The following is a 54,789-nucleotide window of genomic DNA, read 5'->3' as shown; positions in this document are numbered from 1 at the left end:
ACCGTCCGCGTGGAGGCTTCCGCGACGGTGGCCGCGACGACCGCCCGCGTGGCGGGTTCCGCGAGGGTGGTCCCCGGCACGGCGAAGGTGGCGACCGTCCGCGTGGAGGCTTCCGCGACGGTGGCCGCGACGACCGGCCGCGCGGTGGTTTCCGCGAGGGTGGCGACCGTCCCCGTGGTGGTTTCCGCGACGGCGACCGCGACGGCCGGCAGGGTGGTTTCCGCGAGGGAGGCCGGGGTGACCGGCCGGGTGGTTTCCGCGACGGTGGCCGGGACGACCGGCCGCGCGGTGGGTTCCGCGAGGGTGGCGACCGTCCGCGTGGCGGGTACCGCGATGGCGAGGACCGGCCGCGGCGTACGTTCCGCGATGGAGACCGGCCGGGTGGCTTCCGTGACGGCGGCCGCGGCGACGGTCCGTCGGGTGGCTTCCGCGATCGCGGCGACCGTCCGTCCGGCGGGTTCCGTGACCGTGACCGTGGCGACCGCCCGACTGGTGGTGGCTTCCGCGACGGGGGCCGCGAAGGCTACGTGTCCCGCGGCGACCGGCCGCGCGAGGGGTTCCGCGATCGTGGGGACCGGCCGCAGCGCGATGGCGACCGTCCGTCTGGCGGGTTCCGGGACCGTGACCGTGGGGACCGTCCGTCCGGTGGGTTCCGCGACCGCGATCGTGGCGACCGGCCCACTGGTGGTGGCTTCCGCGACCGCGGTGACCGTCCGTCCGGTGGGTTCCGTGACCGTGACCGTGGCGACCGCCCGACTGGCGGCGGCTTCCGTGACCGTGGCGACCGCCCTACTGGTGGTGGCTTCCGTGACCGTGACCGTGGCGACCGCCCGACTGGTGGTGGCTTCCGCGATCGTGGGGACCGTCCGTCCGGTGGGTTCCGTGACCGTGGCGACCGCCCCACTGGTGGTGGCTTCCGTGACCGTGACCGTGGCGACCGCCCCACTGGTGGTGGCTCCCGCGATCGTGGGGACCGTCCGTCCGGTGGGTTCCGTGACCGTGACCGTGGCGACCGCCCTACCGGCGGTGGCTTCCGCGACCGTGACCGCGGGGACCGGCCCGGCGGCTTCCGGGACGGGGAGCGCGGAGAGCGCGGGAACCGGCCCGGGTACCGCGACCGGGACGCCGGCGAGCGCGGTGGCGGCTTCCAGCGGCCCGAGGGGCTGCGGCGTAGCGACTCCGGCGGGTACCGGCCGCGGACCAGCGACCCCGGGTTCGTCAGCACCGAGCAGGAGGGCGAGGAGAGCGTCAGCCGGGTCGCCGATCCGGTGCTCGCCGACGACATCGTGGCCTCGGAGCTTGATCGGGAGGTGCGGGCCGAGCTGAGCTCGCTCGCGCGGCCCGTGGCCGAAGAGGTGGCGCGGCGGCTCGTGGCGGCCGGGCAGCTGATCGACGAGGACCCCGAGCTGGCGCTGGCGCACGCGCTGGTGGCGCGGCGGAAGGCGTCGCGGATCGCGGTCGTGCGGGAGGCGGCGGGGCTCGCGGCGTACCACGCCGGGGAGTGGCAGACGGCGCTGGGTGAGCTGCGGACGTACCACCGGATGACGGGTCGGCAGACGCACATCGCGGTGATCGCGGACTGCGAGCGGGCGCTCGAGCGGCCGGAGAAGGCCATCGACCTGTTCCGCACCGCGGACCGGGAGGCGCTGTCGGCCGAGGAGATCGTGGAGCTGCTCATCGTGGCCGCCGGGGCCCGCGGGGACCTCGGTCAGCACGACGCGGCGGTGGCGATGCTGCAGGTGCGCGAGCTGACCTCGGCGCCGGAGGCGCCGTGGGCGGCGCGGCTGCGGTACGCGTACGCCGATGCGCTGCTGCGGGCCGGGCGCCGGGAAGAGGCGCGGGAGTGGTTCGCCCGGGCCGCGGACCTCGACGAGGACCTGCGCACCGACGCGGCCGAGCGGCTGCTGGAGCTCGACGGGATCACCCTGGACGGCGACACGGACGACGACGAGGACGCCGAGGGCGAGGACGCCGGCCAGGAGCAGGCGCGCGGCGACTACGACGACGCGGACGAGGACGACGACGAAGGCGACGAGGACGACGACTACGACGACGGGGAAGACGACGACCTCGACGACGAAGACGACGACCGCGACGACGACGAGGACGACGACCGCGACGACGACGAGGACGACGACCGCGACGAGGACGACCTCGACGACGAAGACGACGAAGATGATGACGACGACTACGACGATGAAGACGACGTAGACGACGACGATGACGATGACTACGACGACGAGGACGATGAGGACTACGACGACGTAGACGACGAGCGCGACGGCGACGGCGGCGAAGACGACGACCCGGACGAGGACGAGGGCGAGGGCGACGAGCCGCGCGACCCGGACCTGGCCGCCGGCGACGACGAGCGCGACGGCGATTTCGTCGAGAACGACGCCGACGCCGAAACCGACGCCGCACAAGACGCCGGGGACGACAAGGACGCCGAGGGCGACAAGGACGGCGCCAAGGGCGGAAACGAGAAGGGGAAGGCGTGACCGCAGCAGGGGACGACCTGGTCGGGCACTACGACCTTGTGATCTTCGATCTCGATGGGGTGCTGTACCTCGTCGACCAGGTCATCCCGGGCGCGGCTGAGGCCTGCGCCAGGCTGCGGGAGCGGGGCATCCCCAGCGCGTACGCGACCAACAACGCCTCCCGGCTGCCCGGGGACGTGGCGGCCCTGCTCACTCGGATCGGCATCCCGGCCGAGGCGGGCGAGGTCGTCACGTCGGCCCACGCGACCGCGCTGCTGATGGCGGAGCGGTACCCGGCCGGGACGCCGGTGCTCGTGCTCGGGGCGCCGGCGCTGCGCGAGGAGGTCGTCTCCGCCGGGCTCACGCCGGTGACCGAGGCCGAGCAGGCGCGGGTCGTCGTCCAGGGGTACGGCCCGGACGTGCGCATGCGGGACCTGGGCGACGCCGCCGTGGCCATCCGCGGCGGCGCGGACTGGATCGCGACCAACGCCGACAAGACGCTGCCGTCGCCGCGGGGGCCGCTGCCGGGCAACGGTTCCCTGGTCGTGGCGATGGCCACGGCGCTGGGGCGCCAGCCCGACGCGATCGTCGGCAAGCCGGACCCGGGGCTGTTCCTGGAGGCGGCCCGCGAGCGGGGCGCCCAGCGGCCGCTCGTGGTCGGGGACCGGCTCGACACCGACATCGAGGGCGCGTACCGGGCCGGCATGGACAGCCTGCTCGTGCTGACCGGCGTGTCCGACGCGACCGAGCTGCTGGCGGCTCCGGTGGAGCGGCGGCCCACGTTCGTCGCCGAGGACCTCTCGGGGCTGTTCGAGGCTCACGCGGTACCGCAGGAATCGCAATGGCAGGTCACGGACCGCGATGGGGGTTGGGAGCTCGCGGGGGACGGACGCCGGGTCGACGCCCTCATGGCGCTGTGCCGGGTGGCGTGGGCGGCCGGGGAGGTGCGCCCGGTGACGGGGGCCGACGAGGCCGCTCAGGCAGCGCTGAAGTGGCTCAAGCTCGGGTAACGCGAAGAGCTCGGTAACGCGAAGAGCCGGGTAACGCGAAGAGCCAGGTAACGCGAAGACTTCGGGGAACGCGAAGAGCCGGGTAACGCAGCTGGTTCAGAGCAGCTTGCGCAGCTTCAGCAGGTCGAGCATGCCGGCTTCGATTTTGATGCGGCCACTGGTCCAGGCCGACATCACGTTGAGCTGGCCGTTGACCAGCTCGACCAGGTCGTCGCTGGACGACGTGAGCTTGATCTTGGCGCGCGGGTCGTCGCCGTCGGTGAGGCCGGAGAGCTGCCCGTCCTTGAGCTGGCCGTGGAAGGCGATGCCGAGGTCGGTGACGCGGCAGGCCAGGGACCGGTCGAAGTCGAGCTTCTCCCGGGCCTCGGCGGCCTTGGCCGCCAGGCGCTCCGCCAGCTTCAGCAGCGCGGCGCGACAGTCCTCAACCGTTGCCATGGCGTGCATCCCCGTCTCCGTGCGGTTGCGTGGAATGTGACGGTACCGTACGGCGCCCAGGCTCGCCCGGTAGCGTGATGGCGTACACCACTTGGAGGAGTGACGCAATATGGCGCAGGAAGCATGGCGGGCGTATCTGGAGCTTGCCTACGGCATGACCGAGGCCACCACCAAGAAGGCGACCAAGACGGTCCGGCGCCTGGTCGGCAAGAGTGGCGCCACCGCGGAGCAGCTGCAGGCGATGGCCGAGGACCTGCTGAAGGCCGGGTCGGCCAACCGTGAGGCGCTGACGAAGCTGGTGCGCTACGAGCTGGACCGGGCGCTCGGCGCCGTCGGCCTGGCCACCGCGGAGGAGGTGGCGTCGCTGACCTCCCGCGTGCACGAGCTCGAGGCGCAGCTCAAGGAGGCGACCGTGAACGCGGTGGCGCCGGCGCACGAGCCCGCGCCGCCGGTCGGGGCCGAGGCGATCGTCGAGGAGCCGGCCGCGGTGAAGACGGCCGTGGCGAAGAAGACCGTGGCCAAGAAGACGGTGGCCAAGAAGACGGCACCGGCCGCGCCCGCCCCCGAGCCCGTGGCGGCCGCGCCGGCGAAGAAGGCGGCCCCGGCGCGCAAGGCCGCGGCGAAGAAGGCGATCGAGACCGTGCATCAGGCGGCGATGGACGCCGGGCCGGCCTCGGCCAAGCTGCCAGTGAAGAAGACCACTCGCGCGCCCCGTAAGACCGCGTCATGACGGCCCCGGTGCCTGGTGGCGGCCCCCGCCCGGGTCCGGTGCCAGGCCCGGCGCCGATGCCCGGGCCGCCCGGCGCGGGCGTGCTCGGGCGGGTCGAGGCGGCAGTAGCGGCCTTGGGCGATGTACCGTCGCTTCCGCTGCGGCAGCAGGTGTCGGTGTACGCCGACGCCCACCGCACGCTGCAGGAGACGCTGGGCACGATCGAGGAACGCTGAGCTTTCAGGGAGCTGCTGGCAGATGGCGCGCCGGAACCGACTCGACGCCGAGCTGGTGCGCCGTGGGCTGGCCCGCTCCAGGGAGCAGGCGGCCGCGCTGATCGCCGCGGGGCGCGTGGAGGTGCGGGGCACGGCCGCGGCCAAGGCGGCGGCCCAGGTGGACCCGGCGGACCCGGTCCGGGTGCTGGAGTCGGCGGAGGACGAGTACGTGTCGCGGGGCGGGCACAAGCTCGCCGGTGCGCTGGACGCGTTCGCCGCGCTGGGCGTGCAGGGGCGTCGCTGCCTCGACGCGGGCGCCTCGACCGGCGGGTTCACCGACGTGCTGCTGCGCCGCGGTGCGGCCTCGGTGGCGGCGGTCGACGTGGGGTACGGCCAGATCGCCTGGTCGTTGCGGACGGACCCGCGGGTGCAGGTCATCGAGCGGACCAACGTGCGCACCCTGACGCCCGAGCAGATCGGCGGCGCGTGCGAGCTTACCGTGGCCGACCTGTCCTTCATCTCGCTGCGCCTGGTGTTGCCGGCGCTGGCGGCCTGCACGGGCCCGGACGGGGACCTCGTGCCGATGGTGAAGCCGCAGTTCGAGGTGGGGCGGGAGGCGCTGGGCGACCGCGGGGTGGTGCGCGAGCCGGAGCTGCGCGCCGCGGCGGTGCTCGACGTGGCCGCCGCGGCCGCCGGGCTGGGCCTCGGGGTGGCCGGCGTGGCGCGCAGCCCCCTGCCGGGGCCGCAGGGCAACGTGGAGTTCTTCCTGTGGCTGCGGCGCGACGCACCGCCCGTCGACCCGGCCGCGGTGCACGACGTCGTCGCGGAGGGGGGAGCCGGATGAACGCGCGCGAGGCGCTGCTGGTGACGCACACCGGCAAGGCCAGCAACAACGACCATGCCCGGACCGTCGCGGCGGACCTGCTCGACAACGGCTTCACGGTGCGGGTGCTCGCCGAGGAGGCGGCCGAGCTGGCCATCCCGCGGGCCGTGCCGGTCTCCGGCGAGCAGGCCGCGGAGGGGGTCGAGATCGTCTTCGCCCTCGGCGGCGACGGCACGCTGCTGCGCGCGGCCGAGCTGGCCCGGCCGGCGAAGGCGCCGCTGCTGGGGATCAACCTGGGCAAGGTCGGGTTCCTGGCCGAGGCCGAGATCGGCGACGTCGACAAGGCGGTCCGGGAGGTCGTCGAGGGCACGTACACCGTCGATGAGCGGCTCACCATCGACGTCACCGCCGAGCACGCCGGGCGGCCGGTCGGCAACTCGTGGGCGCTCAACGAGGCCACCGTCGAGAAGGGCGCCCGGGAGAAGATGCTGGAGCTGCTCGTCGAGGTCGACGGGCGGCCGTTGTCGCGGTACGGCTGCGACGGCGTGGTCTGCGCCACCCCGACGGGCTCGACGGCCTACGCCTTCTCGGCCGGCGGGCCGGTCGTGTGGCCGGAGCTGGAGGCCCTGCTGCTGGTGCCGATCTCGGCCCACGCGCTGTTCAGCCGGCCCCTGGTGATCTCGCCGGACTCGACGATCACGATCAACGTGGAGCCCTTCACCAGCTTCGCGCTGCTGTCCTGCGACGGCCGGCGGGTGATGGACCTCGCGCCGGGCTCCACGGTGACGGTACGGCGGGGAGCCCTCCCCGTCCGCGTGGTCCGCCTGCGTGAGCGTCCCTTCACCGACCGTCTCGTGGCGAAGTTCGGCCTCCCCGTCGAGGGGTGGCGGCACCAGAAACGGCACGCTTGAGCACGCCATAAGCGCGACATTTACTACGGCCGAGTGGAGAACTGTCATACCCCGCGGCTAGTGTTCCTCACGTGCTGGAGGAACTCCGCATTACCGGACTGGGCGTGATCGAAGACGCCACCCTGCCCCTCGGCCCGGGCCTCACGGTCATCACGGGCGAGACCGGCGCGGGCAAGACCATGGTCGTGACGAGCCTCAACCTGCTCTTCGGCGGCCGCGCCGACGCGGGGAGGGTGCGCGCCGACCCGGGCCGCGCCACCGTCGACGGGCGGCTGACCCTGCCCAGGCACGTGCGGGCCGCGGTGGAGAGCCGCATCGCCGACGCCGGCGCGGAGGTCGACGACGACGGCACGCTGCTCATGAGCCGCACGCTGACCGCCGAGGGCCGTTCCCGGGCCCACGTCGGCGGGCGCACCGTGCCGGTGTCGCTGCTGACCGAGGTCGGTGAGCGGGTGTTCGCCCTGCATGGGCAGTCCGACCAGCTGCGGCTGCTGCGCCCCGCCGAGCAGCGGGCGGCGCTGGACCGCTACGCCGGGCCGGAGCACGAGAAGCTGCTCGGGCAGTTCACCGAGCTCTACACCCGGTGGCGGGCCGTCGAGGACGACCTGGCCGACCGGCGGGCCAACGCGCGGCAGCGCACCCAGGAGGCCGAGCTGCTGCGGCTGGGCCTCGACGAGATCAGCCGGGTCGACCCGCAGCCGGGCGAGGACGAGCTGCTGCGCGAGGAGGCCCAGCGGCTGGAGCACGTCGAGGGCCTGCGCACGGCCGCCCAGCTGGCCCACGTGGCGCTGTCGGGCACCGGCGACGGCGAGGACGTGCCCGACGTGCTGGGCCTCATCGCGACCGCCCGGCGGACCCTGGAGGCGCAGACCGGCGTCGACCGGGTGCTGGGCGAGCTGGCCGCCCGCCTCGACGAGGTGGCGACGCTGGCCGGCGACGTGTCGACCGAGCTGGGCACCTACCTGGCGTCGCTGGACGCCGACCCGGGCCGGCTGCAGGAGATCTACGAGCGGCGGGCGGCGCTGCGGGCGCTCACCCGCAAGTACGCCGAGGACGTCGACGGGGTGGTGGCCTGGGCCGACCGCGCCCGCACCCGCCTGGCCGAGCTGGACACCTCCGACGAGCTGCTCGACGAGCTGGACCGGGAGCGGCAGCGGCTGCACGGCGAGGTGGCCGACCTGGCGGCGGTGCTGTCCGCGGCCCGGCAGGAGGCGGCCGGACGGTTCGCCGCCGACGTCACCGTCGAGCTGGCCGGCCTGGCGATGCCGCACGCGCGGATCGAGGTGGTCGTGGTGCCGAAGCCGGCCGGCAGCGGGCCGACGATCCCGACCGCGTCCGGGGTGGACAGCGGCGTCGGGCCGGACGGCGGCGACGACATCGAGCTGCGGCTCCTGCCGCACCCGGGCGCGCCGGCGCAGCCGCTGCAGAAGGGCGCGTCGGGCGGCGAGCTGTCGCGGGTCATGCTGGCCATCGAGGTCGTGTTCGCGGGGGCCGGGGGCCCTCCGACGCTGGTCTTCGACGAGGTCGACTCCGGCGTCGGCGGGACGGCCGCGGTCGAGATCGGCAAGCGGCTGGCCCGGCTGGCGCGGGAGCACCAGGTGCTGGTGGTGACGCACCTGCCGCAGGTGGCGGCGTTCGCCGACCGTCACCTGGTCGTGGCGAAGGACACCAGCGGGGCGGTGACCACCTCCGGGGTCCGGGTGGTGGAGCACACGGACCGGGCGAGGGAGCTGGCCCGGATGCTGGCCGGCCTGCCGGACTCCGACCTGGGCATCGCCCACGCGGAGGAACTGCTCTCTGTCGCCGACCGCGAGAAGACGAGGGCCTGAGCGGGCCTGCGGGGGCTGGGGAGGGGTCTGCGCTCTGCCGGCCCCTCACGGATTGACTGCCGTTCATTGACCGTTTGAGCTGCCGCTCTACGGTTTGATCGTGGTGGATGCGGTCGCCGGGTCGCCGTGGGTGTTGCTGGTGGTGTTCGTCGTCGCCGGGCTTGACGCCATCGTTCCGCTTTCGCCCAGTGAGTCCACGCTGATCGCTGTTTCGGTGCTCGCCGGGAGCACGGGGGAGCCGCGCATCCTTCTGGTGATCGCCGCGGCGGCTTCCGGGGCGTTCGCCGGGGATCTGCTGTCCTACCGGATCGGGGTCCGGGCCGGACCCGGGGTGCTGCGGCGGCTGCAGGGCAAGACCCGGGGGCTGGCCGCGTACCACTGGGCGCGCAGGACGCTGCGCAGCCGGGGTGGGCAGGTGCTGGTCTTCGCCAGGTACCTGCCCGGCGGGCGCTCGGCCTCGGCGCTCGCCGCCGGGGTGGTCGGGTACCCGGCGGGGCGCTTTCAGGCCTGGACGGCGCTCGGGGTGAGCCTCTGGGCCTCGATGGCCGGGCTCATCGGGTACTGCTGCGGGATCTACTTCGAGGGCAAGCCTTGGAAGGCGCTGCTGTTCGCCTACGCGGGGGCGGCGGCGCTGCTGCTGTTCGCCGAGGCCTTCCGGCGCTTCTCAGCGCCGGCCGACCAGGAGGTTGACCCTCGTGCCGACGGGGGCGACGGTCATGGCGAGGGTGGACTGCTCGAGCACGATCATCGTGCCGGCCGGGCCGATCTCGCGGATCACCCCGAGTTCGAGGCCGGCGGCTCGTAGCGCGGCGGTCGCCTCGGCCGGGGTCTTGCCGGCGAGGTTGGGCACGCGGGTCAGGCGGATCGACGATAATGTTTCCATCTGGCGACTCCTCACGATGGACCCCTGTGCTGACTTGAGGCAGCCGGGCGGGTCGTAAATACGCCTCGTAGGTGTCAACTGCGTGACACCGCGCGGACGTTCGGCAGGGTGACCGGCGTCACGCTGAAACGTGAAATGGGGCGTACCACCTGGTCGTGGACATGTCGCGCACGGCTTTCGGCGTCTGTCCATGCCAGGATGGTTGTGATGCGACTTCCAACCTTGCGCCGCACCCGGCCCGCCGAGCCGGGTGTCATCGCTGGCGTCGTGCGGCTCGATCGGCGGACGAAGCGCCTGGTGGGGCGCCTTCGGCCGGGGGACATCGCGGTCATCGACCACGTGGACCTCGACCGGGTGGCGGCCGACTCGCTGGCCGCCTCCGGAGTGGCGGCCGTGCTCAACGCGAAGCCGTCGGTGTCGGGGCGGTATCCGAACCTCGGGCCCGAGGGGTTGATCAAGGCCGGCGTCCCGCTCGTCGACGACCTGGGCGAGGACCTCTTCGACCGGCTCCGCGAGGGCGACTCGGTGCGCATCGACGGCGACACCGTGTACGTCGGCGAGGACGCGGTCGCCAAGGGCGTGCGCCAGGACGCCGACTCCGTGGCCGAGGCGATGGCCGACGCCCGCGAGGGGCTGTCGGTGCAGCTCGAGGCGTTCGCGGCGAACACCATGGAGTACCTCAAGCAGGAGCGGGCGCTGCTGCTCGACGGCGTCGGCGTGCCGGAGGTCCAGACCCAGATCGCGGGGCGCCACTGCCTGATCGTCGTGCGGGGGTACGACTACAAGGCCGACATCGATGTGCTGCGGCCTTACATCCGGGAGTACAAACCGGTGCTGATCGGCGTCGACGGCGGCGCGGACGCGCTGGTCGAGGCCGGGTACACGCCGGACATGATCATCGGCGACATGGACTCGGTCAGCGACGACGTGCTGCGCTGCGGTGCCGAGGTCGTCGTGCACGCCTACCCCGACGGACGGGCGCCGGGGCTGGCCCGCGTGCAGCGGCTCGGCGTCGAGGCGATCACCTTCCCGGCCGCGGCGACCAGCGAGGACATCGCGATGCTGCTGGCCGACGAGAAGGGGGCGTCGCTCCTGGTGGCGGTCGGCACCCACAACACGCTCATCGAGTTCCTCGACAAGGGCCGCGGCGGCATGGCCTCGACGTTCCTGACCCGGCTCAAGCTCGGCGGCAAGCTCGTCGATGCCAAGGGCGTCAGTAGGCTGTACCGGCAGAGCCTGTCCGGGTCGTCGCTGATCCTGCTGCTCGCCTCGGCGATCGCCGCCATGGCCGCCGCGCTCGCGGTCACCACGATCGGCCGGGCCTACCTCGGCGTCATCGCCGAGTGGTGGGACAACCTGATCTTCACGCTGTTCTCCTAGACGGGCCGCTTTCCTGTGATCAACTTCCGGTACCACGTGGTGTCGCTGGCCGCCGTGTTCCTGGCGCTCGCCATCGGCCTCGTCGTGGGGACCGCGGCGGCGAACGGGCCGCTTGCCGAGAACCTCAACGACCAGGTGAACAAGATCACCGATGAGAAGCAGCAGCTGCGCGACTCCCTCGAGCAGTCCCGGGCCGAGCTGAAGAAGAACGCCGACTTCGCCACCGAGGTGGCGCCGATGCTGCTGACCAACAAGCTGCAGAACAAGAGCGTGCTGCTCATCAAGGTCGACGGCAGCGACAGCGGCGACGTGAACACCGCCGCCGAGGGGGTCGCCGCCCTGCTCGGCACCGCCGGGGCGAAGGTCGTGGGCACCCTCACCGTCAAGGAGAAGCTCACCGCCCCGAGCAGCAGCGCGATACTGCTCGACACGGCCGAGTCCTCGGCCCCGCCGAGCATCTCCGGCGCCCTGCCCAACCAGGCCGACGGGGTCGACACCTCGGCCGCGCTGCTCGCCGCCGTGCTGGTCGGCAAGGCCGGCACGCCGCAGGTCGAGGGCACCCGCACGGTGCTGAGCGCCTACGAGTCCAACGGGTTCATCGGGCTCGACGGCGACTTCAAGGCGCCCGCCGAGGCGGTCATCATCGTGGCCGGCGCGCCGGCCACCGGCAAGGACGCCAACGACCGCAAAGCCGCCCTGCTGACCCTGACCGGCCGGTTCGACCTGGCCGGGCGGGTCGTCGTCGCCGGGCTGTCGTACGGCGGGCTGGTCTCCTCGGTGCGCGGCGACGCCTCCGTCGCCAAGTCCGTCTCCACCGTCGACAACGCGGTCACCGCATATGGGCAGGTCGCCGCGGTCATGGCCCTCGTCGAGCGGTTCGGCGGCAAGACCGGTCACTACGGCATCGGCGACGGGGCGAGCGGCCTGCTGCCGAAGACGGCGAGCGTGACCAGTGGCTCGTAGTCGCGTGCTGCGGTTCGTCTCCGGCGCCCTGGCCGGTCCGGTCGGGGGCGCGGTCGCCCGGGCGGCGCTGCGGGCGCTGCAGGGCGACCCACGGCTGGAGCGCACCAACTTCCGGGGGCGCACGGTCACCCTCGCCGGCGGGCCGGCGCTCGCCCTCGGCGCGACCGCCGGGGCCGTCGTGCACCGGCCCGAGCACGCCGCGGCGACCGCGATCGCGGGGCTCGGCTCGGGCGCCGTCGGGCTCTACGACGACCTGGTCGGCGGCCGGCCCGAGCACGCGGCCAAGGGCTTCCGCGGCCACGTGGGTGCGCTGCGTGAGGGCAGGGTGACCAGCGGCCTGGTGAAGATCGCCGGGGTCGGCGCCGCCGGGCTCGCGGCCGCCGCGCTGCTGCCCCGCCGCCGCAAGGTCGACGTGCTGCTCGGGGCCGGGGTCATCGCGGGCGCGGCCAACCTGTTCAACCTCCTCGACCTGCGTCCCGGCCGGGCGCTCAAGGCGGGGCTGGTGGCCGGCACGCCGCTGGGCGCCTCGGGGCCGCTCGGTGCGGCGAGCGCGCTGCTGCCGGCGGACCTCGGCGAGGAGATCATGCTGGGCGACGCCGGGGCCAACGCGCTCGGCGCGCTGCTCGGCACCGCGTACACGGCCCGCACCGGCACGTTCGGCCGGCTGGTGGCGCTGGCCGGGATCGCGGCGCTGACCGCGGCGAGCGAGCGCGTGAGCTTCACGAAGGTCATCGAGGGCAACCCGCTGCTGAACCGCCTCGACCAGTGGGGCCGCCGGCCACTCGACGCTCCCGAGGCCGGCCCCGACCCGGAGGGCGACGCGGACGAGCGGAAGCCGCGCAAACCGTCGCCGTACCCGCGCGGGTGACACTGGGCGGGTGACGCGAAAGGTTCTGTTCGGGGCGGCGGCTCTGGTCGCCGGGCTCACCATTTTGAGCCGGCTTGCCGGTTTTGCCCGCATTCTCGTGTTCAACTCGACCGTGGGAACCACCCAGCTGGGTGACGCGTACCAGGCCGCGAACACGGTTCCGAACATCATCTTCGAGCTCGTCGCGGGCGGTGCGCTGGCCAGCCTCGTGGTGCCGCTGCTGGCCGGCAAGGACAAGGAGACCGTCGGGCGGACCGTGTCGGCGCTGCTCACCTGGGTCGTGCTCATCCTCGCGCCCGTCGCGCTGCTCGTGGCGCTGCTGGCCCACCCGCTCGTCCAGCTGCTCACCAGCGGCAAGCCGCCCGAGGTGGTCGACGCCGGGGCGGCCATGCTGCGGGTCTTCGCGCCGCAGCTGCCCCTGTACGGGGTGGGCATCGTGCTGACGGGGGCGCTGCAGACGTACCGCCGCTTCGCCTGGCCTGTCATCGCGCCGCTGCTGTCGAGCCTCACCGTCATGGGCACGTACGTCGCGTTCGGGGTGGTGGCCGGGCGCGGGATCGCGCTGAGCCACGCGACCGGTGGGCAGCTGCTGCTGCTGTCCCTCGGCACGACCGTGGCCGTGGCGGTGCTGTCGCTGTGCCTGGTCGGGCCGGTCGGGCGGCTCGGGCTGCGGATCCGGCCGCGGACCGGGCTCGACGTGCACGCGATCGCCACGCTGAAGCCCCTGGCCATCGCCGGGATCGTCACCGTCGGCACCCAGCAGCTCGTGATCGGGCTGGCCATCCGGCTGGTCAGCTACACCCCCGACGACGGGGTCATCGTCACCTACAACCTGGCCCAGACCATCTTCCTGCTGCCGTGGGCGGTGCTGGCCGTGCCGGTGGCCACCACGACGTACCCGGCGCTGGCCGAGCACGGGGCGGCCAAGGACCGGGCCGGGTTCGCCGCGGCGCTGGCGCCGGCCGTGCGCGCCGTGGTGCTGCTGTGCGGGCTCGGGGCGGCCGCGCTCATCGTGCTGGCCCGGCCGACCGCGGTGCTGCTGGCCGCGGTCGCCTCCCATCCGCCACCGGTCGATGCGCTGGCCGGCGGAATCGCCTGGTTCGCACCCGGGCTGCTCGGGTATGGGCTCTTCGCGCTGCTGTCCCGGGCGCTCTACGCCGGGGCCAACGCCTACCCGGCCGCGGCCGCCACGGCGGTGGGCTGGGGGGCCGCCGCGGCGGCGGCGCTGGGGCTCGCGGTGACGCTGCCCGTCGCCGACCGGGTGGCCGCCGTGGCCGCCGCCAACTCGGTCGGCATGCTGGTGCTGGGGGCGGCGCTGCTGGTCGCGGTCCATCGCCGGGCCGGTGCGGAGGCGTTGGCGGGCACCTGGCGTACCACCGCCGGGTCTTGTCTTTCGGCAGCGGCCGCCGTGGCCGCCGGCCTGTTCGTCCGGGCGCATCTGACAACCCCGGGTGTGGGCGGGGCCGTCGTGCAGGGCATGCTGTGCGGGGTCGTGGTGGCGGTGGTGTTCCTCGCCGGGGCAGGCGTGACGGACCGCCGAGCCCTGCAGCGACTGGTCAGGAGAAGGGACGGTTAGGTGGGCGCCCGCATCGCGTTGGTCCTCGCGTCGAGCACGGGCGGCATCGGCCGGCACGTCGGCATGCTCGCCGAAGGCCTGGTCGCACGCGGCCACCAGGTCAGCGTGCACGGGCCCGCCGACACGGACGAGCAGTTCGGCTTCGCCGCCCGAGGGGCGCGGTTCGTACCGGTGGAGATCCCGGCCAGCCCGCAGCCCGGCGACGTGCTCGCGGTCCGCGCCCTGCGCCGCTCGGTGCGCGGCGCCGACGTGATCCACGTGCACAGCCTGCGGGCCGGGCTCGTCGCCGCGCTGGCCCGCCCGGCCGGCACCCCGCTCGTCGTCACCTGGCACAACCTCGTGCTGGCCACGGGGCTTCGGGCCAAGCTCTACCACCCGCTGGAGCGGCGGGTGGCCCGGGCCGCCGACGTGACCCTCGCCGTCTCCACCGACCTCGTCGCCCGGGCCCGCGAGCTCGGCGCCCGCGACGTGCAGCTGGCCAAGGTGCCGGCGCCGGTGCCGCGGCCGATCGGCAAGGACCGCGAGGCGGTGCGCGCGGAGCTGGGCGCCGAGCCGGGGCAGCCGCTGGTACTGGCGGTGGGCCGGCTGCACCCGCAGAAGGGCTTCGAGACGCTCGTCTCCGCGGCCGCCCGCTGGCGGGACCGGGACCCCGAGCCGTTCGTGGCGATCGCCGGCAGCGGGCCGTCGTACATGTCCCTGGCCCAGCGCATCTCCGTCGAGCACGCCCCGGTGCACCTGCTCGGCTACCGCGACGACGTGCCCGACCTGCTCGGCGCGGCCGACCTCGTCGTGGCCACCAGCGTGTGGGAGGGCCAGCCGCTGTTCGTCCAGGAGACGCTGGCCGCGGGGGTACCGCTGGTCTCGACCGCCGTGGGTGGCGTCCCCGAGGTCGTCGGCGACGCCGCCCGGCTGGTCGAGCCGCACGACGTCGACGCCGTGGACGCCGCGGTCGTCGAGCTGCTCGACGACCCCGACGCGCGCGCGAAGCTGGCCCGCCGCGGGCAGGAGCGGGCCGCCACCTGGCCCACCGAGCGGGACACCATCGATCAGGTCGAGGCGGTGTACGCGCGGCTGCGCGGCCGCGGGGAGGGCTGATGCGGCACTGGCTGCATCGGTCCCTGCCGGCCCTGCTGGCGCTGCTCGCCGGCCTGCTCGGGCTGGTCGCCCTGATCCCGCGACCGGCCGCCGCCCCGGCCGCCCCGACCGCCGACTACGTGCTCATCGTCGGCGTCGCCGGGCTGCGCTGGGACGACGTCAACGCCACCGACACACCGGCGATGTGGCAGATGGCCCAGCACGGCGCCATCGGGGCGCTGTCGGTCCGCTCGGCCCGCCGGATCACCTGCGCCGGCGACGGCTGGCTGACCCTCGGGTCGGGCAACTTCGCCGTCTACACGCCCGGCGCGGTCACCCCGGCCTGCCCCGATCTCAACGTGCCGATCGCCGCCGACCAGTCCGGCGCCTCGCTGCCCGACCAGGGCGACATCGTGACCCGCAACCGCAGCCTGCACTGGGGCGCCCAGCCCGGTGCCCTGGCCGAGGGCGTGCGCTGCACCACCGCCATCGGGCCCGGGGCGGCCCTGGCCGCGGCCCGCCCGTACGGCAGGATCGACCGCTACTCCGAGACGCTGGACGACGGCCTGCTGTCGGCCTGCGCGCTCACCATGATCGACCTCGGGCAGATCGCCGGGGACGACCCCGCCTCGCGGGCCGCCAACGCCCGCCGGGTCGACGCCTCCCTCGCCTCGATCCTCGCCGCCCGCCCCGAGCGCTCGGTCGTCGTGCTGGCCGGCCTCTCCGACGTCGACGCCACCAGCAGGCTGCACGTGGCCATCGCCCAGGGCCCCGGGTTCGGCGGCGGCTGGCTCATCTCCCCGACGACGTCGCGCCCGGGCTACGTGCAGGTCGTCGACCTCGCCCCGACCGCGCTGGCAGCCCTGGACCGGCCGGTGCCCGGCAAGCTCTTCGCCGGCGGGGCCGCCTCCGAGAGCGACGGCGGCCGCCCGTCCGACGTCGCCGCGGCGGTCAGCCGGCTGGCCGACGCCGACCGGGAGGCGACCGTCCAGCGCCGGGTCGGCACCAACTTCTTCACCACCCTCGTCGTGGCCGAGCTGCTGCTGTTCCTGGCGTGCGTCCCGCTGCTGCAGCGGGCCCGGCGCCCGGCCGGGCCGCTCACCCACCGGCCCGTCCCGCGGCCGGTCGTGCGCGCCGCCGAGGTGCTGCTCATCGCCGCCTCGCTGGCCGTGTCGGCCGCGCTCGTGGCCGACCTGCTGCCCTGGTGGCGGTGGTCGCGGCCGGGCTGGGGCTTCGGCGGGGTCACCATCGGCGTGCTGGCCGTGGCCACCTTCGCCATCGCCTACCTGAGCCGGCGCAGCCGCGCGATCGCCCCGCTCGGCGGGGTGGCCACCGTTGCGGCCCTCGCGGTCGCCTTCGACGTGCTCACCGGCTCTCGGCTGCAGCTCAACGGCGTGGCCGGCTACTCGGCCGCGATCGGCGGCCGCTACGCCGGCGTCGGCGTGATCGGCCTCGGCCTGCTCGTCACCGGCGCGCTGCTCGGCGGGGCCGCGCTCGCCCAGCGGTACGAGCGGCGGTGGCGCCCGTTCGTCATGGCCGTCATCGGCGCGGTCGGCATGGTGGTCGTCGGCAGCCCGTACCTCGGCGCCGACGCCTTGGGCGCGGTGGCCCTCACCGCCGGGGTGTGCGTCGCCGCGGCGATGGCCGTCGGCGGCTGGCTCAGCATGACCCGGCTGCTGTGGGCGGGCGCGGCCGCGCTCTTCGTCACCGCCGGCTTCGCGGTGCTCGACCTCTTCCGGCCGCTCGAGCAGCGCAGCAGCGTCGGGCGCGCGCTGGTGCGCACCCAGGACGGCACCATCGGGTTCATCGCCCGCCGCATCGCCGAGGCCGACGTCGTGACCACGGTGACGAGCCCGCTCACGGTGCTCGTGCTGGGCGCCCTGGTGTACGCCACCTTCGTCCTCCTGCGCGACTGGGGCGGCGTCCGCCGGCTGCTCGGCGTGTTCCCGCCGGTGCGCGGCGCGCTGTCGGGCCTCGTCGTGGCGGCGCTGCTGGCCGGGATCGTCGAGGGCGTCTCGTTCAACGTCCTGGGGGCCGCCCTGGCCACCGCGCTGCCGCTGGTGGTGCTGTCCTGCCTGCGGGTGCTCGACCACGCCGACGACCGCAGCCAGCCCGCCCCGCGCATTCCCGAGACGGCCCTCGAGAGCTAGGGCCAACCGCGGCCATCAGCGCTCGCCGAACCAGTCCACGGACGGGACGGGACCGAGGTCCATGGACTCCACGACGTCGGGGGCGGGCGCGTCGGCCGTCAGGCTGTAGTCGCCGAACTTGACCAGCAGGGCGGGGACGCCGTTGAGCAGCCAGGCGTCGGTACCGCGGACGCGGGTCTGGGCATGGCCGCCCAGGGCCTCCAGGCCCTCGCCGACGCCGGGGCCCATCGTGACCCGCGTGACGTCGGGCGACTCCAGGACCTGCAGCCAGTGCAGGGCGATGGTGTCGACGGTGAGCGTGAAGTGCCACGCCGGGCTGCCGGCGAAGCGCGGGCCGACGGCGACCGTGCGCTGGTCGCGCTGCAGGGAACGGGCGAACTGCAGTGCCCGCTCGACGGCCGCCTCCATGTCGGCGTCGTCGAAGGCGGTCACGGTGAGCTCGGGCTCGCCGGCGGGCTGCCACGTCAGGGTGAGGCCGCGCTCGTCGTAGGCCAGGCGGCCGGGCACGCCGTTGATGTCGACGTCCTGCGGGTCTCCCGTGCGGTCGCGGAGGAACGGACCGAACGGGCCGGTGTAGAGGCCGAGCATCTTCCGCTCGTAAAGGGGCTGCGTGTACACCGACCAGCGCCGGCCCACGCCGGTGACCCGGTCGCCGGTCCCGACGGCCTCGACGGCGACCAGGCCGTAGCGGTCGGGCAGCCAGCCGGGGCCCCACTGGACCGGTGGGCGGGCCCAGCCGCCGCCGGGGCCGGCGGACACGCCCGGGAAGTCGCCGTGGCCGGTCGGGGGAGTCGGGGGCGTGGTGCGCCGGTGGGGCCCCAGCAGGTCGCGGGCGGCGAGGGCGGCCCCGCCGGTCGCGGCGACGGCGGCGGTGGCCCCGGCCAGCCGCAGCAGCAGGCGGCGCTGCCGGTAGGCCCGCGCCCGCGCCTCCAGCCGCGCCCGGATGCGCTGCTCCGGGTGCGCCTCGTCGGCCAGGGCCGCGACCGCCTCCCGGATCGCGTCGAGGTCGTTGCTCATCGTTGCTCCAAGCTCGGCTGAGGCGCGATGCCGCGCAGCGTGGCGAGGGCCCGGGAGGCCTGGGTGCGCACGGTCACGAGGCTGCAGCCCATGAGCACCGCGATGTCGGCGTCGGACATGTCCTCGAGGTACCGCAGCACGACGACGATCCGCTGCTTGGTCGGCAGCTGCCGGATCATCCGGACCAGCGCGTCTCGCTGCGCGACCCGCTCGTCGACGTCGAGGCCGGCGGGCGGGGCGGAATGGTTGGCCCACTCCCGCCGGAGCCGGGCCGCGACCTGGCGGCGGGCGGAGGTCAGCTCGTTGATGACCATCCGCCGCACGTACGCCTCGGGCGAGTCCATCGCCGCGATGCGCGCCCAGCGCGGCTGGGCCTTGATCAGGACGTCCTGCAGGATGTCCGCACCGGTGTCGGGATCCCCGGCCAGCGCGGTGGCGTAGCGGCTGAGCGCCGCCAGCCGCGCGCCGAGGAACTCCTCGAACGTGACCCTCATGGGTTGCACGCTCTATTCACGACGCCGGGCGGTCGATATGTTGCAGGCGCTCAGCGAAGGATGGGCGTGTCCAGGCTGCGGGAGCGGCCGCGGAACTCGGCCAGCACGGTGCCGTCGGCGCGGGTCACGGTGACGTCGTAGAGGCCGGAGCGGCCGCGGCGGCTCCGCTCGACGGCGGTGGCGGTGAGCACGTCGCCGGCCCGGACCGGCTCGAGGAACGTCACGTCGGCGCCGGCGGCCACCGTGACCCGGTCGTAGGTGTTGCAGGCGAAGGCGAACGCGGTGTCGGCGAGCAGGAAGACGAACCCGCCGTGGCCGATCGCGTGCCCGTTGAGCATCGCCCCGGTGACCGTCATGGTCGCGACGGCCCGGCCGGGGCCCACGCCGGCGATGCCGATGCCGAGGCCGCGGGAGGCGGTGTCCTCGGCGTACAGCTTCGCGGCGCAGGCCTCGGCCAGGTCCTGTGGTGTCATGTCGCCGCGGAGGCCGGGCGAAGGGTGTCGAAGCCGCGCAGCTTGGACTGCGCCGCCGCCAGCACGCCGACCACGCAGGCGGCGTTGGTGATTTCGCCGGAAAGGGCCATGGTCACCGCGGTGTCGAGGTCGACCCAGTGCAGCTCCAGCTCGGCCTCCTCGTGGGTGCGCTCGTGGCGCTCCTCCGGCGGGACCGGGCCGATCTCGCGGGCCAGGAACAGCCGGATCCGCTCGTTGGAGCAGCCGGGGCTGGGGTGCACGTCGGCCAGCAGGTCCCAGCGGGCGGCGACCAGGTCCACCTCCTCGGCGAGCTCCCGGGCGGCCGCGTCGACCAGCGACTCGCCCGGCACGTCGATGAGCCCGGCCGGCAGCTCCCACAGCACCTGGCGCACCGCCGGGCGGTACTGCCGCACGAGCGCGACCCGCCCGTCGGCGTCGAGGGCCACCACGCCGACGGCGCCGACGTGGACCAGATAGTCGCGGTCCACGACCTCGCCGCCGGGCATCTCGATCGCGTCGGTGACGACGGAGAACACCCGGTTGCGCAGGCGCTCGGTGTGGGAGCGCACCTCGTAGGTCGTCACGCGTCCACCGTCTCCAGCTCCACCGGCAGGCGATCGGCCGCGTTGTAGGCGACCGCGGCACCGACGAACGCGGCGAACAGCGGGTGGGCCCGGGTCGGGCGGGACTTGAGCTCCGGGTGGGCCTGGGTGGCCACGAAGAACGGGTGCTGCTCGCGGTCGAGCTCGACGAACTCGACCAGCCGGCCGTCCGGCGAGGTGCCGGAGATTCGCAGGCCGGCCTCGGTCATCGCGTCGCGGTACGCGTTGTTGACCTCGTAGCGGTGCCGGTGGCGCTCGGAGACCTCGGTCTCGCCGTAGGCGTCGGCGACCAGGGTGCCCGGGGTCAGCACGGCCGGGTAGGCGCCCAGCCGCATCGTGCCGCCCAGGTCGCCCTTGCCGGCCACGATGTCCTGCTGGTCGGCCATGGTGGAGATCACCGGGTCGGGGGCGTCGGCGTCGAACTCCAGCGAGTTGGCGCCCTTGACGCCGGCCACGTGGCGCAGCACCTCGATGGTCATGCACTGCAGGCCGAGGCACAGGCCCAGGGTCGGGATGCCGCGCTCGCGGGTGTGCTGCGCCGCGCCGATCTTCCCCTCGATGCCCCGCACCCCGAAGCCGCCGGGGATGATCACGCCGTCGACGCCGGCCAGCGCCTGCGCGGCCCCCTGCGGGGTCGTGCACGCGTCGCTGGGCACCCAGCGGATCTCGACCCGGGCCCGGTGGGCGAAGCCGGCGGCGCGCACCGCCTCGGTGACCGAGAGGTAGGCGTCGGGCAGGTCGACGTACTTGCCCACGATCGCCACAGTGACCGTCTGGCGCGGGTGGTGCACCCGGTCGAGCAGGTCGTCCCACTTCTTCCAGGCCACGTCGCGGAAGGAGAGGCCCAGGCGCCGCACCACGTAGGCGTCGAGGCCCTCCTCGTGCAGCACGCGGGGGATGTCGTAGATGGACGGGGCGTCGGGGGCGGACACGACCGCCTCGGCGTCGACGTCGCAGTACAGGGCCAGCTTGTTCTTGGTTTTGTCGGGGATCTCCCGGTCCGACCGGCAGACCAGCGCGTCGGGCTGGATGCCGATGCTGCGCAGCGCGGCCACCGAGTGCTGGGTCGGCTTGGTCTTGAGCTCGCCGCTGGGGGCCAGGTAGGGGACCAGGGAGACGTGCAGGAAGAAGCAGTTGTCCCGGCCGATGTCGTGGCGGACCTGGCGGATCGCCTCCAGGAAGGGCAGCGACTCGATGTCGCCGACGGTCCCGCCGACCTCGGTGATCACCACGTCCGGCGCGACCCCGTCGGCGTCGGGGGCCGACATCGCGCGGATGCGGGCCTTGATCTCGTTGGTCACGTGGGGGATGACCTGGACGGTGTCGCCGAGGTACTCGCCGCGCCGCTCCTTGGCGATGACCGCCGAGTAGATCTGGCCGGTCGTCACGTTGGCGTTGCGGGAGAGGTCCTGGTCGAGGAACCGCTCGTAGTGGCCGATGTCGAGGTCGGTCTCGGCGCCGTCTTCGGTGACGAACACCTCGCCGTGCTGGAACGGGTTCATCGTCCCAGGGTCGACATTGAGGTAGGGGTCGAGCTTCTGCATGACGACCCGCAGTCCGCGGGCGCTCAACAGGCTGCCCAGGCTCGAGCCGGTGAGGCCCTTGCCGAGTGAGGAGGCAACGCCCCCGGTGACGAAGATGTGCTTAGCCTGCCGGCTCGCACCGGACCGTGCTGTTGAGGACAAAGCCTGCTCCCGTGGGGTTCGTCACGCTGCCGAGTCAGCGATCCACGGGAGTCCAGCCTAACACCAGGTAAACGGCAGTGCAGAAGACACACCTGGCGTCACACACGTCACACAGCCGCGATGTCGCGCGACGTCCACACCCGCCGGTCCGGCCGGTGCCGCGCCACCTCCAGCATGGCCCGCCCCAGCTGGGAGGTGCTGGTCGCGATGCCCGGCGCGAACCGCACCAGCAGCGCCGACAGCGGGCTGAGCAGGGCATACATCGCCCGGTAGAGGCGCACCTTGGAGCGGGCGCCGTGCTCCGGGCGGATGAAGCCGGGCCGGAACGCGTAGGCCGTCAGGTCCAGGGCGGCGACGTCGTCCTCGGTCTGGCCCTTGACCCGGGCCCACATCTGCCGGCCGCCGGTGTCCGTGCCGGCGCCGGAGACGAAGACGAAGACCATGCCGGGGCGCTGCTCGGCCATGCGCCGGGCCGCGGCCAGCGTGTAGTCGTAGGTGATGCGGCGGTACAGCGTTTCGGACATCCCGACCGAGCTCACGCCGAGGCAGAAGAAGCAGGCGTCGTACGCCCCGAAGTCCACGCCCTCGAAGTCGGTGAAGTCCTCGTGGCGGATCTCGCGCAGCTTCGGATGGGCCACGCCTGTCGGCGCGCGGGTCACCACCAGGACCTCGACGACGTCGGCGGCGCGCAGGCACTCGCGCAGCACGCCCTGGCCCACCATGCCGGTCGCCCCGAAAACGATGACCCTCATGGCTCTCATTCTGCCCGGATCGCCGAGAGGGTGGCGCCTTCCAGCGTCGTGTACAGGTCGGAGTCGGTGAAGCCCGGCTCGGTCTCCTCGCCGACGTAGACGTCGACGTGCTTGCTGCCGCCCAGGCCGGGGGTGAACTCGTCGACGATGGTCCAGGTCGGGGCCTTCAGCCGGGCGCACACCTCGGCGGTGACCCCGGCGGTGCCGCAGCGCATGATCGTGAAGCGCGAGCCGGCCTTGAGCACGCCGCTGTCGGCCGCGGCCGAGTTCCACGGCTGCAGCGGGCGGCCGGCGGTGTCGCGCGGGGCGGTGTCCATCCAGTAGCCGGTGTCGTAGGACCAGTTGAGGTACCGCCCGTCGGCGGTCTTGCCGGTGCCCTCGTCCTTGACCGCCTTGACGAACGAGGCCGGGAAGTCGCCGAGCGGCCGCTGGTTGCGGTTCTTGTCACAGTCGATGGTGGGGCAGCCCGTGACCGCGGTCTTCTTGTCGGTGTGCAAGGTCTCCACCGCCGTGTAGTAGACGGTGACCTCCCAGCCGGCGAGCTCCACCGGGCTCCCCGTGGCGAGGCTGACGGCGAGGCTGGGGTACGCGCCGGTCGCCGGCGGGTGGCCGGGCGACTCGCTGATCACCGCCGCCGGTTCGTCGTGGCCGCCGCACCCGGCAACGCATTCGGCGACCAGGAGGACGGCGCAGAGCGCGGGTGCGATTCGGCGGGACATATCTGGATTTTCGCCGATTATTCGTCCGGGCGGCGGCGTTCCTGCTTGCGAATGGCGGTCCGGCGCTTGTCGTCGAGGCGCCGCTGTACCGCGCCCTTGGAGGGCTTCGTCCGTTTGCGTGGCCGGGGCGGCGGCGCGATCGCGGCCGCGATGGCCGCCACCAGGCGTTCCTCGGCCGCCCGCCGGTTCTGCAGCTGCGAGCGGTGCTCCGACGCCACGATCGACAACACCCCGTCGATCAGCCGCCCGGCCAGCCGCTGCAGGGCCCGCTCCTTGAGCGGCTCGGGCAGTGCTTCCGTTGCGGCCAGGTCGAACCGGAGCTCGACCCGCGAGTCGGTGGTGTTGACCGACTGCCCGCCGGGGCCGCCGGAGCGGCTGAACCGCCACGCCAGCTCCGCCCGCGGCAGAACTATGTCGTCGGTCACCCGCAGATCGTCGTCCATGCCGTCCAGGATGCGAGATGGGGAATGCATGTTGCACCGCAGGGGTGACTTGACATCGGGCCGGCTTCCGCTGGGGGTAGTCTCAGCCGGGGCGAAGCCGCTTGGGAAAGGTGGCACCGTGGCTGAGGCCGTTCAGACGACGGCGCTACTGGTCGAGGATTTCGGCGTCGCGCAGATCACCCCGGTGCGTCACGCCGTGAGCCGGGGCGCCGCCATGGCGGGGCTGCTGGGGCAGCGCCTCGAAGACTTCGTGCTCGCGGTGAACGAGATCGTCACCAATGCGGTCCGGCACGCGGGCGGCGGCGGCACGCTGCGCCTGTGGGTGTCCGACGGGGTCGTGGTGTGCGAGGTCACCGACAAGGGCGAGGGCATCCCCGACGAGCGGCTCAGCGGAGGAGAGGCCCTCCCGCCCAGCTACGCCGTCAGCGGGCGCGGGCTGTGGCTGGCCCGGCACCTGGTCGACGACGTCACCGTAAGCACCGGCGAGGCCGGAACAATTGTGAGGCTGAGCAGCAAGACATCGGTCTAACATCGGGCCGTGCTGCGACCCGACTACCCGATCCGCACCGAGCGCCTCCTGCTGCGCCCCTTCGCCGACCCCGACCTCGACGACCTGCACGCCCTCACCGGGGATCCGGAGGTGGTGCGGTACCTCTACTGGGACGTGCACACCCTGGAGGAGACCCGCGCCGCGCTGACCAGGCGGATGGGCCAGGACGCGCTGACCGAGGAGGGGCAGTGGCTCGTCCTCGCGCTGGACCTCGACGGCACGGTGATCGGGCAGGTCGTGCTCAAGTGGGCCAGCGCCGAGCACCGGCAGGGCGAGCTCGGCTTCGTGCTCAACCCGGCCTACCACGGCAAGGGCTACGCCCGCGAGGCGGCCGAGGCGATGCTGGGGCTGGCCTTCGACGGGCTGGGGCTGCACCGGGTCTTCGGCGCCTGCGACACCCGCAACGAGGGCTCCTGGCGGCTGCTGGCCCGCCTCGGCATGCGCCGGGAGGCGCACTTCGTCGAGGACGAGATCTTCAAGGGCTCGTTCGGCGACCAGTACATCTACGCCATCCTGGACCGCGAGTGGCGCTCGCTTCAGTCGACCTCGTCGACGTAGCGCCAGGCGCCGTCGACCTTCACGAAGCGGCTGCGGTCGTGCATGGTGCCCGGGCGGCCGTCGGCCACGTAGCGGGCCCGGAACTCGACGATGCCCTCGGTGTCGAACAGCCCACCGCCGACCCGGTCCAGGATCGCCAGGCCCTGCCAGTTCTGGTCGGCCTCCAGCGTGAGCGCCCGCGGGCGGGTCTTCTCGTGCCAGGTGCGCAGCAGGAACTTCCGGTCGCCCACGACGTACGCGCAGTAGCGGGCCCGCATGAGCAGCTCGGCGCTCGGCGGCTCGGCGCCGCGGTGGTACTTGCCGCAGCAGTCGTCGTACGGTTCGCCGAGTCCACACGGGCAGTTGTTCATGCCGAACATTGTTCCCGATGGGCCTGCGGCGACACCCCGCGGACCCGTTTGAAGGCGGCGCTGAGGGCGAAGGCGCTGCCGTAGCCGACCCGCCGGGCCACGGCGGCCAGGGTGGCGTCTGGCTCCAGCAGGAGGTCGGCCGCCAGGGCCAGCCGCCAGCCGGCGAGGTAGGCCATCGGCGGCTCCCCGACCAGCTCGGTGAAGCGGCGGGCCAGCAGCGCGCGGGAGACCCCGACCTTGGCCGCGAGGCCGGCGACCGTCCACGGCCACTCCGGGTTGTGGTGCAGCAGCTGCAGGGCCGGGCCGGCGATCGGGTCGGACTGGGCGCGGTACCAGCCCGGCGCGCCCGAGGACGGCTTGGCCAGCCAGGTGCGCAGCGCGGTGATCAGCACGAGGTCGAGCAGCCGGTCCAGCACCGCCACCTGGCCCGGCCGGTCCTTGGCGATCTCGTCGGCCAGCAGCGCTACCAGCGGCGAGTCCCAGTCGGCCCGCGGCACCACCAGCACCCGCGGCAGCGCGCCGAGCAGTCGCTGGCTGACCTCGCCGGCCGCCTGGTAGGCGCCGGTGAGGATGAGCGTCGGGCCGTCCGGGTCGGTGCCCCAGGTGCGCACCCCGAGGTGCATGACCTCGGCCAGGTCCGCGCCGTCCGGGGTGGTGCAGCGCTGCCCGGGGTGGATCACGATCTGTGGCGCGGTGCCGGGCGGCTCGGCGACCGTGTAGGGGTCCGGTCCGCGGATCACCATCACGTCACCCGGGCCGGCCGCCACCGTCTCGCCGTCGTCGCCGACGTAGTGCGCCTCGCCGCGCACCACCGCCGCGACCGCCAGGGCCGCCTCGTCGCGGATGCGCAGCGACCACGGCGGGGTGAGCACCGAGCGGAGCAGGAACGCGCCCCGGGCGCGGGGGCCGTCGAGCAGGGCGGTGAGCGCATCCATGGCCCCACCGTAGACGCCGGCTTATGCATCGGCGCGTCCTGGCCATGGTACGTCTCGCGGCGGCCGGATTCACTGATCACCATGAGAAACGCAGTCCTCGCCGCGACCGCATTGCTCGTCGGCCTCTCCGCCGGCGTCTTCTTCGCCTACTCCACGTCGGTCATGCTCGCCCTGCGCAAGGTCGAGGACCGCACCTTCATCGACGTCATGCAGAAGATCAACACGGCCATCCTCAACGGCTGGTTCCTGACCGCGTACGTCGGCGCGCTGCTGCTGGCCGTCGCGGCCGTCCTGCTGCACCTCGCGCCCGGGCACCGCGCCCCGCTGCCCTGGCTGCTGGCCACGCTGGTCCTCTACGGCATCGTCTTCGTCGTCACCGCGGCGCTGAACGTGCCGATGAACGACACCCTCGACGCCGCCGGGCCGGCCGCGGCGATCGCCGACCCGGCCGCGGTCCGCCAGGCGTTCGAGGGCCCGTGGGTGGGCTGGAACACCGTGCGGACCGTCGCCTCGGCGGGTTCGCTGCTGACCCTGGCCATCGCGCTGATCAGAGCGTGATGGCCCGCTTGGCCCGGTCGATCGACTCCTCCGACGCCGGGCCTCCCGGGTTCTCGGTGGCCAGGGCCTGGTTCGCCGCCACGAAGGGCCGCATCCGCTCGTCGTACTCGTCGAGGGCTGATGGCCGACGCCGCATACGGGGAGCTCGGGAACGACTCGATCGAGGGTTCGCCGCGGGAGCAACTCGAACGGGTCGGGCGGACGTTGTGGGGGCTCTATCGGCGCCACCCGTGGCTGGCCCACGTCACGCCGCTGACCCGGCCCCTTCCGCTGCCCAACCTGCTGCGGCACGGCGAGGCGATCCTGCGCGCGCTGGACAGCCGCGGGCTGTCGCCGTCCGCGCGGCTGGATGTGCAGATCATGCTGTACACCCACATCCAGGGCCTGGCCGTCCAGCTGGAGGCCGAGGCCCAGGCCCAGGCGGCGACGGGCCTGTCAGAGGACGACTGGATGTCGCTGCACGGGCCGGGGCTGGACGCGATCGCGGCGAGCGGGTGGTATCCGCACTTCAGCGCGTTGATGGACGGCTTCGGGCCGGACGGCTACGACCTGGATCTGGACCGTATCTTCGAGCTGGGCCTGCGCACGCTGCTGGACGGGCTGGACTTCGGTTAGGGCCGGCGACGCAACGCCGGTGGGTCCGGACCCCGGGCTGGGCCCGCTCGTCACCCCGGTTTCGGTGACGAGCGGGCCCGGGCGGATCGCCGGACGCGACGCCGTCCGGATGTCCGCAGCGGGTCGTTACGCCGGTGCGACGGGCAGCCAGAGCTCGCAGGTCGCGGTGCTGAAGTCGTCCGCACGCTCGAGCACCGCGACGATCTCCGGACCTGGCCGCAGGCGCCACGGGTTGGAGGGGAACCACTCGGTCGCGGTCGCGGCCCACGCCTCCTGCAGGGCCTGCGGATACGGGCCCGCGGTCCGGAAGACCGCCCACCTGCCGGCCGGGACCTCGATGGCGTCGAGGTCCTCGGGGACCGGCGTATCCGCGCAGACGGCGACCCCGTGCAGGTAGGTCAGTTCGCTACCTTCGGTGCGGTCGGGATCGAGGTCGTCGCTGACCGCGAGCAAGCCCGCTGGCTCGGTGTTGCTCAGGGCCTTCAGGCGCCCGTGCTCCTCCTTCGGCAGCGCGGTGACGTGCTGCTGGATGTGCGGGTTGACGCCCTGGTGGATCAGCGGAACGCGGGCCGCGTGCCCCACGAGCCGGAACCCGGGGTGGTCGACGACGCGGGTGTCCATGCGTTTGCTCCCTTCGACGGTCAGGCGGAACCTGAGCTGTGGTTGTGTGCGAAGGGGGCCTCCGTCGCGGCGGACGTCACCGGGGCCGGCGCCGTGGACTGCCCGGAACGCTCGTCCGAACGCCTCGGTCGAGCCGTATCCGTGCCGGACCGCGATGGTCAGCAGATCCTCCTCGCCGCGGACCACATCGGCGGCGGCGACGGTCATGCGGCGGCGGCGCACGTACTCCGACAGCGGCATGCCGGCCAACGACGAGAACATCCGCCGGAGGTGGTACTCGGTCGTGCCGAGCGTCCTGGCCACATCCTTGACGTCGAAATCCTCGGTGAGGCTTTCCTCGACAAGGTCGACGAGCCGGTTGAGTGCCGAGATCATGAGGCCTCCTTCCGATGTCAACCTTGGCCGAAGGCACACCGGTCGCACCCGATCACTGTGGCCCGATCCGATCATCCGGATCTGCGTCAGCGCACCGGGACAGGGGCGCCTCCGGCGACCCTCGGCCGATCAGCCGAGGGGCTGGAACTGCCAGCGCTGGTTGGTGGAGTTGTCGCAGTCCCACTGGCGGGCCGCCGCGCCCGGGCTGGGGTTGCCCGAGTCGATGCCGATGCAGCGGCCGCTGTTGAGGCTCACCAGCTGGTAGCCGTCGCCGTTGCGGACCAGCTTCCACAGCTGGTTGGGGCCGCCGTGGCAGTCCCAGATCAGGATCTGCGCGCCGTTGTCCTTCGAGCCGCCGTTGACGTCCAGGCACCGGTTGTCGGCGGCGTTGACGAATTCGAAGGTGTCCTGCGTGTCGTTCATGGCGCGGGGTACCCACACCATCGTGGTGTTGTTGCCGTCGCACTGCTGCTGCGACGCGTTGCCCCCGTTGCCCTGGTTGGCCTGCATGCACAGGCCGGAGTGGTCGGGGCGCATCAGCGTCGGCTTGGCCGCGAGCAGCGCCGCCTTGGCCGGGGTGGGGGAGGCGGTCGGCGACGGCGGGGGCGCGGCCGAGGAGGCGGCGGGTGGCGGGGCGGCCGGTGACGCAGCGTTGCTGGCCGGGCCCGGCTGGCCCGCGGCGCCGGTGGCCTGCGGCGGCTGCGAGCGGAAGGCCTGCACGGCGAAGACGATGCCGGCGATCACCGCCACCACGAGAAAGCCGAACGCGCCGAAGAGCAACTTGTCAGGCTTGGGTGCGGGGGGCGTGGGACGCGGCCCGCCGTACACGGTCATGGCCGTGAAGCATAGATCAGCCGGTCGGGCGACACAGTGTCAATCCGCCCGCGTAGGAGTTCACACTGTGCAGCCCGCACGGCCCGGTTGACGGCCATAAACTCCGGCGTATGCACACAGCGTAACGGTGCGCTGAGTGGAGAGGGGTCCAACGTGAAGGTCGCAATTCCGCGCGAGGTCAAGAACCACGAGTACCGCGTGGCGATCACACCCGCCGGCGTCCACGAGCTCGCCGCGAACGGGCACGAGGTCTTCGTCGAAACCGGCGCGGGCGAGGGCTCGTCGATCACGGACCAGGAGTACCGCGAGGCCGGCGCCACGATCCTGCCGGACGCGGACGACACCTGGGCCGAGGGCGACCTGGTGCTCAAGGTCAAGGAGCCGATCGCCGAGGAGTACCACCGGATGCGCGCCGGGCAGGTCCTCTTCACCTACCTGCACCTGGCCGCCTCCCGCGACTGCACGCAGGCGCTGATCGACAGCAAGGTCACCGGCATCGCCTACGAGACGGTCGAGCTGCCCGACCGGTCGCTGCCGCTGCTCGCCCCGATGTCCGAGGTCGCCGGCCGGCTGGCGCCGCAGGTCGGGGCCTACCACCTGATGCGCGCCGGCGGCGGGCGCGGCGTGCTGCTCGGCGGCGTGTCCGGCGTCTACGCGGCCAAGGTCGTCGTCATCGGCGCCGGCGTCTCCGGCCTCAACGCGGCCGCGATCGCGGTGGGCATGCAGGCCGAGGTGCTACTGCTGGACAAGAACATCTCCCGGCTGCGCGGCGCCGACGCGATCTACCAGGGCCACCTGCAGACGATCGCCTCCAACGGCTATGAGATCGAGCGGGCCGTGCTCGACGCCGACCTCGTCATCGGCGCCGTCCTGGTGCCCGGGGCCAAGGCCCCGAAGCTCATCACCAACGAGCTGGTCAAGCGGATGAAGCCGGGCAGTGTGCTCGTCGACATCTCGATCGACCAGGGCGGCTGCTTCGAGGACTCCCGCCCGACCACGCACGCCGAGCCCACCTACAAGGTGCACGACTCGATCTTCTACTGCGTGGCGAACATGCCCGGGGCGGTGCCGCACACCAGCACCTACGCGCTCACCAATGTGACGTTGCCGTACGCCCTGGAGCTGGCCAACCGCGGCTGGCGCGACGCCCTGCGCCGCGACCAGGCGCTGGCCCTGGGCCTGAACACGCACGACGGCCACGTCACCTACGGCCCGGTGGCCGACGCGCACGGGATGGGTCACATTGCCCTGGCGGACGTCCTGGCATAGAACACCATGGTGGCAGTCGACGGCGGGGGAGCGGGCGCGCGGCTGAGCCGCGCCGTCGACACCTACCTGGACCACCTGACCGTCGAGCGGGCGCTCGCGGTGAACACACTCGCGTCGTACCGCCGCGACCTGGACCGCTACGTCGAGTGGCTGGTCGCGGCGGGGGTGTCCGACCTGTCCGACGTCACCACCCGGGACATCGCCGCCCACGTCGCCGACCTGCGCGCCCCGGCCGGCGACGCCTCGCCGCTGTCGGCCTCCTCCGCCGCCCGGGCCGCCAGCGCCGTGCGCGGCCTGCACCGCTTCGCCCTGCTGGAGGGCCTGGCCCCGAGCGACCCGTCCCGCGAGGTGAAGCCGCCGTCGCTGCCCAAGCGGCTGCCCAAGGCCCTCGACGTGGACCAGGTGGCGCGCCTGCTGGCCGTGCCGGCCCAGGCCGCGGCCGGCCCCCTGGAACTGCGCGACGCCGCACTGCTGGAGTTCCTGTACGGCACCGGCGCCCGCATCTCGGAGGCGGTCGGCATCGCCGTCGACGACCTCGACCTGGACGCCCGGCCCGGCATGGTGGTGCTGCACGGCAAGGGCGGGAAGACCCGCCTGGTGCCGATGGGCAGCTACGCGCGCACGACGCTGGACGCGTACCTCGTGCGCGGCCGGCCTTCCCTGGCGGCCAACGGGACCGGGTCGCCCAACGTGTTCCTCAATGCGCGCGGGGGGCCGTTGTCGCGGCAGAGCGCGTGGACCATTCTGCGCAAGGCGGCGGACCGGGCGGGGCTGCCGGTCGACGGGCCGTCCGGGGTGTCGCCGCACACGCTGCGGCACTCCTTCGCCACGCACCTGCTCGACGGCGGGGCCGACATCCGGGTGGTGCAGGAGCTGCTCGGACACGCCTCGGTGACCACGACGCAGGTGTACACGCTGGTGACCGTCGACCGCCTGCGCGAGATCTACGCGACCGCTCACCCGAGAGCTCGCTGATCCGGGGCTTTTACGACAAGTCGGGCGACTTGTCGGATTTATACGATGCCGGGGTATAAATCGGATGAACTGGACATACCGGCACCCAGGCTCGACCAATTTATAGCGGGACAGGGCCCATCACCGCCGTCCACACTGATCAGGTGCCGGAACCAGACCTCAGCGAGCAGGAGTACCTGCGCCAGATCGAGCTGCTGGCCATCGATGTGGTCGACCAGGCCCGTGGCGAGGGATGGCTGAGCTACCAGCCCGATCCCGACCAGGCCACGCCGTTGCAGCGTGCGGTCAACGAGTTGGCCCGGCAGGTACGCCACCACCACTTCGACGGCGACGGCTGTCTGGACGACGACCGGGCGGTGCTCCACCTGGGCGGCGCGGCGTTGATCGCACCGGGCCGCACGCCGCAGGAGCATGACCTCTACCAGACCCGCTGCGCCGAACTGGGTGTCGAGACCCGCGCCGAAGGCTAGGCCCTGTGGCACACCTGGGACGGTCGGGCACGGGCGCACACCCTAGTGACCACCGCGCTCGCCACCACCCAGGGACTGCTGGACAACTGGTCACGTGGCCTCGACATCCACCCGGTCCGGCCGTACCGGACCCAGATCGCGGCGGTCGTCCGGGGCTGGGCCCAACCGATCGTCCTGTCCCCCAGCCACGCCACCACCATCGGCGTCGGCGGACGCTGACCAGACCCGTTCCGGCAAGCTGCCGACATCGACGAGCATCCACATTGCCGACGCCGCTACGCCGGCGACCGGCTGTTCTTGGCACGGCGGCGCTGGCAGGGAGGCCCCCAGGGCCGACCGGTTCGCCCAGTCTGGCTCGATAAGGCTTCGCTCTGATCGACCCAGACCAGGCGCTGACGGGAGCGGCGGAGCCCTGGTTGCGCGGACCGGAGTCCCAAAAAAGCACACGAGGGCCCACTCTCGCGAGCGGGCCCTCTTCGGGTGCGGCTACTTGTGGCGGTTGTACTTGCGCGGGGCCTTCGGGCTGCTGCCCTTGCCCACCCCGCCGCGGCCGCCGTGGTTGCCGGAGCCCGGCGGGAGCGAGCGGTTGGCCTGGGCGCGGCGGATGGCCTCGAGCGGGTTGGCCGGGGCGGACTCGTCGGTCTCGGCGGCCGGGTTGTCGGGCTGGTCTTCGGCAGGCATGTGAGCGTCTCCTTCGCGGGACGGGCAGAAGCGGCAAACACGACGACAGGCAGGCATGGCCGCGCGAACGCGAAGCGGGGAGTGATGAACCCACAACGGGGGCCGGCCGCAGAAGGAACAGCGGCGGGCACGCGCGGCGTCAGTGGGCTCAGAAACGCATGGGACCACGGTAACAGCACCCCGGCCGGTCGCGCACGTGCGTTTTACGTGCCGGCCGGGGTGTGTGCGCTACGGGAAGGTCTTCAGGGCCGAGGGCCAGGCCGAGAGGTTGTCCGGGTCCTCGGGCTTCATGGCGAGCGTGATCTGGCTGATCTGGACGTTGGACGTGGGCTTGATGCCGCTCAGATTGGCCTGGACGTACGTCGAACCGTCGCCCACCACGCGGGTGCACGTGCTCGAGTCCAGGCAGTCGAGGCGGTCGAGCCTCTTCGGGTCCGGGTCGGCGCGGCCCATCGACAGGGTCAGCACAGGGATGTTGTCGAAGTCGTAGGGGGCGTACAGCGGCAGCGAGGGCTGCTTCGGGGTCAGCCGGGCGGCGGAGACGACCCGGTTGATCGGGCTCATGCCGGTGCCGTAGCTCACGGACAGCAGCTGGTAGCCGCGGGGGAGCGGGCCCGGGACGAAGCCGACCGGGAACGGGCGGGTGGCGGCCGGGGTCAGGCCCTCGGCGATCGCCAGCAGCGTGTCGCGGTCGGGCACGGTTTCCCACGACGACCAGTAGATCGCCGCCCAGGCGCTGTCGGTGTACTGCCACGCCAGCGTCGGCACCGTCGGAGAGGCCTTCTGCGCCTTCAGCAGCTCGTTCGGCGAGACGGTGGGCGCGGTCGGGCCGCCGGCGTAGCGCAACACGCCCACGGCCGAGCCCACCCGGACCTTCTCGCCGCCCTTCTCGAAGTCCCGGGGCTCGAAGGCGCCCGGGCGGTAGACCACCAGGGTGCCGCCGCGCAGCAGGCCGGGCGCCCTCGACGGGACCGCAGGGCTGGCGCTGGTGGCCGGCGTGGCGACCGATGGGTTGGGTGCGCCGCCCACGCTGAGGCCGATGTCGATGGAGGACTGCTGGTAGGCCTGGGTGACCAGGTCGGGGTCGCTCACCAGGTAGTCGCCGGCGGTGTAGCCGCGGTAGTTGGTGACGAACGGCTGTGTGTCGGCGAACGCCGTCGGGACCGCAATGGCGGCCTGGGAGCCCAGGACGTGCGGGTCGACGGCCGGGGTCAGCGGGGCGGTCGGGCCGGTGACCAGCACGACGGTCGTGGCGAGGGCCGCGATCGAGGCGGCCGCACCGCCCCCGATCGAGGAGAGCAGGGCGACGCGGCGGCGCCGGGCCAGGTGGCGGCCGGCCGCCGTGATGTCGTCAACGGTGAGCCGCGGTGGCGGCGCGTCGTCCCGAACCGAGCTCAGCAGCGTGTGCAGGTCCTGGTCCATGCCCTTCCCTCCCATCCCGGTCGTGGCCGAGGCTGAGCCCGGCGACATCACTCGGTGCAGCGCCGCCCGCAGTGCCGTCCGTGACCCGGAGCTCCTCCGAGCCGAGCAGCGCGCGGAGCGCGGCGAGCCCCCTGGCGGTCTGGCTCTTGACGGTTCCCGGCTGGCGGCCGAGCACCTCGGCGGTCTCCTCAACGCTCAGTCCCTCGTAGTACCGCAGCACCAGCACGGCGCGCTGGCCGGGGGCCATGCGGGCGAGCGCGGCGCGGATCCGGAGCCGCTCGTCGACCTGGTCGGCGTGGTCCGGTCCGGGCAGGTCGGGCAGCGCGTAGCCGGCCGAGCGCTCGCGGCGGCGCCATGGCCGGCGGCTCTCGTCGACCAGCGCGTGCACGATCGCCCGGCGCACGTAGGCCAGCGGCGTGTCGACCTTGTTCCAGCGCACGTACAGCTTGGCCAGGGACGCGGCCACCGCGTCCTCGGCGGCATGCCAGTCCCCGCACGTCAGGTAGGCGAGCGAGCGCAGCCCGTCGAATCGCGCGGTGACGAATTCGCGGAAGTGCGCCTCGTCGTCTTGGTTCACCCGTCTGGGCTCCCTTCGTCGCGGGTAGACGGAACCGCAGACCGAAGGGTTGCACACGTTCGGAGAATCTTTTTCCGGCGAACTGCCGGCTATCGGGAGCTATCCGGGCGAATGCCGCGCAAAGTCGATACGACCGGACGACCTGGGCCTACTGCTGGGCCGCCGGGGTGACCTCGTTCGAGGGCGGCGGCCCCCCCGTCGTGGGCGGGGGCGGGCCCTGCGTCGTCGGCGTGGGCGGGGGTGGGCCCTGCGTCGTCGGCGTGGGCGCGGTCGTGGTCGTCGCGGGCTCGGCCGAGGACGCCGCGGCGGACGGTGGGGCGCTCACGGAAGGGCCGGATGTCGTACGGGTGGGAGCATGCGTCGCCGCGGGCTCCTCCGGCTCCGTCGCCGTCGCCGTCTGGCTGACGGTGACGGTCGGGCGGGCGTCGGGGTCCGGCGGGCTGATCACCTTGCGGGTCAGCGCGATCACGGCCAGCAGCACGCCGGTGACCAGCGCCGCGACCGCCACGGTGGCGGCGATCGGGACCCACAGCGGGCGGCCGGCCGGCTCCTCGTCGGGATCGGCGTCCGACCCGGGTGCCGCGAGCACCGCCGGGGCGGCGCCGCGCAGCAGCGGTGCCACCTCCTCCTCCATCGTGGCGTCCTCGGCGGCCCGGGCCGCGGCGGCCATCGCGGCGGCGGTGGGGTAGCGCTCCTTCGGGTCCTTGTTCATCGCCCGCTCGACCAGCGCCCGCGTGGCGGCCGGCACGGTCTCGGGCAGCGGCGGGGGCTCGTCCTGCAGGTGCTTGATGGCGATCTCGAGCGGCGAGTTGCCGGTGAACGGCGGGGTGCCGGTGAGGCAGTGGTACGCCACCACGCCCAGCGCGTAGATGTCGGACGCCGGCGAGATCGGGTCGCCGGAGGCCTGCTCCGGGGACATGTAGAGCGCGGTGCCGATGACCGCGTTGACCTTTGTGACGGCGGTCACTTCCTCGGAGCGCGCCACGCCGAAGTCGACAAGCGTCACCGCGCCGTTCTCGCCCACGAGCAGGTTGCCCGGCTTCACGTCGCGGTGGATGATCCCCCGCTCGTGGGCGGCCTGCAGCGCATCGGCCGCCTGGGCCACGATCGCCAGGGTGCGCCCGACCGGCAGGGTGCCCGCCTCCTTGATCAGCTCGCCCAGCGGGCGGCCGTCGACGAAGGCCATGACCAGGAACAGCGTGCCCTCTGGGGTCTCGCCGTAGTCGTAGACGCCGACGACGCCCGGGTGGCCGATCGAGGCCATGAGCCGGGCCTCGGAGCGGAACCGGCGGCCGAACTCGGTGTTGCTGACGTGCCCCGGCAGCAGGACCTTCACGGCCACGGTGCGGGTGAGGGTCTTGTCCGTGGCCTTGAACACCTGGCCCATGCCGCCACTGGCGACGAACTCATCGAGGCGGTATCTGTCGCCGAGAACGTCCCCTGGTTGCAGCACGTGCATGAAGGTACCCAACGATGAGCTTCGCGACACGCCGGGCGCGCTGTGCCATATGTACCCTGCAGTGACGTACAGTCGGTCAGCGGCTGACTCCCTCCCCCCAATCAGGCCGACGCCAAATCGGTCCCGGGTGGAGACAGCGACCGCCGGGAGGGGCGCAGACAGCGATGACAGGCATGGGCGATCAGGCGGAGTCGTGGACCACCACGATGCGCGCCGAGCAGGCCTCGCTTGACCTCGGTGCGGAGCTCGGGCCGGCGGACCCGACCGCGTACACGATGCGCAAGCCGATCCCCGAGCCGATGCCGATGGATCGGCACGGCCCCGCGCGCATCATCGCCATGGCCAACCAGAAGGGCGGTGTCGGAAAGACGACGTCGACCATCAACCTGGGTGCGGCCCTGGCGGAGTACGGGCGGCGGGTGCTGCTCGTCGACTTCGACCCGCAGGGCGCCCTCTCGGTCGGCCTCGGCGTCAACCCCCACAACCTCGATCTCACGATCTACAACGTCCTGATGGACTCGGACGTGACGGTCGAGGACATCAGGATCAAGACGGATCTCGCCGGCCTGCACCTCCTGCCGGCCAACATCGACCTCTCCGCCGCCGAGATCCAGCTGGTCACCGAGGTCGCCCGCGAGATGGCCCTGGCCCGGGTGCTGCGCCCGGTGCTCAAGGAGTACGACTTCATCCTCATCGACTGCCAGCCGTCGCTGGGCCTGCTCGCGATCAACGCCCTCACCGTGGCGCACGGCGTGATGATCCCGCTGGAATGCGAGTTCTTCTCGCTGCGCGGCGTGGCGCTGCTGCTCGACACGATCGACAAGGTGCGCGAGCGGCTCAACTTCGACCTCGAGCTCGAGGGCATCCTCGCCACGATGTACGACAGCCGCACCACGCACTGCCGCCAGGTGCTGCAGCGGGTCGTGGAGGCGTTCGGCGACAAGGTGTACCAGACCGTCATCACCAAGACGGTGAAGTTCCCCGAGTCGACGGTGGCCGGCGCGCCCATCACCACGCTCGATCCGTCGTCGTCGGGGGCGCGCAACTACCGGCAGCTGGCCCGCGAGGTGATCGCGCAGCAGGCCGAGCGGCGGCTCTAGCGCGCCGCTGTTCGGGGTTTCCGCAGTTCTTGCGCTAGGTTCTTCGCGTGACTGAGCCGGTCTCTGTGTCCTCGGAGTCGCCGTCGCCTCCGGCTGACGTCGATCTGTCGGCTGCGCCGGCCACCTCCGGGTTCCAGGTCAAGCTGGCCAACTTCACCGGTCCGTTCGACCTGTTGCTGCAGCTGATCGGCAAGCACAAGCTGGACGTCACCGAGGTCGCGCTGCACACGGTCACGGACGACTTCATCGCGTACATCCGGGCGATGGGCGACGACTGGGACCTCGACGAGGCCTCGGAGTTCCTGGTCGTGGCCGCGACCCTGCTCGACCTCAAGGCGGCCCGCCTGCTGCCGTCGGCCTCGGTCGAGAACGAGGAGGACCTGGCGCTGCTCGAGGCGCGGGATCTGCTGTTCGCGCGGCTGTTGCAGTACAAGGCCTTCAAGGAGGCGGCGGCGCACATCCAGGGCCTGGAGGCGGTGGGCTCGCGGCGCTACCCGCGCGCGGTGACCCTGGAGCCCCGCTACGCCGAGGCGCTGCCTGATCTCGTGCTGGGCGTCGGGCCGCAGCGCCTGCTCAAGCTCGCCATCAGGGCGTTCACGCCCAAGGCGCCGCCCGTCGTGTCGATCGCGCACATCCACATGGTCCGCGTGAGCGTGCGGGAGCACGCCAACATCGTGCGCGACCGCCTGATGGAGCAGCGCGTGGCGACCTTCAGCGACCTGTGCATCGACTGCGAGTCGACGCTGGAGGTGGTGGCCCGGTTCCTGGCGCTGCTCGAGTTGTACCGCGAGGACCTCATCTCGTTCGAACAGGTCCAGGCCCTGGGGGAACTGGTGGTCCGCTGGACGGCCGCCTCGGACGCGGACGTGGACATCACCGTCGAGGAGTACGACGGCGCGCCCCCGCCCTCGGCGGCGGCCGGCTCGCCGGACGGGGCAGCGGTTGCGGACGACGGCGGCACTGCGGATGATGCGGATTCCCTGGCGGACGAGGATGAGCCCGGGGCCGGCGAGGCCGCGGGCGGCGAGGCCGCGGTGGACGTGGACAACGAGGTGGACGAGTGAGCCAGGACGAGAAGCCGACGGGGTCGCTCGCCGACCAGGCCGCGAACTGGATTCCACCTTGGGCCCGCCCGAAGCCGGAGCCGCAGGCGCAGTCCTTCCCCGAGCTGCAGTGGCAGTCCGACGCCGACGAGTCGCCCGCCGCCTCGGAGCCCGCTGCGGACGACGCTTCGGAGGAGCTTGCGGAGTCTTCGGAGGAGGGCCCGGCCGCTTCGGAGGAGCCGCCCTCCGTCTCGGAGGTCGTCGCGGAGTCTGCGGATGTCGCCTCTGAGTCGCCGGAGTCCGAGCCCGATGCGGAGCCTGTCGCGGAGGTTGAGCCCGTCCCGGCGTCCGAGCCTGTGGCGGAGTCTGAGCCGGCCGCGGAAGCTGAGGTCGCTCCGGAGCCCGAGGCCGTCGAGCCTGAGCCGGCCGTGGAGTCCGATTCTGTCGAGGAGCCGGAGCCGGTCGCGGAGTTCGAGCCCGTCGAGCCCACGCCTGCCGCGGACGCCGAGCCCGAGACTGTCCCGGAACCCGAGCCGGTAGCCGACGCCGAGCCCACTGTCGAGGCCGAGCCGTCCGTTGAGGCCGAGCCCTCTGTCGAGGTTGAGCCGTCCCTTGACGCCGAGCCGTCCGTCGAGGCCGAGCCGTCCCTTGACGTCGAGCCGTCCGTCGAGGCCGAGCCGTCCCTTGACGTCGAGCCGTTCGTTGAGGTCGAGGTCGAGCCGGTTGCCGTCGTTGAGGCGGTTGGCGAGGCGGCGGCGTTGCCCGAGGCCGTTGTCGAGCAGGCGCTGCCGCTGGCTGGGGTCGAGGCGCCCGCGGCGGCGGAGGCTCCGGCCGAGAGCGTGCGGGCGGAGATGCCGGACGCCGAGCTCCGCAGCGCGGTCGAGGCGATCCTCCTCGTCGTCGACGAGCCGACCAGCGAGGTGACGCTGGCCCAGGTGCTGGAGCAGCCCGTCGAACGGGTGCTGGCGGCGTTGGAGGCGGCTTCCGCGCAGTACACGTCGCTGGGTTTCGGGTTTGATCTTCGGCGGGTGGCCGGGGGCTGGCGGCTCTACACCCGGCCCGAGTATGCCGCGTATGTGGAGAAGTTCGTCCTCGACGGGCAGCAGATCCGGCTGACCCAGGCGGCGCTGGAGACACTGGCGGTAATCGCGTACAAGCAACCGGTGACCAGATCCCGGATTTCAGCCATCCGCGGTGTGAACTGTGACGGGGTGGTCCGTACCCTGGTTACCAGGGGCCTGATCGAGGAGATCGGGAGTGAGCCGGAGAGCGGCGCGTTCCTGTATCGGACGACCATGCTGTTCCTGGAGAAGCTCGGCCTGGACAGCGTCGATCAGCTGCCGCCCCTCGCCCCGTTCCTGCCCGACGACATAGATGAGATCGCCGATGCCCAGCGTTGACCCGTCAGTTGAGTCCGAGTCCGGCGAGTTCGTGGCCGGCCAGTTCGAGGGTTCCGCCTTCGACGCGCCGCCGGACGCCGAGCCGCCGCGCAACGAGGAGCGGCTGCAGAAGATCCTCGCGGCGGCGGGCCTCGGCTCGCGGCGCACGTGCGAGCGCATGATCGACGGGGGCCGGGTCACCGTCAACGGCAAGGAGGCCACGCTCGGCGACAAGGCCGACGCGGCGCGCGACGCGATCCACGTGGACGGCCAGCGGCTCGTGACCGACACCCGCCTGGTGTACCTGGCGCTGAACAAGCCCCGCGGCGTGGTCTCGACGATGGACGACGACAAGGGCCGCGACGCGATCGCCGACTTCCTGCCGAACATCAACACCCGCGTGTTCCACGTCGGCCGGCTCGACCAGGACAGCGAGGGCCTGCTGCTGCTGACCAACGACGGCGGGCTGGCGCACAAGCTGATGCACCCGTCGTACGAGGTGGCCAAGACCTACCAGGTCGAGATCTCCGGCCCGGTCCCGCGCTCGATGGGCCGGGAGCTCAAGGCGGGCATCACCCTGGAGGACGGCCCGGTGAAGGTCGACTCGTTCCGGGTCGTCGACGCGTTCGGCAGGGCGGCGCTGGTCGAGGTCGTTCTGCACGAGGGCCGCAACCACATCGTGCGGCGCATGTTCGAGGCGGTGGGCTTCCCGGTCCAGCGGCTGATCCGCACCCAGATCGGCCCCATCCGGCTGGGTGACCTGCGCCCGGGCCGCACCCGCCACCTGTCCCAGGGCGAGATCGGCGCCCTCTTCAAGGCGGTCGGCGAGTAGCGTCGGCCGGACATGAGGACAGGAGCTGTCCTCTTCGTCCGCGATACTTGACGCATGTTGGAGACCTCGGCCCGGCTGCTGGCGCTGCTCTCGCTGCTGCAGGCGCGCCGGGACTGGCCCGGGCGGACGCTCGCCGACCGGCTGGAGGTCAGCTCCCGCACGGTACGCCGGGACGTCGACCGCCTCCGCGAGCTCGGCTACCCGGTGCAGGCGACGAGGGGCCCCGACGGCGGCTACCGCCTCGACGCCGGCTCCGAGCTGCCGCCGCTGCTCTTCGACGACGACCAGGCCGTCGCCGTGGCGGTGGCGCTGCAGACGGCGACGATGGCCGTGCAAGGCGTCGAGGAGGCGGCGCTTCGCGCGCTGGCCACGGTGCGCCAGGTCATGCCGGCCCGCCTGCGCCATCGCGTCGACGCCCTGCAGGTCACCCGGATCGTCAAGAACACCTGGCGTCAGGGCGACATCGACGCCGAGCACCTCCTCGCGATCGGCACCGCCGTCCGCGCCCGGGAGGTGCTGCGCTTCGACTACGAGGGCCGGCGGGAGATGGCCGAGGGGCCCGGACCGCAGCGCCCGCCGCGGCGGGCCGAGCCGCACCACCTCGTGACGTGGGGCGGGCGCTGGTACCTCGTGGGGTGGGACCTCGACCGCGAGGACTGGCGCACGTACCGGGTCGACCGCATGACCCCGCGCACGCCCAACGGTCCGCGGTTCGGGCCGCGGGAGTTGCCGGCGCCGAGCCTGGCCGAGTTCATCGCCGAGCGGTTCGATCGTCACGATCCGACGCCGTGCCGTGGTACCGCGATCCTGCGGGCCCCGGCGGCCTCCGTCGACGAGGCCCTGCGCGGGCAGGCGGTCGTGGAGGACATCGCGCCGGACCGGTGCCGGGTCACGGCCGGCTCGTGGAGCTGGACCGGGCTCGCGGCCTGGTTCGGCATCTTCGGCGTCGACTTCGAGCTGGTCGGCCCGCCCGAGCTGATCGAGGCCGCCGAGTCGCTCGCCGACCGCTTCGCGAACGCCCTGCCGCCGCGGACGCGCTGAAAGCCGGAGCGAACGGCCCGCCGCCGTGCGAGCGCTGAAAGCCGGAGCGAACGCCCTGCCGCCGTGCGAGCGCTGAAAGCCGGAGCGAACGGCCTGCCGCCGCGTGAGCGCTGAAAGCCGGATAGGCCGGGCCCGTGCCGGCGCCCGACCTATCCCTTGTCCGACCGGAGAGCCTCCCTCAAGTCCTCCGGGCGGGTGAACCCGCGTCAGCCCTTGTTGCGGACCGTCGCCAGAGCCTTGCCCCACGTCACCGTCTGGTCGAGCACCGTGTTCAGCGTGCCCTCGTGCTGCGGCCCCGGCTTGAAGACGCTGAAGTTCTCGAAGTCGTGGAAGAGCGAGAGGGCGACCTGCGCCCGCACGTCGGCCAGCTGCAGCTCGCCCGCGATCAGCCGCAGGTGCTCGACCGCCCGCGTGCCGCCCGCCGAGCCGTAGCTCACGAAGCCCGCCGCCTTGTTGTTCCACTCGGCGTAGAGGAAGTCGATCGCGTTCTTCAGGGCGCCGCTCGTCGAGTGGTTGTACTCCGGCGTCACGAAGATGTAGGCGTCGAACTCGGCGATCTTGGCGGCCCACTGCTTGGTGTGCTCGTTCGCGTACTGGCCCAGCGACGGGGGCATCGCCTCGTCGAGGTGGGGCAGGTTGTAGTCGAGCAGGTCGACCAGCTCGAACTCGGCGTCGCCGCGGCGGGACGCGATGTCGTACACCCACTTGGCCACGGCCTCGCCGTTGCGGCCCGGACGGGTGCTCCCGAGGATGATTGCGACCTTGGTCATGAATGGTTCCTTTTCTGAATTCTCTCCGCGAGCACGGATGTTCTCCACGAACACGGACGTTCTCACCGAACGCCGGCGTGCACCACGAGCACGGAAGGGTGACGTGTCACCAAGACAGTAGCGCAGGACCACGGTGACATGTCACCCATCCCCTAGACTTGCCTGTGTGACGGATCCGGGCTGGCTCGACGAGCGGGAGCAGCAGGCCTGGCGCGGGTACCTTGCCCTCAACGCCGAGGTCCAGCGGCGCGTGGCCCGCCAGCTGCTGCGCGAGACGGGCCTCACCGCCGCCGAGTACGCCGTGCTGGTCAGCCTGTCCGAGGCGCCGGGGGGCCGGCTGCGGGTCTTTCAGCTGCGCCAGGCGGCCGACTGGGAGAAGACCCGGCTCACGCACCAGATCACGCGCATGACGGCCCGCGGCCTGGTGGCCCGCGAGCCCTGCGTCGACGACCCCCGCGGCGCGTTCGTCGTGCTCACCGAGGCCGGCCGGGAGGCGATCGAGGCGGCGGCCCCGCGCCACGTCGCGCACGTGCGGCACTGGTTCTTCGACGCCCTGCGGCCCGAGCAGGTCGAGGCGCTGATCGAGCTCTCCGGCACGGTGCTGTCCCGCCTCCCGGAGGCCGACCGCGCGATGGGTGAGCCGTGCGGGCCGTGCGCCCCGGAGGACGGCGCGGACCCGTGCGGGGTCGCGCCACCAGAATGCGGGCCACCGGAATGCCCGCCGACAGGCGAAATGTCCGACATTTGAACGTGAGGATGCCCGGTGTGCCAAACCACATACACGGGCACCTCCCGTGGGTGGGCGTCATCGGCGGGTCAAGTACTGTTTTGAAGGGCTTCATCGAGCAGAGGAGACGGGCGTGCACGACGAGGGCCGGCAACTGGTGGTTGCCGTCGACGGGCCGTCCGGCTCAGGCAAGTCGACCATCTCCCGGCGGGTCGCCCAGGCGCTCAACGCCCGCTACCTGGACACCGGCGCCATGTATCGGGCCGTGACGTACGCCGTGCTGCGCGACGGCGTCGACCTGCGCGACGCCGTCAAGATCGCCGCCGTGGCCGAGGGTGTGCACCTGACCATCGGCACCGACCCGGCCGCGCCGCACATCGCCGTCGATGGTGTCCCGGTCGACCGGGAGATCCGCGGGGCCGAGGTGACCGGGGCGGTGTCCGCCGTGTCTGCCGTGCCGGCGGTGCGCGCCCTGCTCGTCGCCCAGCAGCGCCAGATCATCGCCGAGGCCGAGCGGATCGTCGTCGAGGGCCGCGACATCGGCACCGTGGTCGCCCCCGACGCCGACCTGAAGGTCTACCTCACCGCCGACGCCGCCGAGCGGGCCCGCCGCCGCAGCAGCGAGAACGCGACCAACCAGGCCGCGACCGCCGCCGACCTCGCCCGCCGCGACCGCCTCGACTCGACCCGCGCCGCCGACCCGCTGCGCCAGGCCGAGGACGCCGTCGTGCTCGACACCACCACGCTCGGCATCGACGAGGTAGTCCAGCGGCTGCAACACATGCTCGACAAGGTCATGGCGTGAACTCAACGCCCGCGGAGGCCTCCGCGCACGCCGTCGAGGCCGGGCTCGAGGCCGAGCTGAGCCTGCCGATCGTCGCCGTGGTCGGCCGCCCCAACGTCGGCAAGTCGACGCTGGTCAACCGCGTGCTCGGGCGCCGCCAGGCGGTCGTCGAGGACGTCGCCGGGGTGACCCGCGACCGGGTCGCGTACGACGCGGAGTGGACGGGCCGGAACTTCACGATCGTCGACACCGGCGGCTGGCTGCCCGACGCCCGCGAGCGCGCCAGGGCCATCGCCACCCAGGCCGAGATCGCCGCGCAGACCGCCGACGTGGTCCTCTTCGTCGTCGACGCCACGATCCCGCCGACCGCCGACGACGAGGCCGCCGTGCGGATGCTGCGCCGCAGCGCCGGCAAGGTCATCCTGGTCGCCAACAAGGTCGACAACGACCGGATCGAGAACGACATCGCCAGCCTGTGGGGCCTGGGCCTGGGCGAACCCTTCCCGGTGTCGGCCCTGCACGGCCGCGGTGCCGGAGACCTCCTCGACAAGATCCTGGAGAACCTCCCGGAAGCCCGTCAGGTCGAACCGCGAGAGGCCGGCCCCCGCCGCATCGCCCTCGTCGGCCGTCCCAACGTCGGCAAGTCCAGCCTGCTCAACAAGCTGGCCAAGGAGGAGCGGGCGGTCGTGGACTCGGTCGCCGGCACGACCGTCGACCCGGTCGACAGCCTGGTCGACTTCGGCGGCGAGACCTGGCACCTGGTCGACACGGCCGGCCTGCGCAAGCGCGTCTCGCACGCCAGCGGCACCGAGTACTACGCCTCCCTGCGCACCAACGCCGCCATCGAGGCCGCCGAGGTCGCCATCGTGCTGCTCGACGCCAGCGAGCCCATCTCGGAGCAGGACCAGCGGATCATCTCCATGGTCATCGAGTCGGGCCGGGCGCTGGTCATCGCCTTCAACAAGTGGGACCTCGTCGACGAGGACCGCCGCTACCAGCTCGGCAAGGAGATCGACCGCGAGCTGCGCCGGGTCCCCTGGGCGGTCCGGGTCAACGTCTCCGCCCTGACCGGCCGCGCGGTCGACAAGCTCGCCCCGGCGCTGCGCACCGCGCTGACCAACTGGGAGCGCCGCGTGCCGACCGGCCAGCTCAACCAGTGGCTGACCGCCCTCGTCCAGGCCACCCCGCACCCGGTCCGCGGCGGCCGCGCCCCGCGCGTGCTCTTCGCCACGCAGGCCGGCGTCTCCCCGCCGAAGTTCGTCCTCTTCACCACCGGCGCCCTCGACCCGGGCTACGTCCGCTTCGTCGAGCGCCGCCTGCGCGAGGAGTTCGAGTTCACGGGCACCCCGATCCACATCACCGTGAAGCCCCGCAAGAAGAACAAGAAATAGCCCTCCGCCCCGGGCCGGTTCGGGTGTACCGCTACCTGCCGCCCGCCCGGGGAAAAGTCCGATAGGTCGGTCGTCCTAGCAGCTCACGACGCCTGCGGCGAGCTTGCTGCGGATCACTCGGGTGGCGGACTGGGTGACCCTGGCGGCGAAGGCGGGGTCGCTCTTGGCCGCCGACACCAGGGCCTCCGTCATCGGGCCGGCGTCCTGCAGGCGCACGCTCAGGACCATGTCGCCGCCGGCCCGGACGAAGCGGACCGCGCGCTGGCCGAGCGGGACGGCGCTCACGGCCTGGGCGGCGCCGAGGTCGTCGGACAGGACCAGGCCGTCGAAGCCCATCTTGCCGCGCAGCAGGTCGGTGACGATGGCGGGGGAGAAGGCGGCGACGTTCTGCGGGTCCAGCTTCGGGTAGGTGGCCGAGGAGATCATCACGGCGGCCGAGCCGGCCTTGATGCCGCTGGCGAAGGGCTTCAGCGACGGGTCGTCGAGGGTGGTCAGGTCGTCGCGGGCGCCGGTCGAGGTGTCGGTGTTGACCCGCACCCGGCCCAGGCCCGGGAAGTGCTTCAGGGTGGTCTGCACGCCCGCGCCCTCGATGGCGGTGACCACCGTGGTGACGTCCTCGGCCACCGGGTCGGGGGTGGTGCCGTACTGCCGCTCGTAGCCCCCGATCGGCGGGTTGGCCTTGCCGACGTCGGCCGGGACCACGTCGGCGACCGGGGCCAGGTCGATCGTCACGCCGATGCCCTTCAGGCGGGCGGCCCACTCCGCCGTCTGGGTCTTCAGGGTGGCGGCGTCGAGCTTGCCCTGGGACACGGCGGTCGGGATGGCCGGGAAGTCGGTGCCCTTCAGGGTCTGGACCTGGCCGCCCTCCTGGTCGATGCCGATCTGCAGGGCGAGGCCGCCGTTCTTGCGGGCGGCGTCCTGCAGCTGGGCGATCGACTGGCGCATGGTGGCGGCCGACGCCGAGCTGCGGCCGGCCAGGAAGATGCCGCCGATGCGGTACTTCTGGATCGTCGCCACGGCCCCGCCCGGCGAGTCGATCGGGGTGCCGATCATGAGCAGCTGGGCGGCCTGTTGCTCGATCGGCAGCTTGGCGACCAGCGAGGTGGCGCAGTCCGCCGGCGTGGCGGAGGCGCCGGGAGTCGGCACCACGGGCGACTCCGCGTGCGAAGAGGCGCTCGCCGTGGCCGGCGGGCCCTCGCCGTCGCCCATCGCGGAGATCACGACGATCACGCCGGCCACGAGGGCGGCCAGCGCCACGGTGACGATCGCCCACGGCGGGAACGGGCCGAATCTCCCGCGCTCACCGAGGCGGCGCGTTCCTCTCGGCATCCCTAGCTCCATCCGCGAATCGGGCTGTGCACCGCGATCGAGGATACGGAGGCCCCGCCGCCCCGATCAAACGCAGCGGTCAGGCGAAGGCTGTCAGGAAGCGGTCCCGGAAGGCGCTCATCGGCCAGACCGGGGCCTGCGGGTCGGGGCGCAGGCCGTCGGTCCAGCCCCAGCCGGCGACCCGGTCGAGCAGCTTCGGGTCGTGGGCGACGATCGTGATCGGCACGTGGCGGCTGGCCTGGTCGCCGACGATGATCGGGGCCGGCTGGTGGTCGCCCAGGAAGACCACCACGAGGTTGTCGTCGCCGTAGCGCTGCACGTACGAGATGAGGCTGCTCAGCGAGTAGACGATCGAGTTGCGGTACGCCGTGCGGATCTTCTCCGACGTGCGCCAGGCCACGTCCGGCGGGTCGCCCGCGGTGCTCATCGAGTTGTAGACCGTGCCGTCGCCGACCTCGTCCCAGCCGACCAGCTGCGGGATCGGCGTCCACGGCGCGTGGCTGGAGACCAGCGCGATCTCGCCGAACACGGGCTGGTGGCCGGGGGTGCGCTCCAGCCGCTGGAACGAGGCGAGGGTGAACTGGTCGGGCACCGGGACGTAGGAGAACTTCGGGCCGCGGTACCCCATGTTCCGCGAGTCGTACAGGTCGTGGTACTGGAAGTACCGGCCCTCGGGCCAGTCCCGGTCGTTGGCCGGCATGAGCCCGGCGATGTGCCATCCGGCCCGCCGGAACGCCGCGTTGACGTTGAACCGGTCGCCGGCCAGCAGGGTGTCGCTGCGCTGCTGGTTGTCGACCCACAGCCCGGACAGCAGCGTGTCGTGCGCCAGCCAGCTGCCGCCGCCCGTGGTCGGCGAGGTGAGGAAGCCGCTGCGCGCGGAGAACCCGGCCGCCGCCAGCCGCCGCGTGCCCTCGTCGAGGGTGGCGCTCACCTGCGGCGCGTACTGCGGGTCCTGCACCGCGCTGCGCCCGTAGCTCTCCACGAACGTGAACAGCACGTCCTTGCCGCGCAGCGCGGTGAGCAGCTGCGAGCCCGGCACGTCCCGGAACGCGTCGACGGCGGACTGGCTGCCGAACTTCTGCCCGTCGTTGATGTCCCGCCGTACGAGCGCCACCTGGTCGCCCAGCGCCCCGGTCGCCCCGTCGGAGGCCACCGGCAGGCCGTGCACGAACTGCACGTTCAGCAGCGCGAGCAGTGCCCACGCCACCGCCAGCGCCGCCGTGGCGCGGGTCGTGGCGGCGGGGTGGCGCAGCGCCAGCCGGCCGAGCCGGCGCAGCGCGAACGTCATCACCACGGGCACGGACAGCACCACGAGCCCGAGCACGACGGCCGCCCCGACCGCCGCGGCCCGCCCGACGGACGACTCGACCAGCTCGAACGCCGGCCGGAAGAGCACCCAGTCGAGCACCGGGTCGAAGGGCCGGGACAGCGCGGTGTAGAAGCCGAGGTTGAACAGCCGCACGATGACCAGCGCCCCGAGCAGCACGCCGGCCGCGCCGAGCACGACCGCGCGCATCCGCCCGCGCGCGGCGAGGAACAGCGCGACGAGCAGCAGGCCCTCGATCGGGATGCGCACGAACGACGCCGCGCTGTACTGGGTCAGGCGGTCCGGGCTCACCAGCGTGAAGTACACGACGACGGCCCCCAGCAGGGTGCCGGTCCAGCGCAGCGCGGCGCGCACGCGGCCGGAGCGCGGGGCCGTGGCCTGCACGGCCATCAGGACGACACCGCGACCGCGAGCGACTCCCGGCGCCAGCGGTACAGCAGTTCGGAGCCGAACGACTCGACCAGGAACAGCAGGGAGATGGCGACCGCCGTGGTGCTCACCGCCGGCGGCAGCAGCCCGGACGCGGCCACGGCGAGGGTCACGCCCTGCATCGCCGCGACGACCTTGCGCCAGTACCGCGGCGGGATCGGCCCGCGCAGCCACGGCACGAACGCGGTCGCCACCCAGATCGCGTAGCGCATGAGGCCGATCGCGAGCACCCAGGGGCCGGCCGTCTCGGCGACGTACGCGCTGAGCACCAGGATCAGCCAGGCGTCGGTCTCCATGTCGAAGCGGGCGCCGAGCGGGGTCACCCCGCCGGTGCGCCGGGCCACGCTGCCGTCCACCGCGTCCATGGCCAGGGCGACGGCGCTCAGCGCGCACAGCACGACCACCGGCGCCGGGCGGCCGAAGAGCGAGTCGGCGGTCAGCGCGGCCACGCCGCCGATGAGCCCGGCCCGGGTCTGGGTCACCCAGTTCGCCGCGCCGAACGCCACCGCGGCCGAGCGCTGCAGCCCGTGCCCGAGCGCCACGAACGCGACGAGCCCGCTCGCGAGGCCGGCTACCCAGCCCGCCGCGCCGAGCCCGACGCTCGCGGCCAGGGCGGCCAGCACCGTGCAGTGGAAGATCAGTCCAGCGACCGGACCGGTTCGAACCCGCGGCATCATCGCTCCGTATACGAGGCTGTGCTTCGTGACCATGGACCTGACAATGCATACGCGCACGGCGGCGCGACGGTTCGATCGCATGGTTCGCCGGAACGGGTACATGTACGGGTCCGAACAACGAAGGAGCCGCTCATGCACGAGGCCCGCGCTTTCTGGAGCGTCGGTGACGGAAAAGGCGAGATCCGGCCAGAGCCGCTGCGCACACCCGGCGAGGACGAGGTGCTGGTCCGCGCGCTCTACTCGGGCGTGAGCCGCGGCACCGAGACGCTCGTCTTCGCCGGCAAGGTGCCCCCGGACCAGCACTCGGTCATGCGCGCGCCGTTCCAGGAGGGTGACTTCCCGTTTCCGGTGAAATACGGCTACCTCAGCGCGGGACTCGTCGAGGCCGGTCCGGCGCGGCTGGTCGGCCGCGCGGTGTTCTGCCTGTTCCCGCATCAAACCGCTTATGTCGTACCGCGGGAAAAGGTCGTGGAAATCCCCGCCGGGGTGCCACCGCGGCGCGCGGTGCTCGCCGGGACGGTGGAGACCGCCGTCAATGCGTTGTGGGACGCCGCGCCACTGGTCGGCGACCGGGTGAGCGTGCTGGGCGCCGGCATGGTCGGCTGCTGCGTGGCGGCGCTCCTGGCCCGCTTCCCGGGCGTCGAGGTCGAGCTCATCGACGTCGACCCGGCCCGCCGGGCGACCGCCGAGGCGCTCGGCGTCACCTTCGCGACGCCGCAGGAGGCGTCGGCGGGCCGCGACCTCGTGGTGCACGCGAGCGCCACCGAGCCGGGCCTGCAGCAGGCGCTGGGCCTGCTCGCCCCGGAGGGCACGGTGCTGGAGCTGAGCTGGTACGGCGACCGCCCCGTGACCCTCTCCCTCGGCGGCGTGTTCCACTCCGGCCGCCTCGCCATCCGCAGCAGCCAGGTCGGCACCGTGTCCCCGGCCCGGGCCGGTCGCCGCTCCTACGCCGACCGGCTGGCCCTGGCCCTGCGCCTGCTGCGCGACCCCGCCTTCGACGCGCTCATCACCGGCGAGTCCCCGTTCGAGGACCTGCCGCGGGTGCTCCCGGCCCTGGCCACCGGCGAGCTGCCGGCCCTGTGCCACGCGATCACCTACGGTGACCGGTGACCCCGGACCGACCAGCCCAGACCAACGATAGGAGCAGCGTGTACAGCCTCACCGTCCGTGACCACGTGATGATCGCCCACAGCTTCCGGGGGGAGGTCTTCGGCCCGGCCCAGCGCCTGCACGGCGCCACCTACGTGGTCGACGTGACCTTCTTCCGCGCCGAGCTGGACGCCGACAACCTGGTGGTCGACATCGGCCTCGCCTCCGACGAGCTCAAGGCCGTCCTGGGCGCCCTGAACTACCGCAACCTCGACGACGAGCCCGACTTCGCCGGCGTCAACACCTCGACCGAGTTCCTCGCCGCCGTGGTCGCCGACCGGCTGGCCGCGCGGGTGCACGCCGGTGCGCTCGGCCCGGGCGCGTCCGGCCTGGAGCGCATCGCCGTCACGCTGCGCGAGTCCCACGTCGCCTGGGCCACCTACGAGCGAGCGCTGTGAGCGGTCATCTGCACGTGGTGCTGCCGGGCGACATCGACAGCGCCGCGACGCCGAGCGGCGGCAACCGGTACGACCGCGAGGTCTGCGCCGGGCTGGCCGCCCTCGGCTGGACCGTGCGGGAGCACCGGGCCGACCTCGAGCCCCTGGACGCGCTGCTGGCGGCCCGGCCCGACGGCGCCCTGGTCCTGCTCGACGGCCTGGTCGCCTCGGCCCACCCGGACCCGCTGGCCGCCCACGCGGCCCGGCTGCGGCTCGTCGTCCTGGTCCACCTGCCCTTCGGCGACGACGACCCGGCGGCCCGCCCGGCCGAGGCCCGGGCGCTGCGGGCGGCCACCACGGTGATCGCCACCAGCGACTGGACCGGCCGGCGCCTGGCCGAGCTCTACGACCTGCCCGCCGACCGCATCGGCGTGGCCCCGCCCGGCGTGGCCCCGGCCCCGGCCGCGCCCGGCTCCGGCACCGGCGGCGCGCTGCTCTGCGTCGCCGTGCTCGGCCGCCACAAGGGCCACGACGTGCTGGTCGAGGCCCTGGCCGGCCTGCCGGGGGAGTGGACCTGCGTGTGCGCTGGCGCGGTGGAGCGCGACCCGGCGTTCGTGGCCGGCCTCCGGGCGCGCATCGACGCGGCCGGGCTGGACGGCCGGCTGACGCTCGCCGGCCCGCTCGCCGGCGCCGCCCTGGACGCCCTCTACGCGGGCGCCGACCTGCTGGTCCACCCCTCGCGCGGGGAGACCTACGGCATGGTCGCGGCCGAGGCCCTCGCCCGCGGCATCCCCGTGCTGGCGACCACGGCGAAGGGGCTGCCGGACGCGGTCGGGCGGGCCCCGGACGGCACGGTGCCCGGGCTGCTGGTCCCGCCGGGCGACCCGGGCGCGCTGGCCTCGGCGCTGCGGCGGTGGCTCGCCGACCCGGCGCTGCGCCGGCGCCTGCGGGCCGCCGCCCTCGCCCGCCGGGCAACCCTCGACGGCTGGGCGAGCACCGCCGCGGCGGTGGCCGCGGCACTTTCCCGGCAGCGTGCCCCGGCGTGGGACTGAACCTGCGGTGGCCGCGGGGCGTATGACAAAGAGATCCCCCCGAGCGAAGGAGTCCGCCATGCCGCGCATCCGCATCCCCGCGGTCCCGTGGGGACTGGTGCGGACGGTGGGCGGCGCGGCGGTACTGCTGCTGCTCCTGTGGCGGCTCGGCAGCGGGCCGTTCCTGGCCGGGCTGCGCACGATCGACGCGTGGGCGCTGGCCGCGGCGGTCGGGGTCGGGGCGGCCACCATCGTGGCGTGCGCCTGGCGGTGGCGGCTGGTCGCCCGCGGCCTCGGCCTGGAGCTGCCGCTGTGGGCGGCGGTGGCCGACATGTACCGCTCCTGCCTGATCAACTCCACGGTCCCCAGCGGCGTGCTCGGCGACGTCGAGCGGGCCGTCGGGCACGGCCGGGAGCACGGCGACGTCGGCCGCGGCGTCCGCGCGGTGGTGTGGGAGCGCGGCGCCGGGCAGGTCGTGCAGTGCGTGCTGGCCGTCGGGCTGCTGTGGGTCCTGCCGTCGCCGGTGCGCCCGTTCGTGCCCCGCATCGCCCTCGGCGTCGCCGCCGTGGCCGCGGCCGTGGCGCTGCTCGCGCTGGTCGCCGGGCGGCGCGGGCCGGGCGCCTGGCGCCGGCTGGTGCACACCGCCCGCACCGACGTGCGCCGGGTGCTGCTCGACCGGCGGGTCTGGCCCGGCGTGGTGTTCTTCTCCGCCGTCGCCGTCGGCGGGCACCTCGTGACGTTCCTGGTCGCCGCCCGGACCGCCGGCCTGACCGCCCCGGCCGCCCAGCTCCTGCCGCTCACGCTGCTGGCCCTGCTCGCCATGGGGGTGCCCGCCAACATCGGCGGGTTCGGCCCCCGCGAGGGCGTCGCCGCCTGGGCATTCGGCGCGGCCGGGCTGAGCGCCGCGCAAGGAGTCGCAACGGCGACCGTCTACGGGGTACTGGTCTTGGTGTCGAGCCTTCCCGGCGTCGCGGTGCTCCTGCTCCGCCGACGCGCCGTGGCCAGCTGAAGGAGAAGCATGTTCGAAACACTGCCCGGGGCAACGATGCGCACGCAGGTGACGGTGCCGCTGAGGCTCCTCGACGGATACTCCGCCACCGCCCGCCTGTTCTCGTTCCACGGGCTCGTCGACGGGCGCGAGCACGTCGCCTTCGGCCTGGGCGACTGGTCCGGCGCGCTGCGGCGCAGCGCCGAGGGCGGCCCGGCGCCGCTGGTCCGTCTGCACAGCGAGTGCCTGACCGGCGACATCTTCGGCAGCCAGCGCTGCGACTGCGGGCCGCAGCTGCGCGAGGCGATCGAGCGCATCTCGGACAAGGGGGGCTTCCTGCTGTACCTGCGCCAGGAAGGCCGCGGCATCGGGCTCTACTCGAAGCTGGACGCGTACGCGCTGCAGGACACCGGCCTGGACACCTACGAGGCGAACGTCGCGCTCGGCCACGCCGAGGACGCGCGGGACTACTCGGCGGCGGCCCAGATGCTCGGCGCGCTCGGCGCGTCCCGCATCGCGCTGCTGACCAACAACCCGGACAAGGCCGACCAGCTCCACCGGCTCGGCGTCACCGTGGCCAGTGTGGTGCCGACCGGCGTGTTCCTCAGCCCGGCCAACGCGGGCTACCTCGCGGCAAAGGCGAGCCGTGCCGCCGCGCGGTGAGGCCCTCGCGCTGCGCGAGCCCCCGGAGGCCGCCCTGCGCGAGCGCCCGTACGTGCTGCTGAGCTGCGCGATGTCGCTCGACGGGTACCTCGACGACGCCACCGACGAGCGGCTGATGCTCTCCAACAGCGAGGACCTCGACCGCGTCGACGCGATGCGGGCCGGCTGCGACGCCATCCTGGTCGGCGCCAACACCATCCGCCGGGACAACCCGCGGCTGATGGTGCGCGCCCCCGAGCGGCGCGAGCGGCGGGCCGAGCGCGGGCTGCCGCCGCTGCCGGCCAAGGTGGCGATCGTCGGGCACGGCGACGTCGACCCGGACGCCCGGTTCTTCACCGACGGCGACACCGACAAGATCGTGTACTGCGCGACCGGCACCGCCTGCCGCAACCGCGAGCGGCTCGACGGGCGGGCCCAGGTGGTCGACGGCGGCGAGCCGGTCGACCTCGCGCTGGCCCTGGACGACCTCGCCGCCCGGGGCGTGCGCCGGCTGCTGGTCGAGGGCGGCAGCACGATCCACACGACGTTCCTCACCGCCGGGCTGGTCGACGAGCTCCACCTGGTCATCGCTCCGTTCTTCGTCGGCGACGGGCGGGCGCCGCGCTTCGTCGGCGACGGGCACTTCCCGTGGCACTCCGGCCACCGGGCCACCGTGGTCGAGGTCCGTCAGATGGACGACGTGGTCCTGCTGCGGTACGCCTTGTCCGACCGATTCGAGGGTTGAGTGACCGGTCCCCAGCGCGCCGCGGCCACCCTGCTCGCCACGGCGCTCGGCAACGCCGTCGTCGTGGAGATCCTGTACTTCACGGCCACGGACGCGCAGAACTCGATGCTCGCGGCCGGCCGCTTCCTGGGCCTGCACGCCGCCGTGCTGCTCGCGCTGCAGCTCGTCCTCGTCGCGCGCATCCCGTGGCTGGACCGGCGCCTCGGCATGGGGCAGCTCACCGCCTGGCACCGCTGGGTCGGGATCGCGCTGGCGTGGACGATCGCCGTGCACGCGACGCTGGCCTCGTGGGCGTACGCCCGGATCCGTGACTGGTCCTTCGGCACGCTGGTGGAGAAGTGGCTCGGCTCGCTGGGCACCCTCGCCGGCGTCGTCGCCGGCACGCTGCTGCTGCTCGTGGTGCTGGCCTCGGCGAAGGCCGCGCGCCGCCGCCTGCCCTACGAGCTGTGGCACCTGCTGCACCTGGCCACGTACCTGGTCATCGGCTTCGCGATTGTGCACCAGACGGTCGAGAACCCCATCTCCCAGCCGGCGCTGTGGGCCAAGGTGTACTGGGTGCTGCTGTGGACGCTCGCCATCGGCGCGTTCGTGGCGGGGCGCATCGCGCTGCCCCTCTGGCGCAACCTGCGCCACGGCCTGCGGGTCTCCGCGGTGGTGCCGGAGACCGGCGACGTCGTCTCCGTCCACGTCACGGGCCGCGACCTCGACCGGATGCCGGTGCACGCCGGCCAGTTCTTCCTGTGGCGCTTCCTCACCCCGGCCCGCTGGTGGCAGGTCAACCCGTTCTCGCTCTCCAAGGCCCCGGACGGGCGCAGCCTGCGCCTCACCGCCAAGGCCGTCGGCCGGGGCACCGCCGGCCTGCGCCACCTGAAGGCCGGCACCCGGGTCTTCATCGAGGGCCCGTACGGCGCCTTCACCCCCGCCCACCGCACCCGGCCGGCGACGCTGCTGATCGCCGGCGGCGTGGGCGTGACCCCGATCCGGTCGCTGCTGGAGGACCTGCAGGGCTCGATCGTGGTCCTGTACCGCGCCCGCTCCGAGGCCGACGCCCCGCTCCTGGCCGAGCTGCGCGAGCTGGCCGCGGCCAAGGGCGCCGAGCTGCACCTGGTCACGGGCCGCACCCGGGACACCACCCCCGCCCCGCTGGGCCGCGAGCACCTCCTGGCGCTGGTCCCCGACGTGCGCGGGCGCGACGTCTACGTCTGCGGCCCGGCCGCGATGACCGGCGCCGTCCTGTCCACCCTGCGCGCCCTGGGCGTGCCCCGCACCCAGCTGCACGCGGAGATCT

General features: G+C 73.2%; 58 protein-coding genes and 2 pseudogenes (2 of these 60 cut by a window edge). 37 read left to right on the top strand and 23 right to left on the bottom strand.

All coding sequences use genetic code 11. The features are described 5' to 3' along the window. Window positions 1-1,421 carry the 5' portion of a hypothetical protein gene (locus tag ABD352_RS19515; RefSeq protein WP_344613835.1) on the bottom strand. The gene continues 367 nt to the left of window position 1, outside the view, so the window shows 1,421 of its 1,788 coding nt (coding positions 1-1,421); the start codon lies at window positions 1,419-1,421; its stop codon lies off the left edge, out of view. Between ABD352_RS19515 and ABD352_RS19510 the strand changes: the two genes are divergently transcribed. Together ABD352_RS19510 and ABD352_RS19505 are read left to right on the top strand one after the other, a co-directional pair. After that, complete coding sequence (locus ABD352_RS19510) at window positions 1,371-2,501, top strand: tetratricopeptide repeat protein (RefSeq protein ID WP_344613834.1); 1,131 nt, start codon at window positions 1,371-1,373, stop codon at window positions 2,499-2,501. The genes ABD352_RS19515 and ABD352_RS19510 overlap by 51 nt on opposite strands. Beyond that, window positions 2,498-3,490 carry an HAD-IIA family hydrolase gene (locus tag ABD352_RS19505; RefSeq protein ID WP_344613833.1) on the top strand — a complete coding sequence of 331 codons (993 nt, stop codon included), beginning with the start codon at window positions 2,498-2,500 and terminating at the stop codon, window positions 3,488-3,490. The genes ABD352_RS19510 and ABD352_RS19505 overlap by 4 nt, the downstream gene beginning before the upstream one ends. Window positions 3,491-3,586: 96 nt before the next feature. Here ABD352_RS19505 and ABD352_RS19500 read toward each other — a convergent pair whose 3' ends face one another. Next, entirely contained in the window at window positions 3,587-3,925 is a 339-nt protein-coding gene (locus ABD352_RS19500) for an SCP2 sterol-binding domain-containing protein (protein WP_344613832.1), read from the bottom strand. Between the two features lie 109 nt (window positions 3,926-4,034). Here ABD352_RS19500 and ABD352_RS19495 point away from each other — a divergent pair, with 109 nt between their 5' ends. From ABD352_RS19495 to ABD352_RS57655, 6 genes and pseudogenes are all read left to right on the top strand, one after another. Then, window positions 4,035-4,655 carry a phasin family protein gene (locus tag ABD352_RS19495; RefSeq protein ID WP_344613831.1) on the top strand — a complete coding sequence of 207 codons (621 nt, stop codon included), beginning with the start codon at window positions 4,035-4,037 and terminating at the stop codon, window positions 4,653-4,655. Continuing rightward, window positions 4,652-4,870 carry a hypothetical protein gene (locus ABD352_RS19490; RefSeq protein WP_344613830.1) on the top strand — a complete coding sequence of 73 codons (219 nt, stop codon included), beginning with the start codon at window positions 4,652-4,654 and terminating at the stop codon, window positions 4,868-4,870. Before ABD352_RS19495 ends, ABD352_RS19490 begins: the two co-directional genes overlap by 4 nt. 22 nt (window positions 4,871-4,892) lie before the next feature. Beyond that, window positions 4,893-5,693 carry a TlyA family RNA methyltransferase gene (locus ABD352_RS19485; RefSeq protein ID WP_344613829.1) on the top strand — a complete coding sequence of 267 codons (801 nt, stop codon included), beginning with the start codon at window positions 4,893-4,895 and terminating at the stop codon, window positions 5,691-5,693. Continuing rightward, window positions 5,690-6,583 (top strand): NAD kinase, encoded by an 894-nt coding sequence (locus ABD352_RS19480; RefSeq protein ID WP_344613828.1) that lies wholly within the window; start codon window positions 5,690-5,692, stop codon window positions 6,581-6,583. The genes ABD352_RS19485 and ABD352_RS19480 overlap by 4 nt, the downstream gene beginning before the upstream one ends. Window positions 6,584-6,654: 71 nt before the next feature. After that, the gene (gene recN / locus ABD352_RS19475; RefSeq protein WP_344613827.1) at window positions 6,655-8,412 is read left to right on the top strand and encodes a DNA repair protein RecN; all 1,758 of its coding nucleotides are present in this window, start codon (window positions 6,655-6,657) and stop codon (window positions 8,410-8,412) included. A gap of 100 nt (window positions 8,413-8,512) precedes the next feature. After that, window positions 8,513-8,962, top strand: a pseudogene (locus ABD352_RS57655) (DedA family protein); the annotation flags it as partial. 114 nt (window positions 8,963-9,076) lie between these two features. On the opposite strand, the gene ABD352_RS57650 reads toward ABD352_RS57655, so the two are convergent. Continuing rightward, the gene (locus ABD352_RS57650) at window positions 9,077-9,295 is read right to left on the bottom strand and encodes a PASTA domain-containing protein (protein WP_425553571.1); all 219 of its coding nucleotides are present in this window, start codon (window positions 9,293-9,295) and stop codon (window positions 9,077-9,079) included. 207 nt (window positions 9,296-9,502) lie between these two features. On the opposite strand from ABD352_RS57650, the gene steA reads away from it, so the two are divergent. From steA to ABD352_RS19440, 6 genes and pseudogenes are all read left to right on the top strand, one after another. Next, the gene (gene steA, locus ABD352_RS19465) at window positions 9,503-10,675 is read left to right on the top strand and encodes a putative cytokinetic ring protein SteA (RefSeq protein WP_344613825.1); all 1,173 of its coding nucleotides are present in this window, start codon (window positions 9,503-9,505) and stop codon (window positions 10,673-10,675) included. Window positions 10,676-10,690: 15 nt separating this feature from the next. Next, window positions 10,691-11,638, top strand: a complete 948-nt coding sequence (locus ABD352_RS19460; protein ID WP_344613824.1) for a copper transporter — start codon at window positions 10,691-10,693, stop codon at window positions 11,636-11,638. 7 nt (window positions 11,639-11,645) lie between these two features. Further along, window positions 11,646-12,416 (top strand): annotated as a pseudogene (locus ABD352_RS19455) (hypothetical protein); the annotation flags it as partial. 100 nt (window positions 12,417-12,516) lie between these two features. Next, window positions 12,517-14,082, top strand: a complete 1,566-nt coding sequence (murJ, locus tag ABD352_RS19450; protein WP_344613823.1) for a murein biosynthesis integral membrane protein MurJ — start codon at window positions 12,517-12,519, stop codon at window positions 14,080-14,082. Beyond that, window positions 14,083-15,177, top strand: coding sequence for a glycosyltransferase family 4 protein (locus ABD352_RS19445; RefSeq protein ID WP_344613822.1), 1,095 nt, complete (start codon window positions 14,083-14,085; stop codon window positions 15,175-15,177). After that, window positions 15,177-17,306, top strand: coding sequence for a hypothetical protein (locus tag ABD352_RS19440; RefSeq protein WP_344613821.1), 2,130 nt, complete (start codon window positions 15,177-15,179; stop codon window positions 17,304-17,306). Before ABD352_RS19445 ends, ABD352_RS19440 begins: the two co-directional genes overlap by 1 nt. Before the next feature lie 15 nt (window positions 17,307-17,321). Here ABD352_RS19440 and ABD352_RS19435 read toward each other — a convergent pair whose 3' ends face one another. From ABD352_RS19435 to arfB, 8 genes are all read right to left on the bottom strand, one after another. Further along, window positions 17,322-18,323: a hypothetical protein gene (locus tag ABD352_RS19435; protein WP_344613820.1), complete on the bottom strand. Its 1,002-nt coding sequence runs from the start codon at window positions 18,321-18,323 to the stop codon at window positions 17,322-17,324. Next, complete coding sequence (locus ABD352_RS19430; RefSeq protein WP_344613819.1) at window positions 18,320-18,817, bottom strand: SigE family RNA polymerase sigma factor; 498 nt, start codon at window positions 18,815-18,817, stop codon at window positions 18,320-18,322. The genes ABD352_RS19435 and ABD352_RS19430 overlap by 4 nt, the downstream gene beginning before the upstream one ends. 50 nt (window positions 18,818-18,867) lie before the next feature. After that, the gene (paaI, locus tag ABD352_RS19425; RefSeq protein ID WP_344613818.1) at window positions 18,868-19,290 is read right to left on the bottom strand and encodes a hydroxyphenylacetyl-CoA thioesterase PaaI; all 423 of its coding nucleotides are present in this window, start codon (window positions 19,288-19,290) and stop codon (window positions 18,868-18,870) included. Further along, the gene (locus tag ABD352_RS19420; protein ID WP_344613817.1) at window positions 19,287-19,874 is read right to left on the bottom strand and encodes an NUDIX domain-containing protein; all 588 of its coding nucleotides are present in this window, start codon (window positions 19,872-19,874) and stop codon (window positions 19,287-19,289) included. The genes paaI and ABD352_RS19420 overlap by 4 nt, the downstream gene beginning before the upstream one ends. Then, window positions 19,871-21,577, bottom strand: a complete 1,707-nt coding sequence (pyrG, locus tag ABD352_RS19415; protein WP_344613816.1) for a CTP synthase — start codon at window positions 21,575-21,577, stop codon at window positions 19,871-19,873. The genes ABD352_RS19420 and pyrG overlap by 4 nt, the downstream gene beginning before the upstream one ends. A 107-nt stretch (window positions 21,578-21,684) precedes the next feature. After that, window positions 21,685-22,329 (bottom strand): Rossmann-fold NAD(P)-binding domain-containing protein, encoded by a 645-nt coding sequence (locus ABD352_RS19410; protein ID WP_344613815.1) that lies wholly within the window; start codon window positions 22,327-22,329, stop codon window positions 21,685-21,687. Between the two features lie 5 nt (window positions 22,330-22,334). Continuing rightward, window positions 22,335-23,048, bottom strand: a complete 714-nt coding sequence (locus ABD352_RS19405) for an RlpA-like double-psi beta-barrel domain-containing protein (protein ID WP_344613814.1) — start codon at window positions 23,046-23,048, stop codon at window positions 22,335-22,337. Between the two features lie 17 nt (window positions 23,049-23,065). Then, window positions 23,066-23,491 carry an alternative ribosome rescue aminoacyl-tRNA hydrolase ArfB gene (gene arfB, locus ABD352_RS19400; RefSeq protein ID WP_344613813.1) on the bottom strand — a complete coding sequence of 142 codons (426 nt, stop codon included), beginning with the start codon at window positions 23,489-23,491 and terminating at the stop codon, window positions 23,066-23,068. 118 nt (window positions 23,492-23,609) lie between these two features. Here arfB and ABD352_RS19395 point away from each other — a divergent pair, with 118 nt between their 5' ends. Together ABD352_RS19395 and ABD352_RS19390 are read left to right on the top strand one after the other, a co-directional pair. Further along, entirely contained in the window at window positions 23,610-24,020 is a 411-nt protein-coding gene (locus ABD352_RS19395) for an ATP-binding protein (protein ID WP_344613812.1), read from the top strand. A 9-nt stretch (window positions 24,021-24,029) separates the two neighbouring features. Beyond that, entirely contained in the window at window positions 24,030-24,599 is a 570-nt protein-coding gene (locus ABD352_RS19390) for a GNAT family N-acetyltransferase (protein WP_344613811.1), read from the top strand. On the opposite strand, the gene ABD352_RS19385 is transcribed toward ABD352_RS19390, so the two are convergent. After that, window positions 24,578-24,949: a YchJ family protein gene (locus ABD352_RS19385; protein WP_344613810.1), complete on the bottom strand. Its 372-nt coding sequence runs from the start codon at window positions 24,947-24,949 to the stop codon at window positions 24,578-24,580. The genes ABD352_RS19390 and ABD352_RS19385 overlap by 22 nt on opposite strands. Then, window positions 24,946-25,884, bottom strand: a complete 939-nt coding sequence (locus ABD352_RS19380) for an AraC family transcriptional regulator (RefSeq protein WP_344613809.1) — start codon at window positions 25,882-25,884, stop codon at window positions 24,946-24,948. Before ABD352_RS19380 ends, ABD352_RS19385 begins: the two co-directional genes overlap by 4 nt. 81 nt (window positions 25,885-25,965) lie before the next feature. Here ABD352_RS19380 and ABD352_RS19375 point away from each other — a divergent pair, with 81 nt between their 5' ends. Then, window positions 25,966-26,442 (top strand): anthrone oxygenase family protein, encoded by a 477-nt coding sequence (locus ABD352_RS19375; protein WP_344613808.1) that lies wholly within the window; start codon window positions 25,966-25,968, stop codon window positions 26,440-26,442. 120 nt (window positions 26,443-26,562) lie between these two features. After that, window positions 26,563-27,057: a TetR/AcrR family transcriptional regulator C-terminal domain-containing protein gene (locus ABD352_RS19370; RefSeq protein ID WP_344613807.1), complete on the top strand. Its 495-nt coding sequence runs from the start codon at window positions 26,563-26,565 to the stop codon at window positions 27,055-27,057. A 126-nt stretch (window positions 27,058-27,183) separates the two neighbouring features. Here ABD352_RS19370 and ABD352_RS19365 read toward each other — a convergent pair whose 3' ends face one another. Together ABD352_RS19365 and ABD352_RS19360 are read right to left on the bottom strand one after the other, a co-directional pair. Beyond that, a complete protein-coding gene (locus ABD352_RS19365) occupies window positions 27,184-28,053 on the bottom strand; it encodes an AraC family transcriptional regulator (protein ID WP_344613806.1) in 870 nt (289 codons plus the stop codon). 129 nt (window positions 28,054-28,182) lie between these two features. Further along, a complete protein-coding gene (locus tag ABD352_RS19360) occupies window positions 28,183-28,887 on the bottom strand; it encodes an RICIN domain-containing protein (RefSeq protein ID WP_344613805.1) in 705 nt (234 codons plus the stop codon). A 153-nt stretch (window positions 28,888-29,040) separates the two neighbouring features. On the opposite strand from ABD352_RS19360, the gene ald reads away from it, so the two are divergent. From ald to ABD352_RS19340, 4 genes are all read left to right on the top strand, one after another. Beyond that, on the top strand, window positions 29,041-30,156 hold the full coding sequence (ald, locus tag ABD352_RS19355; RefSeq protein WP_344613804.1) for an alanine dehydrogenase: 1,116 nt from the start codon (window positions 29,041-29,043) through the stop codon (window positions 30,154-30,156). A 6-nt stretch (window positions 30,157-30,162) separates the two neighbouring features. Beyond that, on the top strand, window positions 30,163-31,131 hold the full coding sequence (locus ABD352_RS19350; protein WP_344613803.1) for a site-specific tyrosine recombinase XerD: 969 nt from the start codon (window positions 30,163-30,165) through the stop codon (window positions 31,129-31,131). Between the two features lie 143 nt (window positions 31,132-31,274). Further along, entirely contained in the window at window positions 31,275-31,601 is a 327-nt protein-coding gene (locus ABD352_RS19345; protein ID WP_344613802.1) for a hypothetical protein, read from the top strand. A gap of 45 nt (window positions 31,602-31,646) precedes the next feature. Continuing rightward, complete coding sequence (locus ABD352_RS19340) at window positions 31,647-31,820, top strand: hypothetical protein (protein ID WP_344613801.1); 174 nt, start codon at window positions 31,647-31,649, stop codon at window positions 31,818-31,820. Between the two features lie 267 nt (window positions 31,821-32,087). Here the strand turns inward: ABD352_RS19340 and ABD352_RS19335 are convergent, their stop codons facing one another. From ABD352_RS19335 to ABD352_RS19320, 4 genes are all read right to left on the bottom strand, one after another. Further along, window positions 32,088-32,282, bottom strand: coding sequence for a hypothetical protein (locus ABD352_RS19335; RefSeq protein ID WP_344613800.1), 195 nt, complete (start codon window positions 32,280-32,282; stop codon window positions 32,088-32,090). Window positions 32,283-32,510: 228 nt separating this feature from the next. Next, on the bottom strand, window positions 32,511-33,704 hold the full coding sequence (locus ABD352_RS19330) for a hypothetical protein (RefSeq protein ID WP_344613799.1): 1,194 nt from the start codon (window positions 33,702-33,704) through the stop codon (window positions 32,511-32,513). Then, window positions 33,634-34,281 (bottom strand): SigE family RNA polymerase sigma factor, encoded by a 648-nt coding sequence (locus tag ABD352_RS19325; RefSeq protein WP_344613798.1) that lies wholly within the window; start codon window positions 34,279-34,281, stop codon window positions 33,634-33,636. The genes ABD352_RS19330 and ABD352_RS19325 overlap by 71 nt, the downstream gene beginning before the upstream one ends. A gap of 148 nt (window positions 34,282-34,429) precedes the next feature. Continuing rightward, window positions 34,430-35,740, bottom strand: coding sequence for a serine/threonine-protein kinase (locus tag ABD352_RS19320; RefSeq protein WP_344613797.1), 1,311 nt, complete (start codon window positions 35,738-35,740; stop codon window positions 34,430-34,432). 164 nt (window positions 35,741-35,904) lie between these two features. Between ABD352_RS19320 and ABD352_RS19315 the strand changes: the two genes are divergently transcribed. The 5 genes from ABD352_RS19315 to ABD352_RS19295 all read left to right on the top strand — a co-directional run bounded on the left by ABD352_RS19315 (window position 35,905) and on the right by ABD352_RS19295 (window position 41,135). Further along, complete coding sequence (locus ABD352_RS19315) at window positions 35,905-36,840, top strand: ParA family protein (protein ID WP_344613796.1); 936 nt, start codon at window positions 35,905-35,907, stop codon at window positions 36,838-36,840. A 65-nt stretch (window positions 36,841-36,905) separates the two neighbouring features. Beyond that, window positions 36,906-37,904, top strand: a complete 999-nt coding sequence (locus ABD352_RS19310) for a segregation and condensation protein A (protein ID WP_425553573.1) — start codon at window positions 36,906-36,908, stop codon at window positions 37,902-37,904. Further along, window positions 37,901-39,283: an SMC-Scp complex subunit ScpB gene (gene scpB / locus ABD352_RS19305; RefSeq protein WP_425553570.1), complete on the top strand. Its 1,383-nt coding sequence runs from the start codon at window positions 37,901-37,903 to the stop codon at window positions 39,281-39,283. The genes ABD352_RS19310 and scpB overlap by 4 nt, the downstream gene beginning before the upstream one ends. Continuing rightward, a complete protein-coding gene (locus ABD352_RS19300) occupies window positions 39,270-40,094 on the top strand; it encodes a pseudouridine synthase (RefSeq protein ID WP_344613795.1) in 825 nt (274 codons plus the stop codon). Before scpB ends, ABD352_RS19300 begins: the two co-directional genes overlap by 14 nt. A 54-nt stretch (window positions 40,095-40,148) precedes the next feature. Further along, entirely contained in the window at window positions 40,149-41,135 is a 987-nt protein-coding gene (locus ABD352_RS19295) for a helix-turn-helix transcriptional regulator (RefSeq protein ID WP_344613794.1), read from the top strand. A 206-nt stretch (window positions 41,136-41,341) separates the two neighbouring features. Here ABD352_RS19295 and ABD352_RS19290 read toward each other — a convergent pair whose 3' ends face one another. After that, entirely contained in the window at window positions 41,342-41,905 is a 564-nt protein-coding gene (locus ABD352_RS19290) for an NADPH-dependent FMN reductase (protein ID WP_344613793.1), read from the bottom strand. A 166-nt stretch (window positions 41,906-42,071) separates the two neighbouring features. Between ABD352_RS19290 and ABD352_RS19285 the strand changes: the two genes are divergently transcribed. The 3 genes from ABD352_RS19285 (at window position 42,072) to der (ending at window position 44,807) form a co-directional block, all read left to right on the top strand. Continuing rightward, a complete protein-coding gene (locus ABD352_RS19285; RefSeq protein ID WP_344613792.1) occupies window positions 42,072-42,653 on the top strand; it encodes a MarR family winged helix-turn-helix transcriptional regulator in 582 nt (193 codons plus the stop codon). 112 nt (window positions 42,654-42,765) lie between these two features. Continuing rightward, window positions 42,766-43,437 carry a (d)CMP kinase gene (gene cmk / locus ABD352_RS19280; RefSeq protein ID WP_344613791.1) on the top strand — a complete coding sequence of 224 codons (672 nt, stop codon included), beginning with the start codon at window positions 42,766-42,768 and terminating at the stop codon, window positions 43,435-43,437. Further along, window positions 43,434-44,807 (top strand): ribosome biogenesis GTPase Der, encoded by a 1,374-nt coding sequence (gene der, locus ABD352_RS19275; RefSeq protein ID WP_344613790.1) that lies wholly within the window; start codon window positions 43,434-43,436, stop codon window positions 44,805-44,807. The genes cmk and der overlap by 4 nt, the downstream gene beginning before the upstream one ends. Before the next feature lie 75 nt (window positions 44,808-44,882). Here the strand turns inward: der and ABD352_RS19270 are convergent, their stop codons facing one another. The 3 genes from ABD352_RS19270 to ABD352_RS19260 form a co-directional block, all read right to left on the bottom strand. Continuing rightward, entirely contained in the window at window positions 44,883-46,136 is a 1,254-nt protein-coding gene (locus ABD352_RS19270) for a glycoside hydrolase family 3 N-terminal domain-containing protein (protein ID WP_344613789.1), read from the bottom strand. 79 nt (window positions 46,137-46,215) lie between these two features. Then, the gene (locus ABD352_RS19265) at window positions 46,216-47,853 is read right to left on the bottom strand and encodes an alkaline phosphatase family protein (protein WP_344613788.1); all 1,638 of its coding nucleotides are present in this window, start codon (window positions 47,851-47,853) and stop codon (window positions 46,216-46,218) included. Further along, entirely contained in the window at window positions 47,853-48,566 is a 714-nt protein-coding gene (locus ABD352_RS19260; RefSeq protein ID WP_344613787.1) for a CDP-alcohol phosphatidyltransferase family protein, read from the bottom strand. The genes ABD352_RS19265 and ABD352_RS19260 overlap by 1 nt, the downstream gene beginning before the upstream one ends. Before the next feature lie 135 nt (window positions 48,567-48,701). Between ABD352_RS19260 and ABD352_RS19255 the strand changes: the two genes are divergently transcribed. The 7 genes in view from ABD352_RS19255 to ABD352_RS19225 are tightly spaced (at most 58 nt apart) and all read left to right on the top strand, a layout consistent with a single transcriptional unit that may run on beyond the window. After that, the gene (locus ABD352_RS19255) at window positions 48,702-49,679 is read left to right on the top strand and encodes a zinc-dependent alcohol dehydrogenase (RefSeq protein WP_344613786.1); all 978 of its coding nucleotides are present in this window, start codon (window positions 48,702-48,704) and stop codon (window positions 49,677-49,679) included. 38 nt (window positions 49,680-49,717) lie between these two features. After that, complete coding sequence (locus tag ABD352_RS19250; RefSeq protein ID WP_344613785.1) at window positions 49,718-50,116, top strand: 6-pyruvoyl trahydropterin synthase family protein; 399 nt, start codon at window positions 49,718-49,720, stop codon at window positions 50,114-50,116. Continuing rightward, window positions 50,113-51,147 (top strand): glycosyltransferase family 4 protein, encoded by a 1,035-nt coding sequence (locus ABD352_RS19245; RefSeq protein WP_344613784.1) that lies wholly within the window; start codon window positions 50,113-50,115, stop codon window positions 51,145-51,147. Before ABD352_RS19250 ends, ABD352_RS19245 begins: the two co-directional genes overlap by 4 nt. Before the next feature lie 58 nt (window positions 51,148-51,205). Then, window positions 51,206-52,135, top strand: a complete 930-nt coding sequence (locus tag ABD352_RS19240) for a lysylphosphatidylglycerol synthase transmembrane domain-containing protein (RefSeq protein ID WP_344613783.1) — start codon at window positions 51,206-51,208, stop codon at window positions 52,133-52,135. A gap of 9 nt (window positions 52,136-52,144) precedes the next feature. Further along, complete coding sequence (locus ABD352_RS19235; protein ID WP_344613782.1) at window positions 52,145-52,777, top strand: GTP cyclohydrolase II; 633 nt, start codon at window positions 52,145-52,147, stop codon at window positions 52,775-52,777. A gap of 34 nt (window positions 52,778-52,811) precedes the next feature. Then, a complete protein-coding gene (locus ABD352_RS19230) occupies window positions 52,812-53,501 on the top strand; it encodes a RibD family protein (protein WP_344613840.1) in 690 nt (229 codons plus the stop codon). Further along, on the top strand, window positions 53,502-54,789 hold the 5' portion of the coding sequence (locus ABD352_RS19225; protein WP_344613781.1) for a ferredoxin reductase family protein. The gene runs 17 nt beyond the window's last position; the window shows 1,288 of its 1,305 coding nt (coding positions 1-1,288); it begins with the start codon at window positions 53,502-53,504; its stop codon lies off the right edge, out of view. It abuts the gene before it with no gap.

The organism is Dactylosporangium salmoneum, assembly GCF_039532525.1.
Classification (GTDB): Bacteria; Actinomycetota; Actinomycetes; order Mycobacteriales; family Micromonosporaceae; genus Dactylosporangium; species Dactylosporangium salmoneum.
This window is presented reverse-complemented; position numbering and strand designations above follow the sequence as displayed.

What these genes read in the sequence shown, in the direction of transcription:
- ABD352_RS19295 (WP_344613794.1), top strand. Translation starts at nt 40,149, where the DNA reads ATGTTGGAGACCTCGGCCCGGCTGCTGGCGCTGCTCTCGCTGCTGCAG.
- ABD352_RS19350 (WP_344613803.1), top strand. Translation starts at nt 30,163, where the DNA reads ATGGTGGCAGTCGACGGCGGGGGAGCGGGCGCGCGGCTGAGCCGCGCC.
- ABD352_RS19495 (WP_344613831.1), top strand. Translation starts at nt 4,035, where the DNA reads ATGGCGCAGGAAGCATGGCGGGCGTATCTGGAGCTTGCCTACGGCATG.
- ABD352_RS19265 (WP_344613788.1), bottom strand. Translation starts at nt 47,853, where the DNA reads ATGGCCGTGCAGGCCACGGCCCCGCGCTCCGGCCGCGTGCGCGCCGCG.
- ABD352_RS19440 (WP_344613821.1), top strand. Translation starts at nt 15,177, where the DNA reads ATGCGGCACTGGCTGCATCGGTCCCTGCCGGCCCTGCTGGCGCTGCTC.
- ABD352_RS19315 (WP_344613796.1), top strand. Translation starts at nt 35,905, where the DNA reads ATGACAGGCATGGGCGATCAGGCGGAGTCGTGGACCACCACGATGCGC.
- steA (WP_344613825.1), top strand. Translation starts at nt 9,503, where the DNA reads ATGCGACTTCCAACCTTGCGCCGCACCCGGCCCGCCGAGCCGGGTGTC.
- ABD352_RS19255 (WP_344613786.1), top strand. Translation starts at nt 48,702, where the DNA reads ATGCACGAGGCCCGCGCTTTCTGGAGCGTCGGTGACGGAAAAGGCGAG.
- arfB (WP_344613813.1), bottom strand. Translation starts at nt 23,491, where the DNA reads ATGGACGACGATCTGCGGGTGACCGACGACATAGTTCTGCCGCGGGCG.
- ABD352_RS19485 (WP_344613829.1), top strand. Translation starts at nt 4,893, where the DNA reads ATGGCGCGCCGGAACCGACTCGACGCCGAGCTGGTGCGCCGTGGGCTG.
- ABD352_RS19235 (WP_344613782.1), top strand. Translation starts at nt 52,145, where the DNA reads ATGTTCGAAACACTGCCCGGGGCAACGATGCGCACGCAGGTGACGGTG.
- ABD352_RS19370 (WP_344613807.1), top strand. Translation starts at nt 26,563, where the DNA reads ATGGCCGACGCCGCATACGGGGAGCTCGGGAACGACTCGATCGAGGGT.
- ABD352_RS19430 (WP_344613819.1), bottom strand. Translation starts at nt 18,817, where the DNA reads ATGAGGGTCACGTTCGAGGAGTTCCTCGGCGCGCGGCTGGCGGCGCTC.
- ABD352_RS19260 (WP_344613787.1), bottom strand. Translation starts at nt 48,566, where the DNA reads ATGCCGCGGGTTCGAACCGGTCCGGTCGCTGGACTGATCTTCCACTGC.
- ABD352_RS19365 (WP_344613806.1), bottom strand. Translation starts at nt 28,053, where the DNA reads ATGATCTCGGCACTCAACCGGCTCGTCGACCTTGTCGAGGAAAGCCTC.
- ABD352_RS57650 (WP_425553571.1), bottom strand. Translation starts at nt 9,295, where the DNA reads ATGGAAACATTATCGTCGATCCGCCTGACCCGCGTGCCCAACCTCGCC.
- ABD352_RS19435 (WP_344613820.1), bottom strand. Translation starts at nt 18,323, where the DNA reads ATGAGCAACGACCTCGACGCGATCCGGGAGGCGGTCGCGGCCCTGGCC.
- ABD352_RS19405 (WP_344613814.1), bottom strand. Translation starts at nt 23,048, where the DNA reads ATGTCCCGCCGAATCGCACCCGCGCTCTGCGCCGTCCTCCTGGTCGCC.
- ABD352_RS19330 (WP_344613799.1), bottom strand. Translation starts at nt 33,704, where the DNA reads ATGGACCAGGACCTGCACACGCTGCTGAGCTCGGTTCGGGACGACGCG.
- ABD352_RS19380 (WP_344613809.1), bottom strand. Translation starts at nt 25,884, where the DNA reads ATGGATGCGCTCACCGCCCTGCTCGACGGCCCCCGCGCCCGGGGCGCG.
- ABD352_RS19290 (WP_344613793.1), bottom strand. Translation starts at nt 41,905, where the DNA reads ATGACCAAGGTCGCAATCATCCTCGGGAGCACCCGTCCGGGCCGCAAC.
- ABD352_RS19300 (WP_344613795.1), top strand. Translation starts at nt 39,270, where the DNA reads ATGCCCAGCGTTGACCCGTCAGTTGAGTCCGAGTCCGGCGAGTTCGTG.
- ABD352_RS19360 (WP_344613805.1), bottom strand. Translation starts at nt 28,887, where the DNA reads ATGACCGTGTACGGCGGGCCGCGTCCCACGCCCCCCGCACCCAAGCCT.
- ABD352_RS19320 (WP_344613797.1), bottom strand. Translation starts at nt 35,740, where the DNA reads ATGCACGTGCTGCAACCAGGGGACGTTCTCGGCGACAGATACCGCCTC.
- ABD352_RS19480 (WP_344613828.1), top strand. Translation starts at nt 5,690, where the DNA reads ATGAACGCGCGCGAGGCGCTGCTGGTGACGCACACCGGCAAGGCCAGC.
- ABD352_RS19490 (WP_344613830.1), top strand. Translation starts at nt 4,652, where the DNA reads ATGACGGCCCCGGTGCCTGGTGGCGGCCCCCGCCCGGGTCCGGTGCCA.
- paaI (WP_344613818.1), bottom strand. Translation starts at nt 19,290, where the DNA reads ATGACACCACAGGACCTGGCCGAGGCCTGCGCCGCGAAGCTGTACGCC.
- ABD352_RS19270 (WP_344613789.1), bottom strand. Translation starts at nt 46,136, where the DNA reads ATGCCGAGAGGAACGCGCCGCCTCGGTGAGCGCGGGAGATTCGGCCCG.
- ABD352_RS19500 (WP_344613832.1), bottom strand. Translation starts at nt 3,925, where the DNA reads ATGGCAACGGTTGAGGACTGTCGCGCCGCGCTGCTGAAGCTGGCGGAG.
- ABD352_RS19385 (WP_344613810.1), bottom strand. Translation starts at nt 24,949, where the DNA reads ATGAACAACTGCCCGTGTGGACTCGGCGAACCGTACGACGACTGCTGC.
- ABD352_RS19375 (WP_344613808.1), top strand. Translation starts at nt 25,966, where the DNA reads ATGAGAAACGCAGTCCTCGCCGCGACCGCATTGCTCGTCGGCCTCTCC.
- ABD352_RS19335 (WP_344613800.1), bottom strand. Translation starts at nt 32,282, where the DNA reads ATGCCTGCCGAAGACCAGCCCGACAACCCGGCCGCCGAGACCGACGAG.
- ABD352_RS19240 (WP_344613783.1), top strand. Translation starts at nt 51,206, where the DNA reads ATGCCGCGCATCCGCATCCCCGCGGTCCCGTGGGGACTGGTGCGGACG.
- ABD352_RS19410 (WP_344613815.1), bottom strand. Translation starts at nt 22,329, where the DNA reads ATGAGGGTCATCGTTTTCGGGGCGACCGGCATGGTGGGCCAGGGCGTG.